General features: G+C 41.4%; 57 protein-coding genes and 3 pseudogenes (1 of these 60 running past the window's edge). 42 read left to right on the forward strand and 18 right to left on the reverse strand.

What is annotated here, in order from left to right:
• Positions 1–153 precede the first annotated feature (153 nt).
• Entirely contained in the window at positions 154–564 is a 411-nt protein-coding gene (gene tnpA, locus ACTNA4_RS00005; RefSeq protein WP_415940200.1) for an IS66 family insertion sequence element accessory protein TnpA, read from the reverse strand.
• A gap of 1,261 nt (positions 565–1,825) precedes the next feature.
• Between tnpA and ACTNA4_RS00010 the strand changes: the two genes are divergently transcribed.
• The 8 genes from ACTNA4_RS00010 (at position 1,826) to ACTNA4_RS00045 (ending at position 10,372) form a co-directional block, all read left to right on the forward strand.
• A complete protein-coding gene (locus ACTNA4_RS00010) occupies positions 1,826–2,494 on the forward strand; it encodes a response regulator transcription factor (RefSeq protein WP_441026971.1) in 669 nt (222 codons plus the stop codon).
• Positions 2,482–3,411: a sensor histidine kinase gene (locus ACTNA4_RS00015; protein WP_235250923.1), complete on the forward strand. Its 930-nt coding sequence runs from the start codon at positions 2,482–2,484 to the stop codon at positions 3,409–3,411. The genes ACTNA4_RS00010 and ACTNA4_RS00015 overlap by 13 nt, the downstream gene beginning before the upstream one ends.
• A gap of 106 nt (positions 3,412–3,517) precedes the next feature.
• Positions 3,518–4,219, forward strand: coding sequence for an ABC transporter ATP-binding protein (locus ACTNA4_RS00020; RefSeq protein WP_441026973.1), 702 nt, complete (start codon positions 3,518–3,520; stop codon positions 4,217–4,219).
• A complete protein-coding gene (locus ACTNA4_RS00025; protein ID WP_441026975.1) occupies positions 4,212–6,710 on the forward strand; it encodes an ABC transporter permease in 2,499 nt (832 codons plus the stop codon). Before ACTNA4_RS00020 ends, ACTNA4_RS00025 begins: the two co-directional genes overlap by 8 nt.
• 196 nt (positions 6,711–6,906) lie before the next feature.
• Complete coding sequence (locus ACTNA4_RS00030; RefSeq protein ID WP_441026977.1) at positions 6,907–7,446, forward strand: RNA polymerase sigma factor; 540 nt, start codon at positions 6,907–6,909, stop codon at positions 7,444–7,446.
• On the forward strand, positions 7,443–8,216 hold the full coding sequence (locus ACTNA4_RS00035) for a hypothetical protein (RefSeq protein WP_441026979.1): 774 nt from the start codon (positions 7,443–7,445) through the stop codon (positions 8,214–8,216). The genes ACTNA4_RS00030 and ACTNA4_RS00035 overlap by 4 nt, the downstream gene beginning before the upstream one ends.
• A 21-nt stretch (positions 8,217–8,237) precedes the next feature.
• The gene (locus tag ACTNA4_RS00040; RefSeq protein WP_441026981.1) at positions 8,238–9,119 is read left to right on the forward strand and encodes an ABC transporter ATP-binding protein; all 882 of its coding nucleotides are present in this window, start codon (positions 8,238–8,240) and stop codon (positions 9,117–9,119) included.
• 5 nt (positions 9,120–9,124) lie between these two features.
• A complete protein-coding gene (locus ACTNA4_RS00045; RefSeq protein WP_441026983.1) occupies positions 9,125–10,372 on the forward strand; it encodes an ABC transporter permease in 1,248 nt (415 codons plus the stop codon).
• A 100-nt stretch (positions 10,373–10,472) separates the two neighbouring features.
• Here the strand turns inward: ACTNA4_RS00045 and ACTNA4_RS00050 are convergent, their stop codons facing one another.
• Together ACTNA4_RS00050 and ACTNA4_RS00055 are read right to left on the reverse strand one after the other, a co-directional pair.
• Positions 10,473–11,834, reverse strand: a complete 1,362-nt coding sequence (locus ACTNA4_RS00050; protein ID WP_441026985.1) for a relaxase/mobilization nuclease domain-containing protein — start codon at positions 11,832–11,834, stop codon at positions 10,473–10,475.
• A complete protein-coding gene (locus ACTNA4_RS00055; RefSeq protein WP_002584953.1) occupies positions 11,801–12,124 on the reverse strand; it encodes a MobC family plasmid mobilization relaxosome protein in 324 nt (107 codons plus the stop codon). The genes ACTNA4_RS00050 and ACTNA4_RS00055 overlap by 34 nt, the downstream gene beginning before the upstream one ends.
• A 258-nt stretch (positions 12,125–12,382) precedes the next feature.
• On the opposite strand from ACTNA4_RS00055, the gene ACTNA4_RS00060 reads away from it, so the two are divergent.
• The 8 genes from ACTNA4_RS00060 to ACTNA4_RS00095 all read left to right on the forward strand — a co-directional run bounded on the left by ACTNA4_RS00060 (position 12,383) and on the right by ACTNA4_RS00095 (position 16,802).
• Positions 12,383–12,745 (forward strand): MmcQ/YjbR family DNA-binding protein, encoded by a 363-nt coding sequence (locus ACTNA4_RS00060; RefSeq protein ID WP_441026988.1) that lies wholly within the window; start codon positions 12,383–12,385, stop codon positions 12,743–12,745.
• Positions 12,742–13,164 carry a GNAT family N-acetyltransferase gene (locus tag ACTNA4_RS00065; protein WP_441026990.1) on the forward strand — a complete coding sequence of 141 codons (423 nt, stop codon included), beginning with the start codon at positions 12,742–12,744 and terminating at the stop codon, positions 13,162–13,164. Before ACTNA4_RS00060 ends, ACTNA4_RS00065 begins: the two co-directional genes overlap by 4 nt.
• 13 nt (positions 13,165–13,177) lie before the next feature.
• On the forward strand, positions 13,178–13,615 hold the full coding sequence (locus ACTNA4_RS00070; RefSeq protein WP_441026992.1) for a flavodoxin family protein: 438 nt from the start codon (positions 13,178–13,180) through the stop codon (positions 13,613–13,615).
• Positions 13,616–13,664: 49 nt separating this feature from the next.
• The gene (locus ACTNA4_RS00075) at positions 13,665–14,192 is read left to right on the forward strand and encodes a GNAT family N-acetyltransferase (protein WP_441026994.1); all 528 of its coding nucleotides are present in this window, start codon (positions 13,665–13,667) and stop codon (positions 14,190–14,192) included.
• A 23-nt stretch (positions 14,193–14,215) separates the two neighbouring features.
• On the forward strand, positions 14,216–14,665 hold the full coding sequence (locus tag ACTNA4_RS00080) for a GNAT family N-acetyltransferase (RefSeq protein WP_441026996.1): 450 nt from the start codon (positions 14,216–14,218) through the stop codon (positions 14,663–14,665).
• Between the two features lie 98 nt (positions 14,666–14,763).
• The gene (locus tag ACTNA4_RS00085; protein ID WP_441026998.1) at positions 14,764–15,621 is read left to right on the forward strand and encodes a hypothetical protein; all 858 of its coding nucleotides are present in this window, start codon (positions 14,764–14,766) and stop codon (positions 15,619–15,621) included.
• Positions 15,593–16,456 carry a hypothetical protein gene (locus tag ACTNA4_RS00090; RefSeq protein WP_441027000.1) on the forward strand — a complete coding sequence of 288 codons (864 nt, stop codon included), beginning with the start codon at positions 15,593–15,595 and terminating at the stop codon, positions 16,454–16,456. Before ACTNA4_RS00085 ends, ACTNA4_RS00090 begins: the two co-directional genes overlap by 29 nt.
• Positions 16,457–16,664: 208 nt before the next feature.
• Positions 16,665–16,802 (forward strand): hypothetical protein, encoded by a 138-nt coding sequence (locus tag ACTNA4_RS00095; RefSeq protein WP_441027002.1) that lies wholly within the window; start codon positions 16,665–16,667, stop codon positions 16,800–16,802.
• 418 nt (positions 16,803–17,220) lie between these two features.
• On the opposite strand, the gene ACTNA4_RS00100 is transcribed toward ACTNA4_RS00095, so the two are convergent.
• From ACTNA4_RS00100 to ACTNA4_RS00110, 3 genes are all read right to left on the reverse strand, one after another.
• Positions 17,221–18,567: an ATP-binding protein gene (locus tag ACTNA4_RS00100; RefSeq protein WP_441028048.1), complete on the reverse strand. Its 1,347-nt coding sequence runs from the start codon at positions 18,565–18,567 to the stop codon at positions 17,221–17,223.
• A gap of 394 nt (positions 18,568–18,961) precedes the next feature.
• On the reverse strand, positions 18,962–19,267 hold the full coding sequence (locus ACTNA4_RS00105) for a hypothetical protein (protein ID WP_441028050.1): 306 nt from the start codon (positions 19,265–19,267) through the stop codon (positions 18,962–18,964).
• A 255-nt stretch (positions 19,268–19,522) separates the two neighbouring features.
• On the reverse strand, positions 19,523–20,119 hold the full coding sequence (locus tag ACTNA4_RS00110) for a hypothetical protein (RefSeq protein ID WP_441028052.1): 597 nt from the start codon (positions 20,117–20,119) through the stop codon (positions 19,523–19,525).
• A gap of 158 nt (positions 20,120–20,277) precedes the next feature.
• Between ACTNA4_RS00110 and ACTNA4_RS00115 the strand changes: the two genes are divergently transcribed.
• The 4 genes and pseudogenes from ACTNA4_RS00115 to ACTNA4_RS00130 all read left to right on the forward strand — a co-directional run bounded on the left by ACTNA4_RS00115 (position 20,278) and on the right by ACTNA4_RS00130 (position 21,556).
• Positions 20,278–20,646 carry a hypothetical protein gene (locus ACTNA4_RS00115; protein ID WP_441028054.1) on the forward strand — a complete coding sequence of 123 codons (369 nt, stop codon included), beginning with the start codon at positions 20,278–20,280 and terminating at the stop codon, positions 20,644–20,646.
• A 225-nt stretch (positions 20,647–20,871) separates the two neighbouring features.
• Positions 20,872–21,213 (forward strand): nucleotidyltransferase domain-containing protein, encoded by a 342-nt coding sequence (locus tag ACTNA4_RS00120; protein ID WP_441028056.1) that lies wholly within the window; start codon positions 20,872–20,874, stop codon positions 21,211–21,213.
• 22 nt (positions 21,214–21,235) lie between these two features.
• Positions 21,236–21,316 (forward strand): annotated as a pseudogene (locus ACTNA4_RS00125) (hypothetical protein); the annotation flags it as partial.
• A 12-nt stretch (positions 21,317–21,328) separates the two neighbouring features.
• On the forward strand, positions 21,329–21,556 hold the full coding sequence (locus ACTNA4_RS00130; RefSeq protein WP_441024533.1) for a type II toxin-antitoxin system MqsA family antitoxin: 228 nt from the start codon (positions 21,329–21,331) through the stop codon (positions 21,554–21,556).
• A gap of 262 nt (positions 21,557–21,818) precedes the next feature.
• Here the strand turns inward: ACTNA4_RS00130 and ACTNA4_RS00135 are convergent.
• Positions 21,819–22,307: pseudogene (locus tag ACTNA4_RS00135) on the reverse strand (ABC transporter substrate-binding protein); the annotation flags it as partial.
• A 197-nt stretch (positions 22,308–22,504) separates the two neighbouring features.
• Here ACTNA4_RS00135 and rbr point away from each other — a divergent pair.
• Positions 22,505–24,556, forward strand: coding sequence for a rubrerythrin (gene rbr, locus ACTNA4_RS00140; RefSeq protein ID WP_441028058.1), 2,052 nt, complete (start codon positions 22,505–22,507; stop codon positions 24,554–24,556).
• A 157-nt stretch (positions 24,557–24,713) separates the two neighbouring features.
• On the opposite strand, the gene ACTNA4_RS00145 is transcribed toward rbr, so the two are convergent.
• Entirely contained in the window at positions 24,714–24,992 is a 279-nt protein-coding gene (locus tag ACTNA4_RS00145; RefSeq protein ID WP_427805663.1) for a hypothetical protein, read from the reverse strand.
• A gap of 168 nt (positions 24,993–25,160) precedes the next feature.
• Here ACTNA4_RS00145 and ACTNA4_RS00150 point away from each other — a divergent pair, with 168 nt between their 5' ends.
• Positions 25,161–26,684, forward strand: coding sequence for a Y-family DNA polymerase (locus ACTNA4_RS00150; RefSeq protein ID WP_441016032.1), 1,524 nt, complete (start codon positions 25,161–25,163; stop codon positions 26,682–26,684).
• Complete coding sequence (locus tag ACTNA4_RS00155) at positions 26,681–27,103, forward strand: hypothetical protein (RefSeq protein ID WP_427819688.1); 423 nt, start codon at positions 26,681–26,683, stop codon at positions 27,101–27,103. Before ACTNA4_RS00150 ends, ACTNA4_RS00155 begins: the two co-directional genes overlap by 4 nt.
• A 97-nt stretch (positions 27,104–27,200) precedes the next feature.
• Here ACTNA4_RS00155 and ACTNA4_RS00160 read toward each other — a convergent pair whose 3' ends face one another.
• On the reverse strand, positions 27,201–28,835 hold the full coding sequence (locus ACTNA4_RS00160) for a class I adenylate-forming enzyme family protein (RefSeq protein ID WP_427805666.1): 1,635 nt from the start codon (positions 28,833–28,835) through the stop codon (positions 27,201–27,203).
• 222 nt (positions 28,836–29,057) lie between these two features.
• Here ACTNA4_RS00160 and ACTNA4_RS00165 point away from each other — a divergent pair, with 222 nt between their 5' ends.
• The 5 genes from ACTNA4_RS00165 to ACTNA4_RS00185 are packed head-to-tail and all read left to right on the forward strand — an operon-like array spanning position 29,058 to position 33,479.
• Positions 29,058–29,372, forward strand: a complete 315-nt coding sequence (locus tag ACTNA4_RS00165) for a YerC/YecD family TrpR-related protein (RefSeq protein WP_427805667.1) — start codon at positions 29,058–29,060, stop codon at positions 29,370–29,372.
• Positions 29,353–31,128 (forward strand): indolepyruvate ferredoxin oxidoreductase subunit alpha, encoded by a 1,776-nt coding sequence (gene iorA, locus ACTNA4_RS00170; RefSeq protein WP_427805668.1) that lies wholly within the window; start codon positions 29,353–29,355, stop codon positions 31,126–31,128. The genes ACTNA4_RS00165 and iorA overlap by 20 nt, the downstream gene beginning before the upstream one ends.
• Positions 31,129–31,132: 4 nt before the next feature.
• Positions 31,133–31,699, forward strand: coding sequence for an indolepyruvate oxidoreductase subunit beta (locus ACTNA4_RS00175; RefSeq protein ID WP_427805669.1), 567 nt, complete (start codon positions 31,133–31,135; stop codon positions 31,697–31,699).
• Positions 31,700–31,726: 27 nt separating this feature from the next.
• Complete coding sequence (locus tag ACTNA4_RS00180) at positions 31,727–33,034, forward strand: phenylacetate--CoA ligase family protein (RefSeq protein ID WP_427805670.1); 1,308 nt, start codon at positions 31,727–31,729, stop codon at positions 33,032–33,034.
• 19 nt (positions 33,035–33,053) lie between these two features.
• Entirely contained in the window at positions 33,054–33,479 is a 426-nt protein-coding gene (locus tag ACTNA4_RS00185) for an ACT domain-containing protein (RefSeq protein WP_427805671.1), read from the forward strand.
• A gap of 54 nt (positions 33,480–33,533) precedes the next feature.
• On the opposite strand, the gene ACTNA4_RS00190 is transcribed toward ACTNA4_RS00185, so the two are convergent.
• On the reverse strand, positions 33,534–34,346 hold the full coding sequence (locus tag ACTNA4_RS00190) for an amidohydrolase family protein (protein ID WP_441028060.1): 813 nt from the start codon (positions 34,344–34,346) through the stop codon (positions 33,534–33,536).
• A 43-nt stretch (positions 34,347–34,389) separates the two neighbouring features.
• Positions 34,390–35,580 (reverse strand): pyridoxal phosphate-dependent aminotransferase, encoded by a 1,191-nt coding sequence (locus ACTNA4_RS00195; RefSeq protein WP_427808513.1) that lies wholly within the window; start codon positions 35,578–35,580, stop codon positions 34,390–34,392.
• A gap of 297 nt (positions 35,581–35,877) precedes the next feature.
• Between ACTNA4_RS00195 and ACTNA4_RS00200 the strand changes: the two genes are divergently transcribed.
• From ACTNA4_RS00200 to glgB, 6 genes are all read left to right on the forward strand, one after another.
• Positions 35,878–37,413, forward strand: coding sequence for a sodium:solute symporter family protein (locus ACTNA4_RS00200; protein WP_441028062.1), 1,536 nt, complete (start codon positions 35,878–35,880; stop codon positions 37,411–37,413).
• A gap of 354 nt (positions 37,414–37,767) precedes the next feature.
• On the forward strand, positions 37,768–39,075 hold the full coding sequence (locus tag ACTNA4_RS00205; protein ID WP_441028064.1) for a sensor histidine kinase: 1,308 nt from the start codon (positions 37,768–37,770) through the stop codon (positions 39,073–39,075).
• A 564-nt stretch (positions 39,076–39,639) separates the two neighbouring features.
• A complete protein-coding gene (locus ACTNA4_RS00210) occupies positions 39,640–39,861 on the forward strand; it encodes a helix-turn-helix transcriptional regulator (RefSeq protein WP_441024431.1) in 222 nt (73 codons plus the stop codon).
• Entirely contained in the window at positions 39,842–40,315 is a 474-nt protein-coding gene (locus ACTNA4_RS00215; RefSeq protein WP_441028066.1) for a DUF6773 family protein, read from the forward strand. The genes ACTNA4_RS00210 and ACTNA4_RS00215 overlap by 20 nt, the downstream gene beginning before the upstream one ends.
• A gap of 212 nt (positions 40,316–40,527) precedes the next feature.
• Entirely contained in the window at positions 40,528–41,157 is a 630-nt protein-coding gene (locus tag ACTNA4_RS00220) for a DUF4317 family protein (RefSeq protein ID WP_427808519.1), read from the forward strand.
• A 120-nt stretch (positions 41,158–41,277) separates the two neighbouring features.
• The gene (glgB, locus tag ACTNA4_RS00225; RefSeq protein ID WP_441028068.1) at positions 41,278–43,065 is read left to right on the forward strand and encodes a 1,4-alpha-glucan branching protein GlgB; all 1,788 of its coding nucleotides are present in this window, start codon (positions 41,278–41,280) and stop codon (positions 43,063–43,065) included.
• Between the two features lie 62 nt (positions 43,066–43,127).
• Here the strand turns inward: glgB and ACTNA4_RS00230 are convergent, their stop codons facing one another.
• Together ACTNA4_RS00230 and ACTNA4_RS00235 are read right to left on the reverse strand one after the other, a co-directional pair.
• Positions 43,128–44,930: a glycoside hydrolase family 2 protein gene (locus ACTNA4_RS00230; RefSeq protein WP_441028070.1), complete on the reverse strand. Its 1,803-nt coding sequence runs from the start codon at positions 44,928–44,930 to the stop codon at positions 43,128–43,130.
• Between the two features lie 106 nt (positions 44,931–45,036).
• A complete protein-coding gene (locus ACTNA4_RS00235; protein ID WP_427808525.1) occupies positions 45,037–45,234 on the reverse strand; it encodes a hypothetical protein in 198 nt (65 codons plus the stop codon).
• Between the two features lie 134 nt (positions 45,235–45,368).
• Between ACTNA4_RS00235 and ACTNA4_RS00240 the strand changes: the two genes are divergently transcribed.
• Both ACTNA4_RS00240 and ACTNA4_RS00245 read left to right on the forward strand, forming a co-directional pair.
• Complete coding sequence (locus tag ACTNA4_RS00240) at positions 45,369–46,082, forward strand: phosphatase (RefSeq protein WP_441028072.1); 714 nt, start codon at positions 45,369–45,371, stop codon at positions 46,080–46,082.
• A 39-nt stretch (positions 46,083–46,121) separates the two neighbouring features.
• Positions 46,122–46,739 (forward strand): DUF1836 domain-containing protein, encoded by a 618-nt coding sequence (locus ACTNA4_RS00245; RefSeq protein ID WP_427808529.1) that lies wholly within the window; start codon positions 46,122–46,124, stop codon positions 46,737–46,739.
• 41 nt (positions 46,740–46,780) lie between these two features.
• Here the strand turns inward: ACTNA4_RS00245 and ACTNA4_RS00250 are convergent, their stop codons facing one another.
• A complete protein-coding gene (locus ACTNA4_RS00250; protein WP_427808531.1) occupies positions 46,781–47,089 on the reverse strand; it encodes a YerC/YecD family TrpR-related protein in 309 nt (102 codons plus the stop codon).
• A gap of 219 nt (positions 47,090–47,308) precedes the next feature.
• Here ACTNA4_RS00250 and pcrA point away from each other — a divergent pair, with 219 nt between their 5' ends.
• The 4 genes and pseudogenes from pcrA to ACTNA4_RS00270 form a co-directional block, all read left to right on the forward strand.
• On the forward strand, positions 47,309–49,540 hold the full coding sequence (gene pcrA / locus ACTNA4_RS00255) for a DNA helicase PcrA (RefSeq protein ID WP_441028074.1): 2,232 nt from the start codon (positions 47,309–47,311) through the stop codon (positions 49,538–49,540).
• A 135-nt stretch (positions 49,541–49,675) separates the two neighbouring features.
• The gene (locus tag ACTNA4_RS00260; RefSeq protein WP_427808535.1) at positions 49,676–49,924 is read left to right on the forward strand and encodes a DUF4366 domain-containing protein; all 249 of its coding nucleotides are present in this window, start codon (positions 49,676–49,678) and stop codon (positions 49,922–49,924) included.
• Positions 49,925–50,070: 146 nt separating this feature from the next.
• Complete coding sequence (gene rlmD / locus ACTNA4_RS00265) at positions 50,071–51,744, forward strand: 23S rRNA (uracil(1939)-C(5))-methyltransferase RlmD (RefSeq protein WP_441028076.1); 1,674 nt, start codon at positions 50,071–50,073, stop codon at positions 51,742–51,744.
• A 31-nt stretch (positions 51,745–51,775) separates the two neighbouring features.
• Positions 51,776–51,940: pseudogene (locus ACTNA4_RS00270) on the forward strand (TnpV protein); the annotation flags it as partial.
• A 131-nt stretch (positions 51,941–52,071) separates the two neighbouring features.
• Here the strand turns inward: ACTNA4_RS00270 and ACTNA4_RS00275 are convergent.
• The 3 genes from ACTNA4_RS00275 to ACTNA4_RS00285 all read right to left on the reverse strand — a co-directional run bounded on the left by ACTNA4_RS00275 (position 52,072) and on the right by ACTNA4_RS00285 (position 55,850).
• On the reverse strand, positions 52,072–53,055 hold the full coding sequence (locus ACTNA4_RS00275; protein ID WP_441028078.1) for a zf-HC2 domain-containing protein: 984 nt from the start codon (positions 53,053–53,055) through the stop codon (positions 52,072–52,074).
• Positions 53,048–53,512 carry an RNA polymerase sigma factor gene (locus ACTNA4_RS00280; protein WP_330684617.1) on the reverse strand — a complete coding sequence of 155 codons (465 nt, stop codon included), beginning with the start codon at positions 53,510–53,512 and terminating at the stop codon, positions 53,048–53,050. Before ACTNA4_RS00280 ends, ACTNA4_RS00275 begins: the two co-directional genes overlap by 8 nt.
• Positions 53,513–53,603: 91 nt before the next feature.
• On the reverse strand, positions 53,604–55,850 hold the full coding sequence (locus ACTNA4_RS00285) for a tetratricopeptide repeat protein (protein ID WP_441028223.1): 2,247 nt from the start codon (positions 55,848–55,850) through the stop codon (positions 53,604–53,606).
• Between the two features lie 280 nt (positions 55,851–56,130).
• Between ACTNA4_RS00285 and ACTNA4_RS00290 the strand changes: the two genes are divergently transcribed.
• Positions 56,131–56,292 (forward strand): hypothetical protein, encoded by a 162-nt coding sequence (locus ACTNA4_RS00290; RefSeq protein WP_021739274.1) that lies wholly within the window; start codon positions 56,131–56,133, stop codon positions 56,290–56,292.
• 36 nt (positions 56,293–56,328) lie between these two features.
• Here ACTNA4_RS00290 and ACTNA4_RS00295 read toward each other — a convergent pair whose 3' ends face one another.
• Positions 56,329–57,267 carry an Abi family protein gene (locus ACTNA4_RS00295; protein WP_441028081.1) on the reverse strand — a complete coding sequence of 313 codons (939 nt, stop codon included), beginning with the start codon at positions 57,265–57,267 and terminating at the stop codon, positions 56,329–56,331.
• Positions 57,268–57,539: 272 nt separating this feature from the next.
• On the opposite strand from ACTNA4_RS00295, the gene ACTNA4_RS00300 reads away from it, so the two are divergent.
• Positions 57,540–57,671 carry the start of a TOTE conflict system archaeo-eukaryotic primase domain-containing protein gene (locus ACTNA4_RS00300; RefSeq protein ID WP_441028083.1) on the forward strand. The gene runs 2,829 nt beyond the window's last position, so the window shows 132 of its 2,961 coding nt (coding positions 1–132); its start codon is at positions 57,540–57,542; its stop codon lies beyond the right edge, outside the window.

Genomic DNA, 57,671 nt, shown 5'->3' on the forward strand with positions numbered 1-57,671 from the left:
ATAATAAGGATAAGCTATATATCGTTATTCGAGAAGATTTGGGTAATCACCCCACAAGAGTGAGTCAATGTGAAACTTCTCGAATAATAATAATTCTCGGATAATCGGTATAGCCGCAGACAATGTAGATCTTCTCAAGTCCGGAGATGTCACCTAACATGAGAGCTCCTGAAGCAGGCGGAATGTCCTGGTGAGCAGGACCGGATCTGCATCATTGCTGATGCGGACTGTGATATCCTTCATAGCAACTTCAATCGTATGTGAATTGTCAAGGTACGAGTTTTGCATCTGTGATGCTGTATGCTGTTCCGAAATGTGATCCGGAACAATGCCAATGGGAACCACGTCCTGTTTCGGGCGGGGAACCTCAAGATGACCATAATTCGGTGGTGGGATCTGATCCGCTGCTGCTTTCCGACAGCGGCTGACCCAGTTGTAAAAAGTGCTTACTGCAATGTCGTTCTCACGACACCAGTCAGCATCTGTCATGCCGCTCTGGCGGCATTCATTGATAAGCCTGATCTGTTCCGCCATCGGGACACGGGCTCTGCTAGTACCTGCCATAACCTATCCTCCATAATTGTAGTGAAATAGTCTAAATATCTATCGACTACAATTATAGGCAAAACTTGAGGATCAGGAAATCCGCAGGAATATTTGGCGCTTACGATTTTTTCGCAAAAGTAAAATTTAGCCGTTGGGTAGCCGGCAGTCTACCAGCTATGATATCAGACGCCAGATCATCCTCTGACCTGAAAAGATGATCCATATTCATATAGCGCCGGGATTCCCAATTGGTTGCTGTTACATGATGTAATCTGGCACATACACTGTATGCCGTTAAAGTCAGGTGTTTCAAGGGATTTCAGAGGGACCCCATTTTATTGACGAACCGACAAATGGACTTAATCCTGTTGGAATTCACGAAATCAGAATGAATATTCTTGCCATCAAGGCCGGAATATTCATATACAATTGTAAATGACAATTCAGAAGTATCAGCGTGATCCTAATCGGAATACTGCTAATACTCACAGGTATATTACTTTTTCTTATTTATGAAATGGGGTATATCACCATCAAGATAATTATTTGAGGAGAGAAGAAAAAGATGATCTATAAAATGTAGCAGTTTCACGATATTGCTCCGAGCATCAGCAGCTTACGCATAAAATACAATATTCCATATTAGGTGGAGAACTTCATGCTGGAGAAATACTTCCGTCTGCACATGAAATGGTGAAGATGTTGGACATTAACCCGAATACTGTTTTAAAGTCTAAAAATATAATATAAAAAGAAGAATTCATGATTTCTTCAAGGGGCATAAATACAGTGTTACCAAAGATCGTGATTACATCCAACACAAAAAGCAAGAGACTATTAAAGTACTTTGCTGCTCATATTTGAGTAAAATGTTTGAGTTGGGATTTGATAAAGCAGAGGCTATTCAATATTTGCAAGAGTATTGCTAAGAACTCAAGTGGCATGATTAAAATAAGTGGAAACTTTCAAAAATGCACAATTATTTGATAGTAATTGTGAGGAAATGTAAAATGAGCTAGGGGCGAATTTTGAGAAAAAATATGACCTTAGCTCATTTTAGTGAAATACAAATTGTGTTCCCTCCTTGCTGTTCCCATTTTAACATTTGAAAAGTAAAACAGCTTGTAAAATATCTTCATTTTTTGTGCACTGGATAATCACAAAATTGAGATTCTTTCTTTTTTTTCCATACCCAGGAAAAGTCTGTGGTACAATATTGAAGAGTATCATTACTATACAGGGATATCTTTGTGAGAATCTGTATCGGAGGAATTAGGATATGCAGAATATATTAGTTGTGGAAGATGATTATGATTTGAATCAGGCGATCTGTTATTCTTTGAAAAAGTCAGGATATGGAGTTTATGGTGTGACTTTTATGGAGAAAGGAAAGCAGATTTTTATTGAGAATCAGATAGATATGGTTCTTCTGGATGTGAATCTTCCAGATGGCGAGGGCTTCTCTTTTTGCCAGTGGGTAAAAAAGCAAAGAGAAGTTCCGGTCATTTACCTGACAGCCAGGGATATGGAGGAGGATGCTCTGGCAGGATATGAATCCGGGGCAGAAGATTACGTTACAAAACCATTTTCAATGAAGATTTTACTTAGAAAAATAGAAGTCATTTTAAAAAGAACTGCTTCGGTCAATCGTCTGATTTTTGCAGATGAGTATTTATATATAGATTTGGATCATGCACGAGTAACGGTAAAAGGTCAGGAATGCCCCGTCACACCGACAGAGTGCCGTCTGCTTCGTCAATTTCTTATGAACCGGGGACAGCTTCTGACTTATGATCTGTTATTGGAGCGGCTGTGGGACAGTGGAGGACAGTTTGTGGACAAGCACGCACTGGCAGTAAATGTGAATCGTCTGAGAGGAAAGATTGAAGATAAGAATCACAGGTATATTTCAAATGTATATGGGATGGGATATCAATGGATTGGCTGATGTGTATCATGATGATAATTTTATTTGCAGCAGTACTGGTATTGTTATGGAAAAACTACCGGATAAAAAAAGAAGCGAAGTTGTTTGCTGAAAAGGTGGAAGATGCTCTGGATGCTATCGTAACAGGAAAAGAATGGAATATGGAAGAAGAATTGGAGGATAGCCTCTGGGGAAGAACAGGAACACAATTAGCGAAAGCCGGGCACGTATTTCGGAAAAAAGAAGAAGACGGTTTTCGTGAGAAAGAAAGAGTAAAGGGATTGATTTCTGATATATCCCATCAGACAAGGACGCCCATTGCCAATATAAAACTATACCTGGAACTCCTTGAGGACGAGGAGTTTTCGCAAAACGGTCAGGAGTTTTTGGGAAAAATCAAAGGACAGATGGAAAAAATTGATTTTTTAATGCAGAGCATGGTAAAAATGTCAAGGCTTGAAACGGGAATTCTGCAAATACATAAGGAAGACCAAAATCTATACGAAACAATTCGCCACGCAGTTGCCGATGTGGTTCCGGAGGCGGCGTTGAAGGGGATTGATCTATATGTGAACTGCGAAGAAAACATGATGATTCGTCATGACAGCAAATGGACGGAGGAAGCAATTTATAATATTCTGGATAATGCACTCAAGTATACCGAACCCGGTGGAAAGATCCATATTCAGACAGAAAGACAGGAATTATTTTTTAAGATCAGTATTTCCGATACTGGAAAAGGGATTGCCCCGGAGAGGCAGGCAGAGATCTTTACAAGATTTTACCGTGAGCCGGAGGTTCATGATAAACCAGGGGTTGGGATCGGATTATATCTTGCAAGAACAATCATGGAGCTTCAGAAGGGCTACATAGAAGTACAGTCTGAAATGGGAAAAGGAGCGTGTTTTCGCCTGTATTTTCCAGTGAATGAATCGTAACATAACCGATCGGGGATTGTCACAATCTTGTGATAATTGAAAATTGAGACAGGTTTGTGATTTTTAGGAGATATTCTATAGAGTATCAAAAGAAGGAGGCAAACCAATGAAAGAATACATTGTAGAGACAAGAAGCTTAAAAAAATACTATCAAATGGGTGAAAATACGGTAAAGGCATTGGATGGCGTAGATTTTCGTGTGAAAGATCAGGAATTCGTTGCGATTATCGGAAAAAGCGGATCCGGGAAAAGTACACTTTTGCATATGCTGGGTGGACTGGATGTGCCAACAGAAGGGGAGGTGTTGGTAGAGGGTAAGTGCCTTCTGGGTCTGAAAAAAGAACAGCTTGCCATATTCCGCAGAAGAAAGATCGGGTTTATTTTTCAAAATTATAATCTTGTCCCGGATCTTAATGTATATGAGAATGTTATTCTTCCGGTGGAACTGGATGGGAGAAAGGTTGATGTGGAGTATGTGGATGGGATACTCGAACTGTTAGGGTTGTCAGAGAAGAGGGAAGCTCTTCCTGGAACATTATCTGGTGGACAGCAGCAGAGGGCTGCGATTGCCAGGGCGCTTGCGGCGAAGCCCGCCATTATTCTGGCTGATGAACCGACGGGAAATCTGGATTCGGTTACCAGCCATGATGTACTTGGACTTTTGAAAATGGCAGCAAGACAGTTCAGCCAGACATTGATCCTGATCACGCATGACAGAGACATTGCACAGCTTGCAGATCGTATCGTACATATTGAGGACGGAAAGATTGTAGGAGATACCAGGAAGGGAAGTGATTCCTATGCTTAAGAATCCGAATCAGAAAGTGATCAAGAGGATGGCACGGAATGCTTTAAAAGTAAACAGGAGAAAGACCATTACTTTGTTCCTTGCGGTTCTTCTTTCTTCCTTTTTGGTATTCACAATATTCACAGTTGGAGATTCTTATTTTAGACTTCAGAAAATTCAGAACATCCGTATGTCAGGAGCTGAATTTGATGCAATCATGTATGGGGTGACGGATGAACAGAAGCAAATGTGTGAGAACAACCCGGATATCGTTCTGACAGGTGCGGTGGGAGTCTGTGGATGGGTAGAAAAAACAGATCAGGATTCCACACCTAATGTGGGACTGATCTGGGCAGATGATGGATATTGGACACAGATGATGGAGCCGGTCAGAGAAAAGCTGGAAGGAAGCTATCCGACAGCTTTGGATGAGATAATGGTAACAAAATCTGCTTTAAAAGAATGTGGTTACGAAAATCTTGATGTCGGCGATACCCTTGCTATGTCTTATGGAACACATGAGGGAATCTTTACAGGGACTTTTCGAATCTGTGGAATCTGGGACGGATATGGACCCAAGAAACAGTTTTATGTCTCGAAAGAATTCTATGATCAATCGGGATGGAAGCTTTCTCAGGCAGCTTCCGGTCGTTACTTTATGGATTTTAAGCAAAAAATAATGACAAAAACAGAGCAGAATGCTTTTATCGAAAGTATGAACCTTGGAAAGCAGCAGAATCTTTTCTTCATGGAAGATCTTGGCGCATCGGTTCAGATCTTGGCAGGCCTTATTGGCTTGATTGCGGTTACCTGTTTGTGTGCGTATCTGCTTATTTATAATATTATGTATCTTTCCGTAGCTGGAAAAGTTCGTTATTATGGTCTGCTTCAGACGGTCGGAATGACGGAAAAGCAGATAAAAAGGATGATGAAGGAACAGATGCTTCTGATAGGATCTGCAGGGACAGTACTTGGATGCCTGGCAGGTGGGCTGGTATCCTTTTTCCTGATTCCTGTTGTAGTTAAATCACTTGGAATCAAAAGTGGTTATGTTGGAGCAGATATGATTCGTTTTCATCCGGCAGTTCTGCTGGCAACCATCTTACTGGTTGGAGTTACCATCTTTCTGGCCAGCCAAAAACCGGCAAAAATGGCAGCAGATATCTCTCCAATAGAAGCGCTTGGTTATCGTCCGACCCATAAAACCGTAAAAGAAAGAAAAGCAGGAAAGGGGAAAGTAATAGCAAGACTTTCTATGGAGCAGTTTACAAAGGATAAGAAAAGAACTGCGGTGGTACTGTTGTCTTTGGCAGCCAGTCTGTCTGTGTACCTTTGTATTGTGACCATGCTGGACAGTCAGGCAGCAAGAACCATAGTGTCAAATTATATGGATACGGATATGGTCATTCAAAATGATACGGCATGCAAAGAAAAATCAGAAGACAGAAGAGACGTTCTGGATGAATCTCTCGTGAAGTCGATCAAAGAAAATGCTGGAGTCTCTGAAGTACATTCTATGATATTTGCCGAGATTACAGTTCCATGGGAACCGGATTTTGCTGAGATGTGGATGAAAGAATTTTATGCAAAGTGGATGAGCATTCCATATGGTAAGGAAAAGGACGAGTATCAGAATCATCCTGAGAATTTTGGATCCTCTCTGATTGGAATTGATGAACAGGAATTTGATTATTTAAATAACAGTCTTGAGCATCCGATCAATAAAGGGGACTTCCTTTCGGGAAAAGCATGTATTGTTTATCGAAATGGTTTGGATCTCGCAGATGATGATATCATAGGAAAAAATGTGACATGTGCTTTGTATGAAGATCAACAAACGACAAAAACCTTTACCATAGAAGGAGTTACGGACGAGAATTATTATACGGCACTCCTTGGATACCCACCGACGATTATAGCCAGTGATCAGGTGGTGAAAACATTTGCCAATCATCCAATTACACTTAAGACCAGCATAAAATATCACAAAGAATATGATAGAGATACAGAGCAACAAATCCTGGCGTTATTAGAAAAAAATGACAATGCAAAAGACTTTTCCTGGGAATCCAAAATCGAAGATGCAGATGAGATTGAAAAAGCACAGGGCAATATGCCGCAACTGGGAATCGGGATTGTGTTGATTCTGGCTTTTATCGGAATCATGAACTACATGAACACCTTTGTAGTAAATGTGCAGAGCCGGATGACGGAGCTTTCGGTTATGGAGAGTATCGGGATGACCCCGAAGCAGCTTCTTGGAATGCTGGTCAGGGAAGGAGTTTTCTATGCAGGCGGCGCATGGCTTGTTACGCTAACAGTAGGAATGGGAGTAACGTATCTTCTTTATGAATCAATGAATTATCGGGGGATTGCGTTTTCAGTGCCATTACTTCCACTTTTATTTGCAGTGGGAATCAGTTTGCTGGTTTGTACTATGGTTCCAGTCCTTTCCTGGATTATTTTGGAAAAGAATGGAACTGTTGTCGAAAGAATTAAGGGAGTTGAGTGATTTCAGAAAATCAAATCATCTGCTGATACATGATACCAATGACTTCATGTATCAGCAGTTTTTTTATTGTCGTAACAGTGGCATATTTTCATGGTACACTGGATAGGTAAAAAGAAACTAAACAAAAAGAAAAATACTAAATCATTTTGGAATGTGTATTTCGTTATATATTTATAAGGGGACGCCCTTAGGAGGAATGATTTTGACGCGCGAAGATGAATTAATAAAAAGAATGGAGCAGGGAGATCGTAGTGCAGCAGACGAATTGATCGGGATATATTATCCTGAAATTTTGCGTTATTGTCTCTGGCACGCTCCAAACCGTTCTCTTGCCGAGGATGCAACACAGGAAACATTTTTAAAGGTAATACGCTATTTTGACCGGTATACTCATCAAGGCAGATTCAAGCCATTTTTATATCAAATAGCTGCAAATACCTGCATTGATATGCAGCGAAAGAATCGTTGCCAGGATATATCATTAGAAGAGGTAACCATCGAATCGGCGTATTTGGAACCGGGTTTTGAGAACATTCAATCGGATATGGTATTAAAACAGCTTGTAAAGAATTTACCAACAGACTTGCAGGAAATTGTCATTTTACGATTTGGACAGGATCTGACACTGCGTGAAATTGCACAAGTGGTAGATATGCCATTGCGGACAGTACAATCCAGATTACGTTCTGCCTTGAAAAAAATAAAAAAGGAAATCGAGGAAGGAGGATTATTGTGAAAGAACAGGATTTTGAAAAGAAATTAAAACGGGCATTACATCAACCTTATACTATAGCAAATGAGAAACATTTCGAAAATACAATTTTGCTTGTAAAGGAGGAAGCCTGTCAGAAGAAAAAAAGAGAGCGTATTTCATTTTCACGCTTTCTGATTATGCAGACAAAGTATATTGGCTGGAAGATCTGGAGCATACAAGGGATATTCTTATTGTTTATCAGTTACCTGCTTACCTGCTTTTATGATTACAGGGAAAGTCCCCAGTTTGTGGCAAAGCTGCTGTTTTGTTTCTCTATTCTGCTTTTTATGATTGCCTTACCATTTATCTATCGTTCTGTCCATTATCAAATGCAGGAAATTGAAGCGGCAACCCGGTTTTCCTCCGTAAAATTGCTTATGGCAAAACTGATTATAATTGGCATTGGGGATGTTTTTATGATGAGCGGGATTTTCTTTACTACAATCGTAAAAACCTCGTTACAGGCAGACTGTATAATCCTCTATTTATGTTTCCCATTTCTTTTGGTAAGCAGTGGTTGTCTGTTTATGCTTGGACATTTTACGCCAAAGCATTTCTTGACAGGCAGTATAGGATTGTGCTTATTTTTTATGATAATTATTCCAGGCATCCTCGGTCAGTATGAAGTTTTATTTCAGCAGTCTTTTTCTGTAAGATGGCTGGTAATATGTGTGCTGCTCGTTTCTTTTTGTATACAGCAGTTTCACTATATCATCTATCATTCGTCCTACACGGAAATGCAGATTGCCTGATAGGGCAGAAAGGAAAGGTATATGGAGTTATATATAGAACATATTTCAAAACAATTTAAGGACATCACAGCGGTGGACGATGTTTCCCTGCATATTACACCAGGTGTATGGGGATTGTTAGGGGCCAATGGTGCAGGAAAAACAACCCTGATGCGTATGATTGCAGGTATTATGAAACCATCGGCTGGGAAAATCCTGTATGATGGCATTCCAATCAGTCATTTAAAAGAAAAATATCGTGACGTGTTTGGCTATCTTCCGCAGGAATTTGGGTTTTATCCGGAATTTACGGTAAAAGATTATCTGGAATATGTATCGGTTCTAAAGGGACTTAACACAAAGGAAAGCAAACGTAAGATCAATGAACTTATGGAACAACTGACATTGTCTCATGTCAGAAATAAAAAAATAGCAAAACTGTCTGGTGGAATGAAACGCCGGGTAGGAATTGCACAGGCTCTATTAAATGATCCAGAGGTTTTAATATTGGATGAGCCGACAAGTGGGCTTGACCCTGGAGAACGGGTGCGTTTTCGGAACTTACTTTCTGAATTTGCACATGACCGAATTGTCCTGATCTCAACTCATATTGTTCCAGATGTGGAATATATTGCTACCCAAAATGCGGTTATGAAAGATGGAAGACTTCTTGCGAAAGGAACTACGGAAGAACTGGTAAAAATGATTGACGGAAAGGTGTGGACTGCTCTTATTCCGATGGATTGTTTGCCAGAATATGAGCATAAACTCCAAATTGTAAATCTACGTAATGAAGAGAACAATCAGATATCTATCCGTTATCTTGCAGAAGAACCATATACTGATAATTCCCAGCCAGCAACGCCGCACCTGGAGGATTTGTATTTATGGATGTTTCCCCAGGAAACATCTGATAGGAGGTGACATCTATGCGTTTATTGAGACTTGAAATGAAACGAGTATTAAAAACAAGATCAACAATGATACTGTTATTTCTGGCTTTATTACTTTCTTTTCTTATGGCCTGGCTTCCCGTTACATTTTGCCAAAACAGTTATACGGATGAAAATGGAAATACTGTAAAACTGAGTGGGTTGAAGTCTATTCAATACGAGAAAGAACTGCAGGAAGATGTGGCTGGTATGGTTACCTCGGAAAAAGTAAGGCAGGCGGTTGAAAACTATCAGTCCTGTTTGAAAAAATATGGTGTGGAAGAGTCTTACAATCTGCCGGAAGGAGTATATCAATCGGAAATCCTACCGTATGCCCCGCTTTTACATGGTGTAAAAGAAGCTTTTGCAGATCCCGATACGGGGATTGCTTCATCTATTATGGAAATTGATCCAGAGGAAATCAACAATTATTATGATGTATGTGAAGAACGCATTATCTCGTTAATGAAGATGGAACAACAGAAGTATCCTGCGGCACAAAAAACTGCGGTAACTATGTATGATAAGGTAAAAAAGCCATATCAGATTTATCCGGGGTATAATACGGATGCCATGGATTACCAAATGCTCCTTGCCTTTGTGATTGTTCTTCTTTGTACAGTCATTGCAGCGCCGGTATTTACTTCTGATTATCAGACTGGAGCAGATGATATCTTGCGATGTACGAAATATGGAAACGTGAAATTTGCCATTACAAAAATAATATCTGCGTTTTTGATTTGTGGAATTACTTATTCCCTTTGCGCTGTGATCTATATTCTTGTATCAAATAACTTTTTCGGTTGGGAATGTACGAAATCATCCATACAGATGCTGTTCTCTATCGTAAACCTGCCTGACATGAATATCGGGCAGATGCAATATTATATCGCCATTACCGGACTGCTTTGTATACTGGCAACGATTAGTTTTACTTTGTACCTTTCTTCAAAATTCAAAAATATAGTGGCGTCCCTGTCGACTGCGCTGTTATTCTGTGTGCTGCCGATAATTATCTATATGGCACTCCCGGCAGAAATTGGAAACTGGATTTATCCGGTTTTGCCAGCAAGCGGTGTTGGATTACAGACAAGTATTTTATATGCGGTGATAGATTTTAATTTTTGGAATATTGGCAATATGGCTGTTTGGCTTCCTTGTGTGATGGTCGCTGCAAATTTAATTGAAATTCCATTATTTGCATTTTTAACAGTACATTCTTATTCAAAGCATAAAGTAAATTAGAAACAGTAAAGATGGTGGGGACGGTCTATGGTTAGCGCATTGTTAATCATTGACAGTCCCGTCTGTCTTCCCTTATAGAAAGCGCCTACTTTTCTATTTGCTATAACTGAACTGTATCATGAGCAGTTTCTTGTTTCGTTTGCCTTGAACTGTCTAATAGAGATTGAAAAGTTGCTTGGATGATATTTAGTGTTTTTTGTCTTTTAAGAAGATTTTGCTTTTCCTTTACGACTACTGAATGTTCTTTTTCCAGGTTTTCTATTTTTACATGTTGTCGTTCTGGAGATGGGATTTTGGTAATGCCTAGATCCAGTAGCTGTTTTTTTAAAGTATCGTGAAGCTGATATTCTGCCAGATGGTTTATCTTATATGATTTTGGGTCAGGTGCAGATTTCCCGTTTTCGATAATTTTTCGACAGATACGATAAGAATCACAATGCTTTTGAATGATTTTTTCTTTAGATATTTCGTCAGTCAAATCTGCAAGGTGCTGTTCTGTTGTATGGATAGCATCTTCAATATCGGTGATATGCTGTTGAAAGTCTTCGTAGTTTAAAAGATTATTTTCTGATAAATAGTTGAAGGTTCGGGCTGCTTCTTTCAGATTATTGAGTTGTGCCCACCGTTCAAATCCGGCACGATTGCCGGTGCTCACGTAAGCAGAGATATTGATAAAAAGCCGTACTTCTCTGGAGACGTTACGTGGAGATTTTGTTTTATGCCGGTTTTTCTCAAGGCGGAGTAATACATTTTCTTCTGTGTAATAGCTACCCAGAGATTTCATATTTGTAAAGTTTTTTTGCTCCGGTGCCCGGAAAGCCAGGTTCTTTCCCTGACGGATCTCATATCCGGCAAGCTTCATTTTTTGAAGAAACTCATCATAGTTGATGGATGACCAGATCGCTTTATCTACAGCGACTTTTAGTTTTGCTTTCCAGCTGTTTCCACGATGGTATTCCATATTTTCTTTATAAGATTTCCCTTTTTCGCCGGTTGGCATACTGGTGGCCAGACCGTTTTCCTGGCAAATACGGTTGCTGATCCGGCAGATTTTATGATAACTGCGTTTATTGGAGACATATTTATGGTGGTCAACAAAGCTGGTAGCATTAAAAATGATATGGTTATGAATATGGTTCTGGTCAACATGGGTACTGATGACATATTCATATTTCCCTTTTAGTACTTCGTCAGCAAATTCTTTGCCGAGCTTATGTGCGGTTTCAGCGTCAACCTCTCCAGGCTTAAAAGATTGAATTAAATGAAATGCCAGATTGTTACCTTTGTCCATCACGTTCTTTTTACCTTCTTCTCTGGTGAAAGCAAATTCCTGATCAGCAGATTCAGGGGAACAGGCGAAACTGGAAATCAATAATTTCTCTTCGGTTTTGTCCGGATTCATAATATAGTCCAGTGCTTTTTTGTCAGTTACTTTAATGGGGAAGATTTTAATATATGCCATATCTCGTTTACCATCCTTTTCAATTCTTCCATTTCTTCCGGGTACAACTCACCAGTGGTGTTTACCTTTTTTGCAATTTGATTGATATTTACACCGATTTTGTGCATCTCTTCATACACCTGCTTGATCGGGGTTGTGTCAGTGTTGATGATATAGCCGTCGATAGCCATTTTTCTAAGGTAGGCGCCCATGTTTCTGGTCTTTGACAGAATCATCTTTTGGCGGATCAGCTTCTTTTCCTCTGGAGTAACACAAAATAATATTTGGATGTTTCTTTTTCTGTTTGACATGTTCATTCTCTCCTTCCGTACGTAATTCGGTTTCGGGGTGCTTTGGGGTTTTCAATTTAGGGCAGGGTTCCCTAAATTGCCATTTTTGCGGAAGTGTATATACACTTCCTGTCCTTGCTGTTATACCCTCTAATAGATAAATTCAGAGAGAAAAGAAAAATGCAAAAGAATTTGAGAAACTGAACAGGTAGTGCAGATCATGAAAATGTGGTATGATTATTGTCAAGATACGAGAACATCCAGGGGTGTGAATAGATTGTGGATAGAGAAGAAATCTTTGAATATGTAAAGAAGCAGTATGGAACAATACCGGAATATTTGTGGAGCAGTTCTCCAGATAGTGCAGTACTTCGCCACCAAAATGGAAAATGGTATGCGGTGATCATGAATGTCGAAAAATCCAAACTTGGTTTGAATGGAGACGGTACCGTGGAAATTATAGATGTGAAATGTGATCCGGAAATGACAGGAATGATTATCCAGACCTATGGTTTTCTGCCGGGCTATCACATGAATAAGAAGCATTGGATTACGATTTTGTTGGATGGAACAGTAGGAGAATCGAAAATATTGGATTTTCTGGATATGAGTTATGATCTGATTGATGGATTGCGGAAATGATAAGAAGATTTGAAAATAAGGATTTGGATCAGGTAATGTCCATATGGCTTCAGGTCAATATGGAGTCACATTCTTTTATAGGGGCAGATTATTGGAAAGATAATTATGAAATGGTGAAAGACATGATACCGAAAGCTGAAGTATTAGTGTCAGAAGAAAATGGACAGATCAGAGGATTTATCGGTTTGATTGATACCTATATTGCAGGGATTTTTGTAAGAGCAGCGGAACAATCGAAAGGTGTCGGGACGGGGATGCTTCATACCGTTATGAAGTCACGAGATAATTTGCGGTTGAATGTTTATAAGAAGAATATGAGAGCAGTGTCATTTTACCAGCATTATGGATTCCAAATTATTAATCAGGGAATAGATGAGAGTACATCAGAAGAAGAATATACGATGGAATGGCATCGTTAGGTTGGAGGGAAAAATGAAAACGGTAATTGTTTATGCATCCGTGCATCATGGAAATACAAAGAAGGTAGTGAAGAAAATTGCAGAAGAGTGTGGCGTTGACCTGATAAACGCTGCGCATCAATCAAAAGCAGATTTATCGGAATATGATAGGATTGGTTTGGCATCCGGCATATACTTTTCAAAGTTTCATCAGACGATATTGAAATTTGCTTCGGAAAATCTGCCGGAGGATAAAAAGGTATTTTTGATCTGTACTTATGGTGGGAGTGCAAATTATAAGTCGCTTGAAGATATTTTGAAAGAAAAACGTGCCAGTGTAATTGGAAAATTCGGCTGTAAAGGATATGATACATTCGGACCGTTTAAATTGGTTGGTGGCATAGCGAAAGGACATCCGGATATAAAAGATGTGGAAGATGCGGTATGCTTTGTAAAAGGGTTGCAGGAATAATGAATACTTGTACAAGACAGTAATAAATCAGATTTGTGGAGAAAAGTGTATGAGATTGAAATTAGTAAGGCCAACAATTGAATATGCAGATCAAGTTATGCAATATAAAGCGGCTATGATTAAAAATGGCGATAGTCTTGATGGGTGCGCAGGTCTTGAAGATGTAAATAGTTTTTCTGAGTGGATTGAATTTGAAAGTAGATTGAAAAAGAAATATAGGAAAGGATACGTTCCTTCTGAGGTGTTTTTAGCAGTTCGGGTTGATGATGAAAAAGTTGTCGGAATCATTGATTACCGTCATCCATTGTCACAGTTTCTCTTTCAATATGGCGGGAACATTGGTTATAGCATTTTGCCGTCCGAACGACGGAAAGGATATGCTATTGAAATGCTAAACTTGCTGTTACCAGTTTGTAGAGAATTTGGAGAAAAAAGAGTTTTGCTCACATGTGATAAAACGAATGAGGCTTCAAGAAAAACAATAATAACAAATGGCGGAGTTTTGGAAAATGAAGTGCCTGATGATGTTGGACTTAGCGAGAGCGGAATCATTCAACGATATTGGATAGCACTTTAAATCAGTATTTGGAGAACTTAAATATGCTTATTAGAGAATATCAGTCATCTGACTGTGACAAAATGGCAGAGCTTTTTTATAACACAGTTCACACAATAAATGCGAAAGATTATTCAAAAGAGCAATTAGATGTATGGGCGACAGGACAAATAGATTTGAAAAATTGGGACCAGTCATTTCAAGAGCATTATAGCGTGGTTGCGGTTAATGACGGAATTATCGTAGGATTTGGAGATATTGATCGCAAAGGTTATCTTGATCGACTGTTTGTCCATACAGATTATCAGAGAAAAGGGATTGCTTCTGATATTTGTAATTGTCTGGAACAAGCAGTTCAGGGAAATATTGTTACCCATGCTTCTATTACAGCGAGACCATTTTTTGAAAGAAGAGGATATAAAGTTGTAAAAGAGCAACAGGTAGAACGACAAGGAATTTTTCTTACAAACTATGTTATGATAAAGGAGAGATAACTTCCAGTTGTGTATCCAGCTAAGCAGGTTTGGAGTTTTAGTAATATTGGTATGTGTCGTAAACAAAAAATGGGCATTAGTCAGAAAGAAGGAATGTTATGTACTATGATATTACAAATCCGAATACATCATATTATTGGTTACATAGAGTATTACAGATAAAAATGCATGAATTTATAGAAAAATATATCATAGAATGTCATAACGATTTTGATACATTCTATGAGAAATACCGTTCCATAATAGATAAGATAGATATAGAAAACATGGAGATTGTGGCATTTCAAGTGACTAGCTGTAGTGATGAGTGTGCTGAAATAAAGAAATATGGATTACATAACTTGCAGTGGGTATTGAGTAATGACACCAATCTAAACAGATTTCTAAAAAATAACAGTATAAGTTTCGATATTAAGAGTAAGATGATGTATATAGGTGATATTGCCTATGATGTAAATTATGAAAAATATAATGGTTTAGATGTGATTTCAAAAAGAAATGAGCAGTTGCATAAGATTGGACATAAAATATATTATGATTTTCAGATCAATGCATTTCTGTTTTGTAAAGATATTTATGATTACTCAACCATTCATGAAGCACCGGAATTTCTCTACACGCTATCACTCTTGAACGAGGCAACAAAGGGAATTGATATGAAATGGAAAAACATGTGTAAACCGTATGTTGTTAAATTTAGAAGTAAGTTAAAAGATTTTGCTTATTTTACATTTTATGGCAATGAAAGCGAATATAAAAGAGACAGTCAGGATAATTGGTCTGGGTTGAGGAGACTGCTAATATCAAGAGCAGTTGAAAGTGCATTTAGTGATTCGGCATCACAAATCTTTGCATATATGAAACCACATACAGTAATTGCACCTGAAAACATTATTGAATATGTACCTGCCGAGAAATGGAGGAAAGATGTACTTAAATACTTTGGGGAAGAATGAGATGTATATATCAGCTGCTGAAATATTGGAAACTGATATGGAAGTTGTAAAAAAGTTTGTAATAGAAAATGCAGATGAAATTGTAGATTATCATTATGATGAACATAACATCGAGCAGATGAATTTGGACAGCCTTATAAATGGCAATGAAACTAAAAGAATTGATTCTTTAATTGTAAATCATATTACACCTAGAGAGAGCAAAGAAAGTATTTGGCAGGAAGGTTTGCTGACTTTGTCTCATGCATTAACAAGAAAAACTGCTTTATCTGATTACTTAAAAGAACTGGGGTTTACGTTTTCGTTTGATGAAAAACAGATTGTTATGAGCATGAATGATAAAATTGTTGAAGTGGAAAATAAGTTGGGAACAAACTTAAAAATGCGGCTTGGTGGTGAGAAAACACTAAACGATTATAATGTTAATGGATATCTCTTTGTGGATGAATTTGAAGAAGAAGCAGTAAGGGGATGGCTGGGGTCACCAGAATTCTTGAAGAGTTTAGCAATCTATTACAACAAGAATAGTATTGCAGATAATTATGCTGATAAATGTAATAATTACTATGTTTCTTTTGAAGTGCCATTGGATAAGGTGGATATAGAAGGATTTTCTGACAAAATAGATGCAGAAAGAAAGACAGGTATATTGTTGAAATATACAATCAATGCACTGGCATATACTGAAATGAGAAGAAAACCATTTCTTTCAATGTATAATCCGATTATCTTTTTAAAAAGAGATTACAACGTACCAAAAGAAGATATCCGAAAAATATGGAGACTTCAGCGTATGCAAAGAAAGTGGATACCTGTAGAAATTGATGAAGTGTAAATCAGCAATGAGTCACATTATAAATGGCATACAGAAGATATATCTAGAAAACCGACCAATATATAGTGGTTCGAGGGGTATCGGTACTTTTGGCCGGAAAATGTGGCCCAGATGACCGCAAAAACTGGCCATATGCAAGTTCAGTAAAGAAGGATGCCTGATTCCAATTTTATTTGTTTGGGAGGACGGCAGAAAGTACAAGATTGACATGATACTCAAGATTGAGCGATGTACCAGCAGGAAAGCAGGTGGTGTTGGTACGATGTACACCTGTATGGTACAGGGTAAAGAAAGCCATTTGTTTTTTGAAGTAGATAAATGGTTCATGGAAAGGAAGATTTCATAATAAAAAAGAAGAATATTAACCGGCGGAGATAGTCACTTTCCCTTTATATTTCGTTAGCTTTACATAAGGATCTGTATTCTGGTATTCTGATCAGCCGATGCTCTTCATAAAATTCATTTGGAATATAAATCCTACAAAGAGTAATTTAGATTGCGTTCCACCAGAATTATAAGGAAGGCGAACTGATCTGCAAGACCTTCCAGTTATTGCGATTGTTGAAAACGAGAAAAAAAGAGTTATGACAATATGGTTTTGATTAATAATTATTCTCATATTTTTGGAACCATGGTTCCATTATATGAGAATAATTTGCAAAAAATATCATTTCAAAAGCTTTGAGTTTTTATTCAAGAACAATCTTTTCGTTGATATATACAGGCACCATCAATTGGTCTGCTTTCATGTTTGCTCTCTCCTTCTATTGCTGTACTTTTCTTTGTTCCAATGCCAGTCTGATCAACCGGTCTGTCTGGTCTGCCATAAACAGAGGGATGTTCAGTACATCATTATCCAGCTTCAGATTATCCAGGGAGAAGCGCACACGGAGTTTTACCTTATCTGGGAACAGTTCTTTAAATTTCTTGAGGCTTTTGCTGGATGTATTGGCTTCGGATTTGACTTCAACAGGGAAAATATCATTCTCTCGCTGAATCAGAAAATCCACTTCATACGGAGGATTGGTTTGTGCCCAGTAGCGGGGAACTACTTCAAACTGTGTAAGCAAAGTCTGTAGCACAAAGTTTTCGGTCAATGCACCCTTGAACTCGGTGAACAGGCGGTTACCCTCACCGAAAGCAGTAGGTGCCAAATGTGCCAGACGGCGGAGCAGACCGACATCTACCAGATAAATCTTAAAGGCTGACAGATCATCATAAGCAGCAACAGGAAGGCCGGGAGCGGAGCTACGGTAGATTTTATGCACCAGTCGGGCATCTACCAGCCACTGTAGAGCATCCTCGTATTCACGGGCTCTGGCGCCTTCTTTGACAACCTTGTAAATGAACTTCTTATTTTCTCTTGCCAGCTGAGAGGGAATAGATTTCCAAATCATAGAGATCTTCGGGAACTCGCTGATATTGGGGTGCTTTGCGAAGTCACGCTCATAAGCACCGATAATGCCAGACAACGCCTCCTGCATTGCAGAAACGTCACGGGCTTCCGTCCACATCAGAACGGATTCAGGCATACCACCGGTGACGTAGTACATCTTCAATTTCTCGTACAAAGGATTAAAGAACGCATCGGGGATCGGCTCAATGGTATCCACGCTTTCCAAATATGCAGCAAGGTTTTCGTCACCATTGGCAATCAGAAATTCCGAGAAAGTCATGGGATCAATCTGCATAAAGTTGACCTTGCCCACAGGGAAAGAAGATGGCTTTGCCAGAGCGATACCTAATAGAGAACCGGCGCAGGCAATATGATACTGTGGAGCGTTCTCACAGAAGTACTTCATGGAGTTGATGACTTTAGGGCAGTCCTGTACCTCATCGAAGATGATGAGGGTCTTTTCTGGCACAATCTTCTGACCGCTTGCCAGCATCAGGTTCTGCAGAATACGATCAACATCCTTGGTGGTTTCAAAGAATTGTTTGTATTCTTCGTTTTCATCAAAGTTAAAATAAGCCGTATTTTCATAGTAACGCTTGCCGAACTCTTTCAGAATCCAGGTCTTACCCACCTGACGTACACCCTTCAGGATCAACGGCTTACGGTAGGGAGAATTCTTCCAGTCCAGCAGCTTTTTCAAAATAAATCGTTCCATAGACTCACACCTCACACTTTTATTGGAGTTTTAGTGTTTCTTGATCACACTTTTATTATATGCGTAAGTTTCCCAAAATACAATCATAATCACAAAATTATACGAGTTTTATGGAGGTAAAATCACACTTTTATATTGATACAAGAAATAGGTCTGAATCTCGAAACTGATTTTATACGATTTCTCGTTGCTCCGCCAATCATTCCGAAAGCTGTTAAAATAATCTTTTTTACGTTTGCCATATGCCATCCTCTTGAGAAGGATGCCCACATTATCAGATATGTAAACGCACTGCATGTATCGTGGAGAAACGCCATGTTATTGATGCGGTTGTTACAGTCAATGTAACGGAGCATTGCCAGCTTTCAATCATGTGGATTTATTATATTATATATTAGTCATTCATATTGTAATAAGATAGGAATTCCGTTACAAATTGTTTTACATTTTTTACTTTTTCATCAAAGAAAATTTGCATTTTTATTTCGTCGTCAATAGTATCATTATTTTGGAAGAATTCAGTTGCAGATTCCATACAACCTTGCATGTAGCCTTGCACATAGCCTCGGACATAACCTTCTACAAAAGCATCAGCTCCATAACTATCAGGTTGATAATTTCTTTGCGCTTTCAGGGCAATATAAGCATGTTCATTTGCTTCTTCATGCAATTTCTCTAAGTACTGCTCAAATTCGGTCATGTATGTGTTCCTCCCTTATCTATATGCGCTCTTCTTTTTTTATTATATTGTCATTTGCAGAAATCGGCAATATTGATTTTTGAGCGATAGTCTCTTTCCTAGTTGGTGAAAAGCAGTAGTATTATTTTTACTTTCTACTCTGGAAAATGGTTCTGTAACCGGCGTACGATGAAGAGTATTTTTGTGGCCTGGGAACTTTTTCACTTTATTATATAAAAATACCCCGCTCCTGGATATGGGGCAGGGGATTTTAGCTTAATATGTAACTGTTCCAGGCTGATAAATAATCGATTTCTTTGTGCCGATTCCGAGTATCTTGTTCAATTCAGAATAGAATATTTCTTTTTCGCTCATTTGATCTAAAAGCTTAAAGTCATAATCCCAAAAGCAAGACTCTACGCATCTTTCCAAATCTTCAATATCAGACATCATATTTTCAGTAAGTTCACAAGGATCTTCATTTTCTCCGCACTCTTCATCAGCGATCATTTTTTCACATTCTTGTTTCAAAATACTGAATACATATTCTCGATCTTCCTGCTGCATCTTTATAGTCGTACTTGTATTGCACGCTTCACACTGCTCAATTCCGTATCTGATCAGTTCATACATAACATATTCCAAGATAAGTGCTGGTATATATGTTTTTTCTGATTTCAATAAAGCAATCAAGTCTGAAAAAGCTGCTTTTCTTTTGTGTCTTGGATACGACTTTGGAAAAAAGCGGGCTAACATCCATTCATCATCCTTTAACGGTTCTGCAATTTCCAAGATTCTTTTTGAAATGAATTTTGCAATTAATTCATTTGCTTTGGCATCTCCAGTTCCTAATAAATCCGTCAATTGTAACATTTTTGATATCTCCTTTTTTGGTTTTCTTGCTTATAAGTATACATCTGTAAGCATTCTTTTTGGTTACACGACATGTAACTTTCATATTTTTCTGTGAAAAAAACGAAAAAAATTCCCAAATGCTATCCTGAAATAAAAAAGACAAGGAGGAATTATTTATGATGTCATTTAAAGAAGTTTATGAAAAATTCAAATGTAACAAAACAGATGCCGCAGTAGCACGCAAAGCAAATCTGAACAAAACTACATTGTCACGTATCATTCGAGAATTGATTCCTGCGAATCGCAATTATCTCTGGAGCTTATGTTTTGCTTTAGAATTAAATTTAGATCAATCAGAAGAATTATTTGCTGCCGCGGGAATATATATGAATTCATCATATCATATGTCCGAACAAGAAAAAGATCGTGAGAAATTTTTGAAAGAATGCATCAACAAAAAACAATATAATGTGATTGAATTAAATGTTGAGTTATACGGGATGGGATATCAGTTATTGGGGAATCAGACATACACGAAACATTAGTGCATTGACACTTTTGGGGAATGTTGTTAACAATCAAATTTTGCGGAGTGTTGCAGAATGTGATCAGTGCGGTGAAAAATATTTATATCTCCATACGCTTTCTATCGGCAAATTATAACCATCTGCCAGAATGTCAGCATTGCAGTGTGGACATTCGTACACTGGTTGCGCATTTTTCTGATTTGGATTATACTTAAACTATCAGGAGAAAGGAGGAACGATTGTATGCCACAAACAATTCGTACACTGCTTACTCAGTATTTATCAGAAGTACAAAAGATTTATGGCGCACATCTCAAGAGCGTCATTTTATATGGTTCCTATGCAAGAGGTGATTATACATCCGATTCCGATGTTGATATCATGTTGTTGGTGGATTTAACACAGGAAGAAATGGATGCTTACTCGGATGCATTGTCAGAACTGGGATATGAGTATAATGTAAACTATGATATCTGGATGATGCCGGTTGTGAAAAATATTCAGCATTTTAAGCAATGGGCAGCAGCATATCCATTTTATACCAATGTACAGAAAGAAGGGGTGGTTTTATATGAAGCAGCCTGATTCGTTGGATGTTGGAACAAAAATGGATGTGGTCTGTCATCGTTTAGAACGAATGCAGGAAAGAGATATCAGCAGAGCAGATGTAAAAAACGGGATTGCCACCGGGGAAATAAATATGTGTATGTTTTGTAAAAATACGACTACTATCCAGAGTACCACAACCCACGTTGTGAACTATAAAGACTGCATCATCGTAATCAAGAATGTTCCATGCCTTGAATGTGACCAGTGCGGCGAGAAATACTACACCGATGAAGTCGCTGAGAAACTGGAAATGATTGTAAATATGGCAAAGAAACTGATGCAGGAAATTGCGGTAATTGATTATAAGCAGGCAGCGTAGAATGAAGAACAAATTTAATATATGAAATTATTAGACAAACCCGATTTGTAGTATGATTTTACTGTTGGGATTGTTTTGAGTATAATATGGTTTTTATCGTGTCAAATTTTGTGTTACAATAAAGACACCTCTTTTCAGAAGCGTCTTTCTCATGTAAAATATTAAAAAGTTGCTGTTTGTGCGGCTTTCGCACTATTCAGTCCATCAATCCAGTTGCATAATATAATAATCGTTTCAAGATTTACATTGTATATTGTACGACACCTTTTCGGCCACCCAACACATCTTTCCCTTTCAAATCATCCCAGGAGAAATCCGCCATTTCTTCCCTTGCGACAAGAAAGTTCCCGGCTCTTTGTGTAAGCTGCGCGAAGTTGACGATCACATCATTTGCACCTTCCTGATACGTGTAGATGGAAGATTCGCTTCCCATGAATCCGATATCGGCCTCCCCGGAAAGAACGGCGGTCATGACTTTATCTGCTCCAAAACCAGTGATGAGTTGGAGAGAAATTCCTTCTTCCTCAAAATACCCTTCTTCGATTGCCACGTATTGCGGTGCATAGAAGATAGAATGTGCAACTTCATTTAGAGTAACTTCCGTCATTTTTTTGTGAGCAGTGTTTTCGGAATTGCTTTCAGTGGCAGCAGGAACGGCAGCGGGATCACTGCTTTCATTTGCCGAGCATGCAGGGAGCAGGCTTACGAGAAGTATGCCTGCCAGTAAGAATGAGATGGTTTTCTTTTTCATAGTATCCTCCTGAACAAAAAAGTATCTGATTTAAGGTATGCACGGGATGGGGGAATGTGAGAATGTGTACGAGGAAAAGCGTATTGTAAAATTAGGATAGGATATATTTGGGTAAAAAATGTTGCGAAATCAAGATAAATGTACTAACATTAAAAGTGGTAGGAATTACTGCTATTAGAAAAGAGAAGGAGAAAAGAATGGGAAAGCATTTATCTATGGATATCCGTGTTCCGATTGAACCGGACAATCCGGCTATTGTGCGAAATGAAGCACTCTGTATCCGCTGTGGGCAGTGTAAGGAAGTATGTGAGAAAAGTATTGGAGTTCACGGTACTTATCGTCTGGAGAATACGCAGGATACTGCGGTCTGTATTCACTGCGGTCAGTGTGCTAATGTCTGTCCGGTTTCCAGTATTACAGAAAAGATGGAATATCAGGAGGTGAAAAAAGCCATCCAGGATCCGGATAAGGTTGTGATTTTCAGTACGTCACCTTCTGTTCGGATTGCTCTGGGGGAGGAATTCGGACTTCCCGGAGGAAGTTTTGTGGAAGGGAAAATGGTGGCTATGCTGCGAAGCCTGGGAGCTGATTATGTGCTGGATACTAGTTTTGCAGCGGATCTGACGATTGTAGAGGAAGCAAGTGAGCTGATTGAACGGGTGACGAAAGGAACGAAGCCGCTTCCCCAGTTTACCAGTTGCTGCCCGGCATGGGTGAAATATGCGGAAATGTATCATCCGGAGATTTTGTCACATATTTCTTCCGCAAAAAGTCCGATAGGAATGCAGGGGCCAACGATAAAGACTTATTTTGCGAAAAAAATGGGAATTGATCCTCGGAAGATTGTGAATGTTGCAGTTACACCATGTACCGCCAAGAAATATGAAATTAGGCGGGAAGAAATGCAGGCAGCGGCTGAGTATCTGGGAATTCCGGAAATGCGAGATATGGACTACGTCATTACGACCCGGGAACTGGCACAGTGGGGCAGGGAACAGCAGATTGAGTTTTCTATGCTGGAGGATTCGGAATTTGATCGTTTAATGGGTGAGGCATCCGGTGCAGGTGTGATTTTTGGAAATACGGGTGGTGTTATGGAAGCAGCACTTCGTACCGCTTATGAGTACATTTCAGGAGAAAAAGCACCGGAGGTTCTGTACGAACTGGAAGCTGTCCGGGGAATGGAAGGAATGAAAGAAGCTTCCCTGCAGATAGGAGAACTGACGGTGAATGTTGCTGTTATCTATGGTACCGCGAATGCAGAGAAAATGCTCCAGTCACTTCGAAATGGAGAAAAGCAGTATCACTTCATTGAGGTGATGACTTGTCCGGGCGGTTGTATCGGTGGCGGTGGACAGCCAAAGGGAACACTGGAAAGAGGCGATGAGCTGCGTAAAGAGCGCATTGCAGGCTTGTATCAACGGGATCAGAACATGAAACTGAGAAGCAGTCATGAAAACGAAGAGCTGAAAGCCTTATATCGGGAATTTTATAAGGAACCGTTGTCGGATTTGGCGGAAAAAATGTTACATACCCGGTATAGGGATCAGAGTGAATTATTAGGAGGTAAGAAGATAATGAGTGAAAGTGTAAAGTATCGTTGCAAAGTATGTGGTTATATTCATGAAGGAGAATTGCCGGAAGGTTTTGTTTGTCCAGTGTGTAAGCAGCCCGCATCTTCCTTTGAAAAAATTGAAGAACCAAAAGCAGGTGGAAATATCTACGCCGGAACCAAGACAGAAAAGAATTTGATGGAGGCTTTTTCAGGAGAGAGTCAGGCAAGAAATAAATATACCTATTTTGCAAATATTGCCATTCAGGAAGGTTACGAGCAGATCGCCGAGTTATTCTTAAAGACTGCAAGAAACGAGCAGGAACATGCAAGAGTATGGTATCAGGAATTAGGACATCTGGGAAATACGGCAGGTAATCTTCTGGCTGCAGCAGAAGGAGAGAATTATGAATGGACTGATATGTATGATCGGTTCGCAAAAGATGCAGATGCAGAAGGATTCCATGAATTGGCAGAGAAGTTCCGCAAAGTAGGAGCAATCGAGAAGGCGCATGAAGAGAGATATCGTACACTGCTGAAAAATGTGGAAATGCAGAGAGTGTTTGAAAAGGGTGAGGAAGCTATCTGGGAATGCCGTGCCTGTGGCCATCTGGTAATCGGCAGAAAAGCACCGGATGTTTGCCCGGTTTGTGGCATGAGCCAGACTTTCTTTGAAGTGAGAAAAGAGAATTATTAACATTATAATTATATTTTTAGAGGCGCTTAGATGAATGTCTTTTTGTTTTTGTATGGCATTGAACTGTATAGCAATCTTTATGAACATGGCGCAGAAGAAAAAAGAGAGCCGAAAATAATTGCAGATCATCAGAGCCGATGGGCAAGGTCCATCGGCTCTAATTACGCTCCGGGATATTCGGGATCGTCCAGATACACTCATTCAGGTAATAGGTCATAATAACCGGTTTTCGCATATTTTCGATGATGAGTTTACAATGGAATTCTATCTGATTCGAGAAACTGCGCCTTACCCAATAGGAATCCACCTTGTACCGCTCGCCGTTGATGCCGACATAAAGAGGCTTGATCTGCCCGTCATCGTTAAAGGAAGCGATGACCGGGACAATCTGCATGGGCAGATAATCATGGGAGTTGGAGGATAGGATTTGACTCATAAAGCATCACTCCTCGCTCGAAACATTTTGTTCATGTCTATCATCTCCTGGTTGAAAATATTGAAAGGATCTGATATAATTATACACGAACATACATTCGATTTCAACAACAAGATATAGGGGAATGATTGGTAATGAGACCATAGAAACCTGAGAGGAGGCTTAGATGTGACAGACAGAACATATATTGCAATTGATTTGAAATCTTTTTATGCCTCTGTAGAATGTATCGAAAGAGGTCTTGATCCGCTTACTACGAATCTGGTCGTTGCGGATGCATCCAGGACAGAGAAGACCATATGCCTTGCGGTATCCCCTTCCATGAAGAGCTACGGTATTCCGGGAAGGCCAAGATTATTTGAGGTGGTTCAAAAGATCAAGGAAGTAAATAGAGAGAGAAGATCAAAGATACCGGGCGGAGAATTTACAGGAGCGTCTTTTCATGCAGTAGAGCTTGCAAAGTCTCCAGATCTGGAGGTGGCTTATATAGCAGCAGCTCCGAGAATGGCATATTACATGGAATACAGTACGAGGATTTTTGATATTTATTTAAGATATATTGCACCTGAGGATATGCATGTATATTCTATTGATGAGGTATTCATTGATGCTACGACTTATCTGAATACTTATGGGATGAGTGCCCGTGAGCTTGCGCTTAAAATGATTCGGGATGTGCTGCGGGAAACGGGAGTGACAGCAACAGCGGGAATCGGTACCAATATGTACCTTTGTAAGGTTGCTATGGATATTGTAGCCAAGAAGATCCCTGCGGACGCGGACGGAGTCCGGATCGCAGAACTTGATGAGATGTCCTATAGAAAGCTTTTGTGGAATCATGTCCCGCTTACGGATTTCTGGCGAGTCGGCCCGGGATACGCAAAGAAGCTTATGGCAAATGGCTTATATACTATGGGAGATATTGCGCGTTGTTCGATCGGAAAGCCGAATGAGTATTATAATGAGGCATTTTTATATAAGCTGTTTGGAGTGAATGCGGAGCTTTTAATCGACCATGCGTGGGGATGGGAGCCTACGACCATTGCGGAGATCAAGGCTTATAGACCGCAGAAGAACAGCCTGGGCTCCGGTCAGGTGCTTCATTGCGCGTACACGGCAGAAAAAGCAAGGCTGATCGTAAAGGAAATGACGGATTTACTGGTGCTCGATCTGGTGGATAAGAAGCTTGTCACAGATCAGATGGTACTTACGATCGGATATGACATAGAGAATCTGACGGATCCTGCAATCAGGAATAAATATCATGGAGAGGTTACTACAGACCATTATGGAAGACGAGTTCCGAAGCATGCGCATGGAACCATGAATCTGCCTTGTCAGACTTCTTCTACCAGGATTATTATGAAAGCAGTGGAAGAACTGTTTGACAGGATCGTCAATCCGGATTTACTTGTGCGAAGGGTGAATGTTGTGGCGTCAAGGGTGATCCCTGAGAGTGAAGTTCCTAAGAAGCAGACTTTTGAACAGCTTGATTTATTTACGGATTATGCAGCGCTCGAACGAGAAAGAGAGCAGGAGAACAAAGAGCGCGAGAAGGAGAAAAAGCTTCAGCGGGCGGTTCTGGATATTCAGAAAAAATACGGTAAGAACGCGGTCCTTAAGGGAATGAATTTGGAAGAGGGCGCTATGACCAGAGAAAGAAATGGACAGATAGGAGGCCATAAAGCGTGAGTGGATATTATAAAGACGAGCACAGATATGATGATATTATGGACCTGCCACACCACCAGTCTAAAGAGCGGACACACATGTCACTCCACGACAGGGCAGCGCAGTTTGCGCCTTTTGCGGCCCTTGCCGGACATGAGGAAGCCATCGAAGAAACCGCAAGACTTACAGATGAGAAGATCATGCTTGATGAGACTGCGATCGAGAAGATCAATGAGAAGCTTTACGATATCTCTCAGCATTTGTCTGAAAAAAGAAATGTGTCTATCACATATTTCAGGCCGGATACTCAAAAATGCGGCGGGGCATATCTTACGGATGTGGGAACGGTCAAAAAGATGGATGAGGTGGAAAAAGTCATTCTCATGGATAGTGGAATGAAGATAGCAATGGAGCAGATTATAGAGATAGAAGAAGTGTAGAGATAAATGTTGGAATCAACGGGAATGAAATGAGGAGAGTACATTGAGTACTCTCCTTAAAACATATCATTGTAAACTTATTTTTATGTCCCCGAAATTAACCCCGGTTCTGCTGTGCAACCAGCTGATCTGCGCCGTACTTCTTGCGGAGGGCAGGTTTTTCAATTTTGCCGGTGGCATTTCTCGGAACGTCTGCGAAGATAATTTTCTTCGGTCTCTTATATCTTGGAAGTCCTTTGCAGAATTCTTCGATTTCTTCCTCTGTGCAGGTCATGCCCGGTTTGATCGAGATAATCGCACCTGTGATCTCGCCGAGACGTGGATCCGGAAGACCGATAACGGCAACGTCATTGACCTTATCGAAGGTGCTCAGGAAGTTTTCAATCTGTACCGGATAAATGTTTTCTCCACCGCTGACGATGACATCTTTCTTACGGTCTACGAGGAAGTAGAAGCCGTCTTCATCCTGCATGGCCATATCACCGGTACGGAGCCAGCCGTCTACGATCGTCTCTGCGGTAGCCTTCGGATCATTGTAATAACAGGTCATAACACCGGGACCCTTGACACAGAGCTCTCCAACTTCTCCAAACGGAACTTCTTTCAGATTCTCGTCTACGATCTTGCATTCCCAGCGATATCCGGGAACACCGATAGCACCGACTTTATGAATATTCTCTACACCAAGGTGAACACATCCGGGACCAGTGGACTCGGAAAGTCCGTAGTTGGTATCGTAGAGATGGTTCGGGAAGTATTCTTTCCAGTGTTTGATCAGAGATGGCGGAACAGGCTGCGCACCAATGTGCATCAGTCTCCACTGACTCAGCTCATAATCTTCGAGCTTCACATCACCTCGGTCCAGAGCATTCAGGATATCCTGAGCCCACGGAACCAGAAGCCATACGATAGTACATTTTTCTCTTGAAATAGCATCCAGAATGATTTCCGGAGTCGTGCCCTTCAGAAGAACTGCTTTGCTTCCTGCGCAGAGACTTCCCATCCAGTGGAATTTTGCTCCGGTATGATAAAGCGGCGGGATACAAAGGAAGGTATCGTTCCGGTCTGTCAGGTGATGTTTCTGTTCCATCTCTGCAGCCTGGGTCAGACTTTCATGATTATGTAAAATTGCTTTCGGGAATCCGGTGGTTCCGGAAGAAAAGTAGATAGCGGCATCATCGCTTTCTTCCAGATGGATCATCGGAGGCTGGCTGGAACAGTCGGCTACCATTTCACGATAGCTTTCGGCAAAGGTGGGACAGGTGTCTCCTACATAAATAAGAAGCCGTCCCTTGGTCAGCTCATCAACAATCGCTTCAATTCGGCCGATAAATTCCGGCCCAAAGAATAAGACATGTACTTCGGCCAGATCTGCACAATATTTGATTTCAGAAGAATCAAAACGGAAGTTAAAAGGAACGGCGATCGCACCGGTTTTCAAAATTCCGAAATAAATCGGCAGCCATTCCAGACAGTTAAACATCAGAATTGCAACGCGGTCCCCTTTCTTAATTCCACGTTCCAGAAGCATATTTGCAACGCGGTTTGCTTTTTCATCAAAGACACTCCATGTGATTTCTCTTCTGTACGGTTCAAAAGAAGTAGGCTGTACCAGACTGTATTCTCTCCAGCTGGTTCTTTTGGTGTCTTTCACAGATGGGTTCAGTTCCACAAGAGCCACTTCGTCCCCATATAATTTGTGATTTCTCTCAAGTAAATCAGTAACAGGCATGATGGATTTCCTCTCAATTCAAACTTTAATACTTTAAATCAAGATAGCATATTTGAAAGATAAAGTCAATAATCTGGCAGGATACTTTGAAAGGTACGATTTGTTTAACGTCGGAGGAGCTTCTGCCGATATAAAAATACTGTTTACCAATTCCGATAAAAATGATACAATAATACAATACAGTAATAAAGTGTACTCATTGTGCAGAAAAGAGAGGTTTATATGAAAAAGAATTTTCAGAGAACCAGAAACGAAGATATGTATAAGGCAATTCTTCAGCTGGAATCAATAGAAGAATGTATGGATTTTTTTGAGGATATCTGTGCAGAGACAGAGCTTCGCGCTATAGAACAGCGTTTTGATGTGGCGAGAATGCTCTCAAAGGGAAAAATCTATTCAGATATTATGAGTACAACAAGTGCCAGCACAGCAACTATCAGCCGTGTGAGCCGTGTGTTGAATGGCGGTACGGGTATGCTGGAGAAGACGTTGATTCGTTTGGAAGAGAGCGAAGTAAATGCAGAAAGTGAAAGTTGAAAGGAGAGTTACGATACCGATGAAACAGTTGATGCTAGGTAATAAGGCATTTGCCAGAGGTTTATACGAGGCAGGATGCAGCGTGGTGTCCAGTTATCCGGGGACGCCAAGTACAGAAGTTACAGAAGAAATTGCAAAATATGATGAGGTCTATTGTGAATGGGCTCCGAATGAAAAGGTGGCCATGGAAGTTGCTTTTGGAGCCTGTCTTGCCGGAAAAAGAAGCTTTTGCGGCATGAAGCATGTCGGACTTAATGTAGCGGCCGATCCGCTCTATACCTGCTCCTATACAGGTGTAAATGCAGGGATGGTGATTTGCGTGGCGGATGATCCGGGCATGCATTCTTCCCAGAATGAGCAGGATTCCCGCCATCATGCAATCGCAGCGAAGGTACCTATGCTGGAGCCGTCTGACTCTGCAGAAGCACTGGAATTTGTAAAGACCGCATATGAGATTTCGGAGACATTTGATACTCCGGTCATTATAAAAATGTGTACCAGAGTAGCACATTCCCAGAGCGTTGTCGTTCCGGGCGAGCGTGTGGTTCCTAAGCAGAAGCCATATGAAAAGAAGATTCAGAAATATGTAATGATGCCGGGTAATGCGATCCGCCGTCATCCATTTGTAGAAGAACGGACCAGAAAACTGATCGAATACGCGGAGACCAGCCCGCTGAATCGTGTGGAGATGGGAGGAACCGCACTGGGTATCATCACTTCGTCCACCTGCTATCAGTATGCGAAGGAAGTTTACGGAGAAAATGCAAGTATCTTGAAGCTTGGTATGGTAAATCCGCTGCCGGTAAAACTGATTCGGGATTTTGCGGCAAAGGTTGAAAAGCTGATCGTGATCGAAGAGCTGGATCCGATCATTGAAAATCATTGTAAGCAACTTGGCCTGACTTTATCAGGAAAAGATCTGCTTCCGATCTGCGGCGAGTTTTCTCAGAATCTCATTGCGGAAAAAATAGAAGGAAAATGTGCAGACTGTTATTCTCTTGGCGAACAGCTTCCGGGAAGACCGCCTGTTATGTGTGCAGGATGCCCGCACAGAGGACTGTTCTATACTCTTTCCAAGAATAAATGCACGGTTCTTGGAGACATCGGCTGCTATACCCTTGGCGCGGTAGCTCCCCTTGCCGCTATGGATATGACTCTTTGCATGGGTGCATCCATCAGTGCCGTTCACGGATTTAACAAAGCCAGCGGCGAAGAAAGTGAAGGAAAGACAGTAGCCGTAATCGGTGATTCCACCTTTATGCATTCCGGTATGACCGGTTTGGCAAATGTTGCCTATAACCAGAGTAATTCCACCATTATCATTCTGGATAATTCCATTACCGGTATGACCGGTCATCAGCAGAATCCGACGACCGGATACAACATCAAAGGTGATCCGGCAGGAAAGATTGATCTGGAGGCATTGTGCAGAGCGATGGGCTTCAACCGCGTAGCTGTCGTGGATCCATACAATCTGGAAGAGTGCGATAAAGTATTGAAAGAAGAACTTGCAGCAGATGAGCCGTCTGTCATCATCAGCCGCCGCCCATGTGCACTTCTTAAATATGTAAAACATAAAGCTCCTTTGAAAGTTGCTGTGGATAACTGTGTAGGATGTAAATCCTGTATGCGTCTTGGATGTCCTGCAATCAGTGTAAAAGACAAAAAAGCTGTGATCGATACAACATTGTGCGTTGGCTGCGGAGTTTGCCAGCAGATGTGTAAGTTTGATGCATTACAGAGCGGGGAGGAATAAAGAAATGACAAAGAATGTAATGATTGTCGGTGTAGGAGGACAGGGATCTCTCCTTGCCAGCAAACTTTTAGGATATCTCCTTCTGAATGAAGGATATGATGTAAAAGTATCTGAGGTACATGGTATGAGTCAACGCGGTGGAAGCGTGGTTACATATGTAAGATTTGGAGAGAAGGTGTATTCACCGGTCATTGACAAGGGTGAGGCAGACTTTATCGTATCCTTTGAAAAGCTGGAAGCGGCACGTTATGTGGAATATTTGAAAAAAGGCGGACGCATCGTGGTCAATACCCAGGAGATCGATCCAATGCCGGTCATCACCGGTGCAGCTTCTTATCCGGAGAACCTGATCGATAAGATGGAAGCAGAAGGAATCGCAGTTGATGCAATGGACTGCCTTTCCCTTGCAGAGCAGGCTGGCTCTGCCAAAGCGGTAAATCTGGTCCTGATGGGAAGACTTTCCAGATATTTTGATATTCCGGAAGAAAAATGGATCAGTGCTATTGAGAAGTGTGTTCCGGAAAAATTTGTCGAAATGAACAAAAGAGCGTTTGCCCTCGGGAGAGGTTAAACAATACAGTAAGAAGGAGAAAAAGAGATGAAAAGATATTTTCAGCCAGAGATCGAATGCGCATCCAGGGATGAGATTCATAAGATCCAGAGTGAGAGACTTGTAAAACAGGTCCGGAATGTTTGGGACAATGTGCCAATGTACAGAAAGAAAATGGAGGAAAAAGGACTGACTCCGGAAGATATCAAGTCTGTGGATGATCTGCCGAAATTGCCTTTCATTGAAAAAGATGATTTAAGAGACGAGTACCCATATGGATTGCTTGCACGTCCGCTTTCAGAATGTGTTCGCATTCAGTCAACCAGTGGTACTACCGGAAGACGTGTGGTTGCCTTCTATACTCAGCATGACATTGATCTCTGGGAGGATTGCTGCGCCAGAGCAATCGTAGCCGCAGGCGGAACCAAAGAAGATGTCTGCCATGTAAGTTATGGTTATGGTTTGTTTACCGGCGGCCCGGGATTAAATGGTGGTTCCCACAAAGTAGGATGTCTGACGCTCCCGATGTCTTCCGGAAATACGGAGAGACAGATTCAGTTTATGACAGACCTGGGATCTACGATTCTTTGCTGTACTCCATCTTATGCTGCCTACCTAGCGGAGAGCATTCATGAAAAAGGGGTACGCGATCAGATCAAATTAAAAGCAGGTATTTTCGGAGCAGAAGCATGGACAGAAGAAATGCGCCATGATATCGAAGAACAGCTTGGCATTAAAGCGTATGATATTTATGGACTTACAGAAATTTCCGGTCCGGGTGTAGCCTTCGAATGCGAAGAGCAGACCGGTATGCATGTAAATGAAGACCATTTTATTCCGGAAATCATCAACCCGATCACGGGAGAGGTGCTTCCGGACGGCGAGAAGGGCGAGCTTGTATTTACCAGCATTTCGAAAGAAGCATTCCCGCTCATGAGATATCGTACCCGTGATATCTGTATCTTAAGCAGGAAAAAATGTTCTTGCGGAAGAACGCATGTGAAGATGAGTAAACCGCTTGGAAGAAGTGATGATATGCTGATCGTTAAGGGTGTAAATGTATTCCCGTCCCAGATCGAGACCGTACTTATGAACCAGGGATATCCGGCGAACTATCAGATCATCGTTGATCGTGTAAACAACAGTGACACCATCGAAGTTCAGGTAGAAATGACACCTGAGATGTTCTCCGACAACTTGAGTGTTGTATCCGAAAAAGAGAAAGAGCTTGTAAACGGACTGAAAGCGATGCTTGGAATTTACGCTAAGGTTAAGCTGGTTGCACCTAAGAGCATTGTAAGAAGTGAAGGCAAAGCAGTTCGAGTGATTGATAAACGAAACCTGTATCAGGGTTAATGAATAGGAGGGAAAATTCATGACAGTTAAACAGATTTCCGTATTTCTTGAAAACCAGCCGGGGAAACTTGCTGAGGTTGCAGCGGTTCTTTCCGCTCAGAAAATCAACCTTCGTGCAATTTCAGTAGCAGAAGCTTCTGATTTCGGTATTGCCCGTATCATCGTGGATGATGTTTTCAACGCAGTTACCATTCTGAAAAATGAAAATTATATTTGCTCTATTACCGATGTCATCGCTGTGGAAGTTCAGGATGAGCCCGGTATGCTTGCAAATATGATTGCTGTACTTGGGACAGAAGGAATCAATATTGAGTATATGTACACGATTTTGGGAAAGAAGAACGATGTTGCATATATGATCATTCGTACGAATGATGATGCACAAGCTGCAAAGATTCTGGATGCGAAAGGATTCCGTATTGTAGGTATGGACGCAATGAAGTAATTGGATAGAGAGAAAAGCAAAACCCACCGGAGAATTCTTCAGTGGGTTTTACTTTTATTGAATGCCTAATAATTTTATAGCATTTTCTGATAGAATCAATTCTTTTTCCCGATCAGTGAGTGCGCTTTCCTTCAGAATTTCAGCACAGGTTCTTTGGTCTGCCCATGGACAGTCGGTAGCAAAAAGAATCTTATCCGCGCCATGTTTGCGCACCATGCGGATAAACTGGGCTTCACTCACACGAGTGATAGAGTAAGCAGTGTCGAGAAAGATGTTCTGACCGCAGAGTTTTTCTTCGGCCTCATCGTAATTTTCGTTGCTTCCTAAATGTGCAAGAATCAGATTTTCCGGAGCAACATCTTTCAAAACGTCGAGAACCATATCGGGAGTGCAGAACTCATGATCCGGCGTATAGGGATCATATCCGGCATGAGTGATAACCGGAAGACCGATCTCGGATGCGGCATAGATCAGATTTTTCATGCGGATATCATTGAATTCTACATTCTGATAATGTGGGTGGACTTTGACTCCGGCGAATCCTTCTCGTTTAATCAGCGCCAGATGAGCTTTGCAGTCAGGATCGTCCGGATGGATACCCGCAAGGGAAATCAGCCGTTGCTCATGAACGGAAGCATACGTCTCGTTGATATAAACCGCAAAACGAAGGATGGAATCAAATTGCTTCACATCGGTTACGACAGGAAGCACAACACTGATGTCGATACCGGCATGTTTCATGGAAGAACGCAAGCCGTCTGCACAACCGTTGGTGGTGGGCTTTTGTCTTATGACTGCTGCCAGATTGGAAATCGCTCGTTCTGCGATTTTCTCTGGAAATATATGAGTATGAAAATCAATAATCATGGGTGTTTTCTCTTCTAGTATTTATTTGACAGATTTTTATGTGTTATTTATAAGAATCTGCCAGTTTTTTGAACGCATCAAGCGCGCGTTCGATTCTTTCTGTAGGTACGCAGTAGGAAATACGTGCATGTCCCGGACAGCCGAAACCGGATCCCGGAACGATGAGGATATTAAACTGTTTTGCTCTTTCACAGAAAGCAACGTCATCTTCTTCCAGTGTCTTCGGGAAGATGTAGAAGGTTCCGTCCGGTTTTACTACATCAAAACCAATCTCGCGGAGCCCATTGTAAAGGAGATTGCGGTTGGTCTCATAGATGGTGATGTCGGCAGTCATATCTGCACACATGGCACATACGCGCTGGAAAAGTCCGGGTGCATTGACATATCCAAGGGAACGGCCTGCACCTGCAACAGCTGCGTACACCAGTCCGTGTTCCTCGACTTCATCCGGAACAAGAACGTATCCCAGACGTTCTCCCGGAAGGGAGAGGGACTTGGACCAGGAATAGCACACCAGAGTATTGTTGTAGTATTTAGGAAGGTACGGAACCTCAATACCATCGAACACGATCTCGCGATAAGGCTCATCCGCGATCAAGTAGATCGGATGGCCCAATTCAGCAGATTTTGCGTTGAGGATCTCCGCAAGTTTTGTGCAGGTCTCATGTGAATATACAACACCGCAGGGGTTATTCGGAGAGTTTACAATGACTGCTTTTGTGTTCTCGTTGATTGCTGCTTCAAACTTTTCAAAGTCGATCTGGAAAGCTTCGGTATCGGCAGGGATCAGATTCATTTTTGCGCCGGCACCTTCGATAAATACTTTGTATTCCGGGAAGTATGGTGCAAATACAATGACCTCGTCATCCTTGTTGCAAAGACCATTCAGACAGCAGCAAAGTGCAGCGGCGGCACCGACGGATACATAAAAGTTATCCGGTCCGAAAGATGTATCGAACCGTCTGTTTACGGAATCGGCAAGGAGCTTTCTGACTTCGATGTCTCCCTGAGCGCTGGTATAACCATGAATAACTACAGGATCTGTATCCTGAAGCAGTTTGATTGCAGTTTCATTGACTGCATCCGGAGCCGGAACACTTGGATTTCCGATGGAGAAATCAAATACATTCTCAGCGCCGATTTCTGCAGCTCTTTGTTTACCAAATTCGAAAAGTTCACGGATCACGGAACGGGAAGTTCCCAATGCCACCATTCTTTCATTTAAATTCGCCATGATGATTACCTCGTTGTTTTTGTTTATTTATGATTGGATTGTAGTTGTATATTAACGCGTTGCTGTAATAATGATAGAGCATAATATTTTATTTGTCAATGAAAGAATCCCGATGAAAAAGCATCTTATTGTATGAAAAAAGGCAAAAAAACAAGCGGACGTATCCGTAATCTGATTGACAGATCAAATGGCGTATGCTACAATTTTATTACTTTAACGATTTAAAGATTAAAACTTTAAGGTACTAAAGAAAAAGCACAAACTCAATGAGTTAGTTGAGAGGGAAGAGGAAAGAAAATGTTAAAAGTAATTGTACTCCTGGCATACTTTGCACTGATGATCGCAATCGGTCTGTATTGCCGCAAAACAGCAACAGATGTAAATGGTTTTGTATTGGGCGGCCGCTCGGTTGGACCGTGGCTTACCGCTTTCGCATACGGTACTTCTTATTTTTCCGCGGTCGTATTTGTAGGATACGCGGGACAGTTTGGATGGAAATATGGTATCGCAGCGACCTGGGCCGGTATTGGAAATGCCATTATTGGCTCACTTCTTGCATGGGTAGTTCTGGGAAGAAGAACCAGAATCATGACACAGCATCTTGATTCAGCGACGATGCCGCAGTTTTTCGGACAGAGATACAACAGTAAAGCACTGAAATTGTGTGCTTCCCTGATTATCTTCGTGTTCCTGATCCCATATACAGCATCGCTTTATAATGGTCTTTCCAGATTATTCGGAATGGCATTTAACATTGATTATTCCGTATGTATTGTATTGATGGCAGTTCTCACCGGTATCTATGTAATTGCCGGAGGGTATATGGCTACTGCGATCAATGATTTCATTCAGGGTATGGTTATGCTGGTAGGTATTGTTGCAGTGATCGCGGCAGTCCTTGCAAGCAAAGGCGGATTTATGGAAGCATACCAGGGACTTGCACAGATTTCGGATGAAACGGTTTCTACCGCGCCCGGTGTATTCGCATCTTTCTTTGGACCTGATCCACTGAACCTGATGTTTGTGGTTATCCTTACTTCTCTTGGTACATGGGGACTTCCACAGATGGTTCAGAAATTTTATGCGATCAAAGATGAGAACGCGATTCAGAAAGGAACTATTATTTCCACGCTGTTTGCTCTGGTTGTAGCCGGCGGATGTTATTTCCTTGGCGGTTTCGGACGTCTGTTCTCCGATAAAATTGATATTGCCGCAAATGGATATGATTCTGTTATCCCGACCATGTTGGAGAGTTTAAGCCCGATGCTGATCGCATTGGTAGTAATCCTGGTACTTTCCGCATCTATGTCTACACTGTCCTCACTGGTAATCGCGTCCAGTTCCACACTGACGATCGATTTTATTAAAGATAACGTGGTAAAAGATATGGATGACAAAAAGCAGGTAACTGTAATCCGTGGATTTATCGTCGTATTTATCGCGATTTCTGCAGTACTTGCACTGATTCAGTATAAGAGCTCCGTAACCTTCATCGCACAGCTGATGGGTGTGTCATGGGGAGTACTTGCAGGTTCCTTCCTGGCTCCGTTCCTGTATTCGCTGTACTGGAAGAAGACAACGGTAGCATCCTGCTGGGTATCCTTCATCTGGGGCTGCGGTCTTACGTTTATCAATATGTTTGCAAGATCAAGCCTTCCGGTGATCATGCAGTCTCCGATCAATACGGGTGCAATCGCAATGCTCGGCGGTCTGATTATCGTTCCGCTTGTCAGCCTTGTTACACCGAAGCCGGATAAGAAACTGGTAGACGAGGCATTTGCCTGCTATGAAAAATCAACTGTAGTTTCACAGAAAACGGCACTTGGAAAATAAAGAATGTAGATGTTAAAAAATAGCTAAGATCGGGATGGGACTGGTCTTAGCTGTTTTTTGATTTTAAATAAGTAATTGGGATTTTTGATTGTATTGTAAATCGATTTGAATTATGTTAACATTTATGGACATAAGGATGGATTTGGATGAGCGGAGTGGGTGTGGATTGATTCATTTATGTACACACCGTAAAAAATATATGAGCATAGACATTAAATTCATTTGGTGGTATTGCAAGAATGACAATAAAAGTGATGGAGGAATTACCTGGTAAAGGCTTCCTCTTGATCTGTACTTCTGCATCATATCCAAGAGATGTGTTCAGAAAGTGTTGAAAATGTGGAGGGAGAAAAGATGAAAGTATTAACAATTATAATTGATGCTTTATGTAGTGCTGTTGGCATCATTATTGCCTTGTGCGGTCTGCTGACAAAAAACATGGAAAAGAAGTATTACGAAATTCTTTTTATAACTACTTTCATTGTTGGAATCATTAGTTTGATAATGCCTTGGGGACAAAGAACTACAATACCTGTTATTAGCTTCATTCTGATTATTATAGCACTGGGTGAAAAAGAACATAAAATAATAAATTTATGTTTTGCATGTCTTGGATATATGATAGATGTTATTTTTAATCAAATTGTATTATATATTTTGAACAAATTTTTTGGAATAATAGTAGCTGGTAGTTCTTATGAAGCTATATTTGCTATTATATATACTGGAATATTTGCTTTACTCATCATTTTGATCAGAATAATAATGTATAATAAGATGAATATTCTAAAATATATTAATAGCAGTGACAAATTTAATTCGGGGATATTAATAAATTTGATATGTTTTGTTGCTATTTTCGTAGCTAATGTAGTAATGGGACAAACAGTCAATTATAATCAATCCGTACTCTTAATGAATAGCGTTCTTTTTGGTCTCTGTTTTCTAAGTACAAGCATTGTACTGATTTATTTTACAAAGACCATCCGTTCCGAAGAAGAAAAGAAAGCAGACCAGGAACGTTTGAAAATGACGGAAAATTACGTATCCGGTTTGGAACAATTGATTGATGAATCCAGAGAGCTTCGCCATGATTACAAAAACCTGATCGCAACGATCTCCAGTTTCATCGAAGAGGATGACATGCCGCATTTGAAAGAGTATTTTGATACGAATATCCGGGATACCTGGGTGGCTTTAGATAAAAAGGGAAAAGCGTGGCAGTCCTTAAAAGATGTCGAGCCGCCTGAACTGAAAGGAATTCTCTACGAAAAAGTGCTGAAAGCAATTGCAATGAGTATAGAGATCAGAGTGATTCCGGATTATGAACTGAATGTCGAATACAAAAACATGAAAGCTTTATGCCGCCTGCTGGGGCTCCTGATTGACAACGCCATCGAGGCGGCCGAAGAATCTGAAAAGAAATATGTAGATATTCGTATGGCAAATGCAGAAAACGGATATCGGATCATCATAGAGAATACATATGGCACAAAGCCTGAGTTAGCGCATCTCTATGATAAGGGTTATTCGACAAAAGGAGAAAATAGAGGCTATGGAATGTATTATGCACGCGAAATCATTTTGGATAATGAAGATATGGATTATTGTTTTGAGATTCAGGAAAATGTAATCGTGCAAAACATCAATATTGAAATCTAATGGCAGTGTTGCGTATGATTCTATCTGCAATGAGTGCCGGATTTGCCTGTATTATTCAAACTATGGATATTATTGGAACCGTGGTTCCGAAATAATGATGGATTAGACATAAAAGCAGCAGAAGGAAAGAAGCCTTTTGCTGCTTTTATGTCTTGTTGAATTTGAACAGTTTATATTTTTTCAATGTTTTCTATTTCAAGATACTGTCGGTACGCTTTTTACAAGCCACACACCATTTGGCGATAAGATAACTTATGACCGGCGTCAGGCATATCCTGTGTTCTGACCTTAAAAATAATCGGAGCACCATGGAGTTTCCCGACTTTTTCCGCAGTGAATTTATCTGAATAAAACACACCTGCCTTTTTGATTAATTATAACATGTTTTGCAAATAATGGTTCTGATTAATTCGAAGAATTCTGAAAACGGTATAGAAGAAAAGGACGTCTGAATGAGAAATAAATTAAATAGTTGTTTATATGCGATTAAAAGTAAAATATACATGACATATTGTCGCATAAGTGATAATCTATGGTTGGAAGGAACAAGGAGGTGAAAAGCAAGTGGCAAAAAACATTGCTATAAAGGTAGCGAGAGCTGAGAAAGATATGACACAAAAAGCCCTGGCTGAAGCGGTCGGAGTTTCGCGGCAGACCATGAATGCCATTGAAAAGGGTGAATACAATCCAACAATAAAACTATGCCGAAAGATTTGCCGTGTATTAAACAAGAGCTTAGATGATTTATTCTGGGAGGATGAGGAAGATGAAGAAAGAGAAGAATAATCTTGACGAGAGACAGGAACTGAAACTTTTGAAAATTGAACACAATGGCTGCTGGTTTGCTTTTTGGGGACTGCTGGCAGCAATGTTGATTCAGATGTTTTTGGGCAATGGCAGTCCGAAAAATCTTGCAGGAGAATGGATCGTATTTATGTGCCTTGCAATTTATCTATCGGCTGCCTGTATGAAAAATGGAATTTGGGACAGAAAACTAAAACCAAATTTTAAAACAAACGTAATTGCCAGTGTAATTGCAGGTACTGCATTAGGTGTCATTTGGTTTGTGATTTCCTATCAAAATTATCATAATTTTATCGGATCTATTATGACCGGTGTTTTTATGTTCGTTTGTACGGGAGGTTTATGTTTGGCTGCATTAGTAGTATCCTCACTGATATACAAAAAAAGAGTTGAAAAACTGGAAAAGGTGGATGAGGATTCTATGTGTGACGAATAGAATATATGATATGAATGGGATGAGCGGTGCTTCGGGAATTAGAATTCGAAGCACCGTTTATTATGTATCCGTTCCCAAAGTCATCTTAATTGACTTAATGCGATGTTGTGTTTATAATAATACTAATTTGAATGTGACTAGGTACCTGTCCCCTGGTCACTCGCAAACCGGAATTGATTTTATAATGACAGGAAAAGGCGGGAGTAGTGAGTATGATTAACAGGGAAGATATGCTGGAACTGACCAGACGTATGACCCCGGCCAGGTCTTCGGTGTCGAGGATTGCAGGGGCGTATTTTGATGAGGAAGGTTATGTTGACGGGACTTTTAATACGCATTTTCTGAAATTGTCGGTACCGGACCGGACAAAGAATCTGAATCTGGCGAAGACGATTCTGATTTCCAGGACCAATGACCAAATGAAGGACTACCTAATCCCGGATTCTGCGAGAAAGCCGGGGAGCATCTGGCAGTTATTGGATGGGATTAAAGAGTCCGAACTTAAGAATGATGCATTTCTGGATATTTTGTATGAATTGATTCAAGAGAGAGTTCATCCGGGATATCCGTATGCTTGTTATCTTTATTTCGGACAATATGATGTTCCCGTAAAAGGCAGTGATAAGGAGTGGATGGAAGGATCGGAAGAGGTTTATACATACCTTTTATGCACAATCAGTCCGCTTATCGGCGAGTACGAACCGGGGAAACCGGAATTTGGATTCTTATATCCGGCTTTTCGTGACAGGACAACAGATAACAGATACATCAATATATTTGAAGAACAGAAAGGAAAATATTATGAACTGTATATGACACAGTATGCAGGGTTTGAAACGTAAATGATGGGAAGACTACAATTTCAAGAAATTGTAGTCTTCCGCTTTATTGACGGTTATTTTCTGCATTTTGTATAATAGGCGTAGCTGATATACGATGAGGAGAAAGGGGAACCAGGAGAAATGCAGAAAGAATTCTATACAGGTCATTTGTTTGATGTTTACCGGTATTTTGGAGCACATAAAGAAGGGGATCATTTTATTTTCCGTGTATTTGCACCGGGAGCGAGAGGCGTTACGGTCATGGGAGAATTTAGTAGCTGGCGGGAGATTCCGATGTATCAGGAGAACCAGAGTGGTGTATATATATCGGAGCCGATTGCGGCAAAGTTGGGACAAATGTATAAATATTGCATTTACACGGGAAAGGGCTGGCGGGTAGAGCATGCGGATCCTTATGGATTTCAGATGGAGCTGCGTCCGGCAAACTGTTCGATCCTGACGGAGTTGGATTCCTATCAGTTTCAGGACGAGGAATGGATGCAGTCGCGCACGGTAAGGCACGATGAGGCGTTGAATATTTACGAGCTGCACGCAGGATCCTGGAAAAAGAAAGGGGAAGAAGAGACGGACTGGTATGATTACGAGGAACTGGCGGAGCTTCTTATCCCATATATCAAGGAAAATCATTATACACATCTGGAATTCATGCCTCTTTCTGAGCACCCGTTTGACGGTTCCTGGGGGTATCAGAATACCGGATTTTTTGCGCCGACTTCACGGTATGGGACACCGGATCAGCTGAAAAAGCTGGTTGATAAATGCCATCAGGCAGGAATCGGAGTGATTATGGATTTTGTTCCGGTGCATTTTGCGGTGGATTATTATGGCTTGAAGGAATTTGACGGAACATGTCTGTATGAGTACCCAAATGCTGCAGTAGGAGAAAGTGAGTGGGGAAGCTGTAATTTCATGCATTCCCGGGGAGAGGTGCGCTGTTTCCTGCAGTCGGCGGCGAATTACTGGCTGGAGGAATTTCATTTTGACGGGCTTCGGATGGACGCGGTCAGCCGGTTGATCTACTGGCAGGGAGATGAACGACGCGGTGTGAACGGAACGACGCTGGATTTCCTGAAGACCATGAATCAGGGGCTGAAACAGCGCCATCCAACGGCGATGCTCATCGCAGAGGACTCGACTTCCTACCCGGGGGTGACAAAGCCGGTAGAGAAGGGCGGCCTCGGATTTGACTATAAATGGGATCTGGGATTCATGCATGACACGCTGGAGTATTTCCAGACGGCTCCGGAGTATCGGGCGCGGGATTATCATAAACTGACATTTTCTATGATGTATTTCTATCATGAAAATTATATGCTGGAATTCTGTCATGACGAAGTGGTACACGGGAAAGCGACGATCCTTCAGAAAATGAACGGGGATTACGATGGAAAATTTCCGCAGGCCAGAGCGATGTACATGTATATGATGGTGCATCCGGGTAAGAAACTGAATTTTATGGGAAATGAATTCGGCCAGCTCCGTGAGTGGGATGAGAAGCGGGAGCAGGACTGGGATATGCTGAAGTATCCGAATCATGATGCGCTTCACCGGTATATGATAGAACTGAACCGTATTTACCGGGAAAATGATGCGTTCCATAGGGACTATGATCCTGAGAATTTCCGGTGGGTGGACTGCCATCAGGAGGAGCGGTGCATTTATGCGATGGAACGCGTTGGAACCAAAAGAAAATATATAGCTGTCTTTAATTTTTCGAATGTATTGCAGGAAGCGTATGAATTTAAGGTTGAGGAAGATGCAAAAATCAGAGTGGCATTGCACTCAGACTGGGAAGAATTCGGTGGCAGTACCGCAAAAAAGACATCTCTTGCCCGAAATGAGTACAAAAATGGAAAGGTCATTCTAAATCTTCCGCCGTTTTCCGGAATATTGTTGGAATCAGAATAAAGAAAAAGGGGCACTTCATTTATAAGAGGTGCCCCTGCGTTTTAAAATTTTGATATTTCGGTCTAATTCCTGTCCAATTTGCAGACTTTCCGGTCATAGGTGAGAAGACCGTTTACTTCTTCTTCGATGTCAGAAACCTGGGTGTAGATGGCTCCGCAAAGCCCCTTCTCGATCAGCGGATCGATCTCTTCACTCATCAGGCGGTAGAAAGCGCCTCTGAAATCGCTGACGGCCGGAAAAACCTTATACCCGTAAACACCGCGCGTGCTGACATGATCTTTGATCTGACAGGCGTACCCACCATATTCGGAAATGACGAAAGCGCGTCGTTCCGGATTTACAAACTGTTTATCAAAGTAATTATGCTCACTCTTGAAATCCCCCTGTCCGCGGTCGAACCATCCGCTGGCGGAGTCGATCAGTCGGTCAGGATCCAGTTCCCGCAATAGCCGTGTGAGCTTCTTGGAGTCAAATTGTCCCCAGCCTTCATTGAAGATGACCCAGGTGCTGATACACGGGAAACAGCCAAGTGCCTGGACTGTATCGCGGCATTCCTGAATGAATTCTTCTCTGCCCCGGATACTCCTGCGGCCAAGAGGAAGGTGCAGCTTGTCACTCATACGTACCTTGAATTTCGGGAACAGAGCCGGGATCCAGGTCATAATGGGGGCATGATAGGCGCCGCCATTTACCATGTCCTGCCATACGATCATACCGAGGCGGTCACAGTGATAGTACCACCTGGCGGTCTCAATCTTCACATGCTTGCGCAGCATATTGAATCCAAGTTCTTTCATCTTGGTAATGTCATAGATCAGAGCATCGTCGGAAGGGGCGGTATAGAGTCCGTCCGGCCAGTAGCCCTGATCCAGGATTCCATTCAGAAAGAAGGGCTTGTGATTCAGGCAGAAACGGGAGATCCCTTTTGAATCCTTTTCAATAGTATAGGTGCGCATGGCGAAATATCCGGTCACCTCATCCTTGCCGGCACGGACACGCAGGCGGTACAGATAAGGATGATCCGGAGTCCACGGCTCCATCTGGTCCACATCGCAGTAGCAGGAATATTCACAAAGAGAATCGGAATAATTGGTGCAGATTCCTTTGGAAATGATGTTGCCGTCGGCATCAAGAACATGGCAGACGACCGCATCCTGATCACGGCATGCCGGTACCGGACGGTTCAATTTTAAAGAGACATGCACCGTTTCCTTGTCATACTGAGGAGTCAGATGCAGTTCCGTGATATAGATATCCGGAACCCATTCCGCCCAGACTGTCTGCCAGATGCCGCTTTGGGCTGTATAGAACATTCCGCCGCGTTTCAGCTTCTGTTTGCCGGTGCTGTGGAAGGAGCGGTCCGACTGGTCTCTGACAGATACTGACAGAATGTTGGAACGTTCGGTCAGTGCGTCGGTGATATCTACGGAAAACGGAAGATAACCTCCGGTGTGTTCGATGACGGTCCGGCCGTTGATCCGGACACTGGCCTGCTGGTCCACGGCACCAAAATGAAGAATACATCTCTTGCCGTATGGCGGAAGAATCTCATCGGGGAGTGTCCGTTCGCAGATCAGAGTATCATCCGGGAAAATCTGCTGCTGCACGCCCGACAGAGGAGCTTCCGGTGAAAAAGGAACCAGAATCTTCCCTGAAATAGGAGCATGGCGTTTCTTTTTGGAAAAGATGGTATAATCCCAGTAACCGTTCAGAATCATAAAATGTTCGCGTACCATCTGGGGGCGCGGATACTCTTCCAGAACGTGCTCGGGATCCAGCGACTCGCTCCACGTTGTTGTAAGGGGAAGAAGACGCCTTTTGTGATTGAAAAAATGTGCACTTTTGAGAGCAGATAAAAGATCCATATCAATTCCTCTCTTTTGTAAATTCTTGTGCAGGAGTAGTCTGCACAATTCGCTTTTTATTAGTATACCATAGACCGGCAGACGCTTCTGCAATTTTATAGAATTTTTACAATTCCCGCTCATCTTTTTTGACCGGAACTTTGGGAGGCTGGTAGTGATAAACATCCTCATAGGAATCCAGCTCCGCACGGGATATGGGGAGAGAGGGAATCAGTCCTGTACAATCCTGGGAGGAGGCTGCATTGGCAAGATAATCATAGGAATCAATGATACGATTGTTTTGCTGTTTTTCTTTTTTGTTCATGAAAATAACCTTCCTTTTTTTATGATATTTTCTGCATCAGGGGAAAAACTATGTAAAATTCATTGTAAAAACTTTATAAAGAGTTTATGATAATGTAAGGAAACAAGTTATAAAAGAGGAGTAAATAGCGAAAAATGAAGATTGTTTTAGATACACATGCACATACATTGGCAAGTGGACATGCATATAATACGATAAGAGAAATGGCAAAGGCGGCTGCGGATAAAGGACTGGAGGCGATCGCACTGACGGATCATGCGCCGGACATGCCCGGAAGCTGCCATTTGTTCTATTTTCAGAATCTGCGTGTCGTTCCAAGAAATCAATGCGGCGTAAAGCTCTTCCTTGGAACGGAAGCCAATATACTGGATGAGAACGGAAGTGTGGATCTCCCGGATTCGGTTCTTGCGGAAATGGATCTGGTCATTGCCAGTATTCATCCGCCGTGCTATAAAGGGGCAAAGACGAAAAAGGATATTACAAACGCATATCTTGCAGCAATGGAGAACCCGCATATTGATATTATCGGGCATCCGGATGATGGTAGATTTATGGTAGATTATGAAGCAATCGTAAAGAAGGCGAAAGAGACGCACACGCTTCTGGAACTGAATAACAGTTCCCTCCGTCCGGGAGGATTCCGTGTGAATACCAGGGAAAATGATATGGAAATGCTGCGTCTCTGTAAAAAATATGAGGTGCCGATCTCCATTGGAAGCGACGCCCACGTGGATGTGGATCTGGCAGGATTTGATCTGGCGATGGAAGTTTTGAAAGAATGCGAATTCCCGGAAGAACTGGTGGTAAATACATCCCTTGAGAGGCTGGAAAAAATACTTGCCATCTAGTTTTCATTACTATATAATGAATATATTGAGGTGAGAAATATGACAATTGACACGGAAGATTTACTGAACAGTATTATGGAGAGTATCGGAAGGATCGATTATATCAAACCTGCTGATATCCCGAATATTGATCTCTATATGGATCAGGTAACGACCTTCATGGAGGAACAGCTTAAGACGACGAAGCGGTATCCGGATGACAAGATCCTGACGAAGACAATGATCAATAATTATGCGAAAAATGACCTCCTTCCGCCGCCGGTGAAGAAGAAATACACCAAGGAACATCTGCTGGTATTGATCTTTATTTATTATTTTAAGAGTATTTTATCCATCAAGGATATCGGAACTCTGCTCGAACCCATGATCAGCCGATATTTCGGCTCGGAATCCGAGTTGGATATGGAGCGCGTTTATGAAGAAATCTGTCAGATGGAGAAGGGCAGGGTCGGACAGACGCAGGAAAGTGTCGGCGAGCTGTACAAGATCGCTGAAGATTCTTTCAAAGATGCACCGGAAGAAGAAAGGGAGTATCTCCAGATGTTCGCCTTTATCTGTAATCTGAGTTTTGACGTATATATTAAAAAGCAGCTGATTGAAAAGCTCATTGACGGATTTCCGGAACATGAAGAAAATAAGAAAAAGCATAAAAAATAAGAACAGGACGCTTTCCCCAGGCGTCCTGTTCCTTCTCTCTTTTATTCTTCAGTTGCCTCCGGGTCCTTGCTAAGGCGGGCGAAAACCATGTCATATCCGTCATTTCCATAATTCAGTGAACGGTTTACACGGCTGATCGTCGCTGTAGAAGCTCCTGTCTTTTCTGCGATTTCCAGATAAGTCTTCTGTTCTCTCAGCATCTTCGCTACTTCGAAGCGCTGTGAGAGTGATAACAGTTCATTTACCGTGCAGACATCTTCAAAAAAAGTATAACATTCTTCGCGGTTTTTCAGACTTAAAACAGCATCAAATAAAAAATCAACAGCTTCAGTTCTAATTTTCCGGCTCATGATGATCCCTCCGTATCTTTATTGACCATACCATTTTAACACAGTAAATTTTTAAAGTCTATAAATATTTTCTTAAGTTCCATTTGTATGTAGGGATTCTTGAAAAAACAAGAGACAATTGAAGGATTTTATATTATAATAAAAAGTACGTCTGCGAAGGCAGAGATTAGACAGGAAAAGACAGGCTGTGACAAGCGGCTGCAGAAAAGGATGTAGAATATGAGTATTTATGATTCATTAAACGAACAGCAGAAAGAGGCTGTTTGCCATACAGAAGGACCGCTTCTGATCCTTGCGGGAGCAGGTTCGGGAAAAACGAGAGTGCTGACACATCGAATCGCATATCTCATTGAAGAAAATGGAGTGAATCCCTGGAATATACTGGCGATTACATTTACCAACAAAGCGGCAGGAGAAATGCGGGAGCGAGTGGATTCCATCGTAGGATTCGGGGCAGAGAGCATCTGGGTGAGCACCTTTCATTCCATGTGCGTCCGGATTCTGAGAAGATACATTGACCGTCTGGGATATGATACCAACTTTACGATCTATGACGCAGATGATCAGAAGACTCTGATGAAAGATGTGTGTAAATATTTGAAGATCGACACCAAGATGCTGAAAGAAAGAACCATTCTCGGGGCAATCTCATCGGCAAAGGATGAGATGGTCACACCGGAGGAATTTGCACTGAGGGCAGAGGGCGATTATATGCAGAAGAAGATCGCGCAGGCTTACACCGAGTATGAGAAACAGCTGCGGGCAAACAATGCGCTGGATTTTGATGATCTGCTGCTAAAGACGGTTCAGCTTTTCCAGACACAGCCGGATGTTCTTGAGAGCTATCAGGAACGATTCCGCTATATTATGGTGGATGAGTATCAGGATACCAATACAGTACAGTTCATGCTTGTGAGTATCCTTGCGGGGAAATACAAGAATCTCTGTGTAGTCGGAGACGATGATCAGTCCATTTACAAATTCCGTGGGGCAAATATTAAGAATATTCTGAATTTCGAACAGGTATTTCCGAATACGAAGGTCATCAAGCTGGAACAGAACTATCGATCCACGACGACGATCCTGGATGCGGCAAATGCAGTGATCCGCAACAACAAAGGACGTAAGGCGAAGGCGCTCTGGACCCAGAACGGTCTGGGAACGCCGATTCAGTTCCGCCAGTTTGATACGGCATTTGATGAGGCGGAATACATAGTAAACAATATAAAAAATGAAGTAAATTCAGGAAAACGAAGCTATCATGACTTTGCGGTTCTCTATCGTACCAATGCCCAGTCCCGTATGTTTGAAGAAAAGCTGGTTGTATCCAATGTGCCCTATCGGATTGTGGGCGGCATCAATTTCTATGCCAGACGGGAGATCAAGGATCTTCTTGCATATCTGAAAACCATTGATAACGGAAGAGATGACCTGGCTGTGCGGAGGATCATTAATGTGCCGAAGAGGGGAATCGGCCTGACCACGATCAACCGCGTGCAGGAGTATGCCGCAGAGCGTGAGATCGGCTTTTATGATGCGCTGGTTGGCGCACACAGTATTCCGGCGATTGGGCGAAGCGCAGGGAAGCTGGAATCCTTTGTGGCGCTGATCGAACAGCTGAAAGCCGAAAGCGCAAACATGAGCATTTCCAAGCTTATGGATGAGATCATCGAGCTGACCGGGTACGTGGAAGAACTGCAGGCTGATACTGATGAAGAGGCACAAAGTCGTATTGAAAATATCGAAGAATTCAAGAATAAAATCATAGCATACGAGGAATTATGTGAAGCAGAGGGAACGAAAGTTACTTTGTCCGGATTTCTCGAAGAAGTCGCACTGGTAGCCGATATTGACAGTCTTGACGAGGATACCGATTACGTGGTTCTTATGACCCTGCATAGTGCGAAAGGATTGGAATTTCCGCATGTCTATCTGGCAGGCATGGAGGATGGACTTTTCCCAAGTTATATGTCTGTTACCTCGGATGATCCGTCCGATATCGAAGAAGAAAGAAGACTCTGTTATGTGGGAATCACCCGGGCGAAGGAAGAACTGACCCTCACCTGCGCAAGACGGCGGATGGTCCGGGGCGAGACACAATATAACAGGATGTCCCGTTTTATGCAGGAAATCCCACCGGAACTTTTATCTACCGGAGAAGTCTTCCACAAAGAAGAGAAAAAGGCAGAAGAGGCAAAGCGGACAGCATATCAGCAGGCTGTGATGAATTTCCACAAGAATGCCTATGCCGCACCGAAACAGTTCCAGGTCAAGAAGAGTGAGGGACTTTCTTACGGTGTAGGAGACAGGGTGCGTCATATGAAATTCGGTGAAGGAACGGTGACACAGATCACCGAAGGCGGACGTGATTACGAGGTGACGGTTCAGTTCGATACGGCCGGTGTAAAGAAGATGTTTGCTATGTTTGCAAAACTGGAAAAAGTCGAATAGAACGATAAAGAATTTCTAAAAATGATATAATTTGGTAGAAATTTAGTAACGGGAATGATATAATAATTTCATATTGATGAGCGTATGATACTCAGTGTAAGAACTCTGAGTGAATGGCAGAAAGGATGTGAAGGCATGAGCAGAATAGAAGAAATGCTTGCTACAACAAAATTGAATGACTTAATCCACAAGAAAGAGGAAGAGGATAAGGCTCAGAAGACGATTCTCTGGGTTCTGGCTATTGTAGGAGCAGTCGCAGCAGTTGCAGCAATCGCATATGCAGTATATTGTTTCTTTACCCCGGATTATCTTGAAGATTTCGATGAAGATTTCGACGATGACTTCGATGAAGATTTCTTCAGTGACGAGGATGAAGTACAGTAAGTTGAAAAGAGTAAAGCGAGGCAGGAATTGAGAGAAAGGTTCCTGTCTTGTTTTTTGCCATGCCTGAGCTTTGCTTATGCCAAGAAATTTGCATTGTTGATTAGAACAAGTATATTAGAATAGAATAGTATTTTTAGAGGTGTACGATGAAAAAAGGACAGATTCTGGAAGGAATGATTGAAAAAGTAGAATTTCCAAATAAAGGGATTGCAAGAATAGATGGGGAAGAGAAAAACGTGATTGTTAAAAACACATTGCCAGGGCAGAAGGTGAGCTTTGCAGTGAATAAAATCCGCAAAGGGCAGGCAGAAGGAAGACTCCTTCAGGTACTGGAACCGTCCCCGATTGAGATAGAACCGATGTGCCCACATTTCTGCCAGATGCCATCTGCAGAAGGAGACGATTTTCAAAAAGGCTGCGGAGGCTGCACGTATCAGAATCTCCCCTACGAAGAACAGATCCGCTTAAAAGCGACACAGATTAAAAACATGATGGATTCAGCGGTAAATGGAGACTATATCTGGGAAGGCGTCGCAGAAAGCCCGGTGCGGGAAGCATACCGGAACAAGATGGAATTCTCCTTCGGAGATGAGTACAAAGACGGTCCGCTTGCACTTGGAATGCATAAACGGGGAAGCTTTCATGACATTGTCCCTGTGACCGGATGCCGGATCGTAGATGAAGATTACCGGAAAATCCTTGCCGCCGTGCTGGAATTTGCCGCAGGGACAGGCCTTCCATACTACCACCGCATGCGTCATGTAGGATTCTATCGCCACCTACTGGTCAGAAAAGCGGTAAAGACAGGGGAAATCCTGATCGATCTTGTGACAACGACAGAGTATGAACTGGATAAAAGGGGACTGGTGAATTGCCTGACAGCCCTTGAACTGGACGGGACGATAGCCGGAATTCTTCATACGAAAAATGACAGCCTGGCGGATGTCGTGAAAGATGAAGGAACGGAAATACTGTATGGGCAGGATTATTTTTACGAAGAACTCCTGGGACTTAAGTTCAAGATCACACCATTTTCCTTCTTCCAGACCAACTCCCTGGGAGCGGAAGTGCTGTATGAAAAGGTAAGAGATTATATCGGTGAGACGAAAGATAAGGTGATTTTCGACCTCTACAGCGGAACCGGCACCATTGCCCAGATCCTTGCGCCGGTTGCAAAAAAAGTTGTTGGTGTGGAGATCGTGGAAGAAGCAGTGGAAGCGGCAAAGGAAAATGCGAAAATGAACGGGCTCGATAACTGTACCTTCTGGGCAGGCGATGTGCTGAAGGTGATCGATGACCTCGGGGAAGTGCCGGATCTGATCGTGCTGGATCCGCCCAGAGACGGCGTGCACCCGAAGGCGCTGGAGAAGATCATTGATTTTGGCGTGGAGAAGATGGTTTATATCGCATGTAAGCCGACCAGTGTGGCGAGAGATCTGGAAATGCTGCAGGGGAGAGGGTATCAGGTGGAACGGATTGGGTGCGTGGATTTATTCCCGGGGACTTATCATGTGGAGACGGTTGTTCTTTTGTCCCAACAAAAGCCGGATGACACGATAGAGATCGACTTAGACCTGGACGAGCTGGATGCCACCAGTGCCGAGTTGAAAGCAACCTATCAGGAAATCAAGGATTATGTGCTGAAAGAATCTGGCTTGAAGGTTTCAAGTTTATATATTTCTCAGGTAAAACGCAAATGTGGAATTGAAGTGGGAGAAAACTATAATCTTCCAAAATCAGAAAATGCAAGAGTTCCACAATGCCCGAAAGAGAAAGAAGATGCTATCAAGGCTGCCCTGAAATATTATGCGATGATCTAAGGACATCGCTGATTTCAAGGAGGAATAACACATGAAAAGCACATTTGAAAAAATGGGTGGAACCTACACACTTGGCGCAGATGGAATTTACTATCCGAATCTTATCAGTACAGATGAAGAACCGCATTATGGGAAATATGGAATGATGCGAAAAACATATCTGAAAGAGCATCGTCTGGCAATGTATAGAGTATTCAAACAAATATATATTTGCTGAAATTAAAAGAACTTTCTCCCAAAAGTGGGAAAAAGTCATATAGACATAACAAAAGACACTTCGTATGACAATGTGTGATAATGCCATCCGAAGTGTCTTTGTTTCCAGGATTACCTTTTTTTCATTATGATTATACCGATTCCAATAAGACAAGCACTGATTAATCCACCAGCAATTAAAATTATTACATAGACATTTGCATTGAAACTGATGTCTGTACTCCAATTTGAAAAGTTGACGTGACTGATAGTAAGTTGTTTTTTATGTTCAATAAGAAAAGTACAGATATCGTTGGAAAAAATCATCCATATACTACACAAGAAAGTACTGATTCCGGCTTTGATGAAAGAATTTACAGGTAAATATCTTATTGTGAGGAAAATGAGCCATACACCTAGCATAAGGACGAATGCAACAATGCTTCCTGTTTTCATTCCAGCCATTCCTGAGCGGTAACATACAATGAATATTGTAAGATATAGCCATAACGTGTCCCATATCATAGTAATAAGAGCTTTTTTATCAGATAAAACAGGTGACAAAGTGATATTTCGTATTATAAAAGGGAAGAATACTACAGATAATCCGAATAAAGTAGGGATTGACCAATATAGGAATTCTCCGCCTCCATTCATGGCATCCACGAAAAAGAAAATCAGCAATAAAGCGGCAATACTGCATAGGATGCATTTTAAAATTCTTTTTTGTGAAGATATCAAAGGAATTACAGTAAGTGCAGCAACAAGCATCATGGATGCAGTGACCACAAGAAATACACCAAGTCCTCCTCCGTTTGCCATAGATACAATAAAGGTAATAATGATTGGCAGAAGAAGGATACCTGCTATAACAACGCCGGCTTTAAACGCGGCATTCCGTTCTTTTTGAGCGTGACGGGCAAGAACTCCTTTTGATTCCTGTTTGATAACTGTGTTAATGGTATTATTCGCTAACTGTTCATAAGTATTTCTGCATTTAGGACAGTCAGTTAGATGCTGTTCTACCAGTTGGCAACTTGCCAAGCTGCATGCATGGTCATAATAAAGTGGCAGAAGATCCTGCACAATATCACATTGATTTTGATTATTATTCATGTTCATCCATCCTTTCTTTGATTTTTAATCTTGCCCTATGATAAGTAACTCTTGCCCAGTTCTCTGTTTTACCAAAGATAGTTCCAATCTGTGAAAATGATAATTCTCCAAATACCCTAAGCTGGAATACTTCTTTATAAGGCTCCTGAAGTTCATGAAGTATGAGATGGATCTGAAGAGCTGTGTCCTGATCTTCATAATTATCTACCATATCAAAAGATACTTCAGAGCTAGCTTCATCAAAAGATGCATATTTAGTATTTTTTCTACATTCATCAATTGCAAGGTTTTTAGCAATACTACAAAGCCAGGTAAATTCGCTGGACTTGCCTTCGTATGTGTGTTTTGCAGTCATAGCTTTATAAAAAGTATTTTGGGTAATTTCCTCCGCAAGAGACTGATTTTTTACAATAGTCATCACATATGAGTAAACCTGCAGATAATATGAATTGTACAATTTCTCATAATCCAGAACTGTTCACCTCCTTTTTACATAGATTAGACGGAGAAAGGATAGTTTCGTTACAAATTTTTTCGGTTTTATTTTATTATTTGTTTTTTGAAGCCAGGATTCCCCTTGCCAGTGCGATGCCTACCTGTGGATACAGTTCCTGAATTTCCTGATATTTTTCTTCAATCAGTTCCGGTTCATCAGCCCAAACATTCTCATAAATCTTCATGGCTTTTTTGAAATGGGTTTTAGCCTGTGAGATATTTGCTGTGATCAGGCAGATATTTCCCATGGCTTCCTGTACCTGGGCATAGTCCAGACAGGTATCGGAGTTGTATTCTTTGATGATCTGCGCAAGTTTCTGGAGGGCAGCCATTGCCCGTTCCGGCTCCTGCAATTCTGTCAATAAGGCAGCATAATTGTTGATCTGGGGAATGCTGTCATTGGTATAAAGCAGTTGGTACTGCTCAAGCAGGAAGATTCCCTTTTCCATGTGTTCTTTTGCAAGCGCTGCCTGACCATTTAGGCGGTAAAGACCGCCCAGATTCGCATGAAGGTTGGAGACAAGGTGGGCATTGTCTTTTGTGATTTCTTTGATCTGTGCAAGGGCTTCCTTTTCAAGTTTGATGGCTTTTTCCGGCTTTGTTTCCATACATGCCTGATAGTCCAGTAATAATGCACGGTCAGTATCGGCACCGTTTCCATTCCCTTTCAAAAGCTGCTTCATCTCACAGATAATCTCTTTCATACCTTTCTTGTAACGGTATTTCTCCATATATGGGAAGATATCTTCCAGAAACAGAAGGTATTTGGTCGGATCATCTTTTTCTATCATCCGCATGATATTCCCGACTGTCTGGAACAGTTTTTTATAATAGCTGACTTCTGTTCCATGCATCAGACATATTTTTTGCAGGGAATTAAGCAAAGTATGGCAGCCTGTGACCGAAGGTTTTGTTTCTGAAAGGGCAATCTCCTGAATCATCGGATGCAGGGAAATTGTATGCCGGGTAGTTGCCTGTACAAAACCTGTTTCAACCAGGTCATTGATGGCATTTAAGTCAGTTAATCCAAGCCAGTCAGCAAAAATACGGGCGGAAATACCGGCAGGAGGCAGAAAGCAAAGGTTCCGCATGATTTCCTGTTGTTTTACGGATATGGAATAAAGGGAGAACAGAGTGTGGATATGGTTATAGTAAGTAGCCTTGCTGTTTTGACCGTCTTTGATGGCAATGATTTTATCTTCATTTTCAAGGGATGCCTTTTCTTCCCGTAGCTTTTCCAGCAAGCGTTCCAGAGGTAGAATTCCATTTTCCAGAAGATTTGCTGCCAGTTCTACTGCAAAAGTATGGCGGTGGACGGTTTCTATGATCTCTTCTACCAGTGTCCGGTGTTCTTCTGCTTCGGAATAAAATGCAGCTGCCAGTTGAAACAGGCTGGCCGGTTCCCGGATCTCTTTTAGCTGCAGGATACAGTGTCCGTCAAATCTACTTCTAGTCGTGAAAAGAATCCTGCACCGGTATTTCAGGACCACCGGCAGAAAACTGTCCTGCGTGGCAGTGACGTTGAAATTGTCTATGATGAGCAGTGTATCATCTTTTAGAGAGCGGAGAAACCGGTTGTGTTTCCGGAAACGTTCTTCTTCGCCATCTTCCGGCAGATCATCGGTAAAATCCATGTCTGTGACAGCCTGATGTAAATCACCGGCATATTCCACATACAGGATGTTCGTATAATATTTTTTGTATTGCTTTGCATATGCTTTCGCCAGTTCACTCTTTCCAATCCCCGCAATTCCATAGAGAAATACTTTGCTGTTTTCTTCCAGCATTGCATGTAATTCGTCCAGTTCTTCTTCTCTTCCAAGAAAATGGCGGCATGGTCTGGGAACTTCACTGTCCATGATGTAATCTAGAACAACCGGGGAAAGAGAACCGCCTGCAATCAGTTTCTGGTTTCTGGTATCCCGTTTGATAAACTGGCGTTCCATATCAAAGGAGATCAATTTTGCCAGAAAAAGAAGCCGTGAATCAAGGGGCTTGTAAAGGGATGCCAGCTTTTTCTTTTTTGCTTCGGAGATTGTGGCATCCTGCATGAACAGGAGATAAACATCCTGCAGTGCTTTGTTACAGTCGGTCATTAATGGTATAAGATTATGCTGCAGCGTTTCAGCCAGTTTTTCCTGTTTGCTTGGTCTTGCATAGTAAGAGCAGATTTTGGGACTGATCTTCGCCTGTCCGGTCATCCACCGGCAGACCAGCCCGTTGTCAAAAGAAAAATCTATGCTTTCCGGGCTGTCCATAAAATCCTCAAACACTTCATATAAAAATTCAGGCTGGTTCATCTGGTTACTTTCGCTGATATGATTTTTTAAACATGTCATTATAGAGCTAAAATCGCATCGATCCAATCGCAATCCCACCTTTTCGTATCAATTCTGTTTGTATCTGGTACTAAACTTCCTATATAATAACACAAACGTATGTTCTGGACAATGGAATTTCAATGATATGAACCAAAATAAATGAGAAACAGTCAATTTACTCTCAATTTCTGCTCAATGAGAAGCCAGAAACTTTCCTGTAGAATGACTACAGAATAAAAAAACAGGGAAGGAGAGGCTTGTGAAACAGAATATAGAATTTGAACGGTGCATTGATTTTCTTGTGCGGATGATAGATAAATATGGCGAAGAGCTGCTCCGGGAACTGGAGGAAGATAAGGAAAACAATGGACAGGAGAAAAAAGAAGAAAATGAAAAGAAAAAAGAAGCGGCAGCTTCCTGAGATGGAAATCGCAGGGCTGCCGTTTTATATATGATTTTAATATATTTTATATCTGCAAATCTTCTCCCAATTTTCAGGGAATCCCATTTGTTTTAATAGTTGTGCCTGTGTTAAATGTGGGCACTGCTTAAGTACTCGCTTGATTAACTGGATAAGAGAGCGTTTGAATGATTTAAAATCATCATTGTTGATGAGATATCTTAGTGAAAGAACTACAGCAAATAAATCGTGTTTACCAAGAGTATAACTCCCCTTTTTCAATGGAATAGAAAGCTTTTGGTGTAGGAGTGTATCAGGGATTGTATCTTGAGTTCGAAAATCATATAATCGTTCTCCATGAGCACATACATTCCGGCACTTTGCAATAATAGTGATAAATTGATGCAATTGTTTTTCTGTATAGCCTGGGAAATGTTTACTGACTTTTACCTGGACATCGTTTGGCATATATTGATAAAAGGCAGAAAGCTGTCCAAATGTAACAGCATTCATTGCAACCCAGAGTGGAACATTACCATATACCTTGGAATAATGGGAAATGTAATTATAATGGGAAGGCATCGAAATACAGTTTTGCATAGAATGAATCAGGCGATTGACAGCTTTTTGGTTTTTCTTTGCAGAATTAAAATTTACAGGGTTTAGATATTCTACCTGACTTTCACCAAATTTTTCACAGAAGTGATAGGAAATCAAAGATTTCAGATGCCGTTCTACATGAAGAATATACTTTAAAAATAAAGTCCGTAACTCTTCATCAAAATAATAAAATGCAACAATTTCTTCAAATGTAACACCATATAAGTATTTTCCAGAAGGCTTATGTTTGAACAGATTTTTGTATCCGCCAATCAAAGAATAGTAGCTGATATGCTCTAGCGTATGGATGGCAGTTGGAACATCTGAAATGGTTAATTGTTTTTCACTCTGTAATTTTTCAATTTGCTGATCGTATGTAAGAAATTTTTTCTCCATAATATATCACTCCTGTATAGTAAAAAAGGAGCCCACGCATGAGCTCCTCCGGCTACGGGCCCCTCAAGCATCCATAGCACAACCACTAAAAATACTATACAGGATTGATTTCAGAAAGTCAATCTGTTTTTAGTGGTAGTATTAGTTTATTCATATAAGCGTTAAATATTCGGAAACAAATATTGAAGATAGTTGGAACAAATGATAGAATAAAGTTGGGACAATGAATGCGAGATAATATTGTGAAGAAATAAGAATTGCAGGTGACAGAGGTGAACGTAGAAGCATACGATGTGGATTCGTTGAGAAAGATGGTTAGGATACTTGAATATGAGAACAGATTATTAAAAGATAAATTGAAGAAAGCAAGTATTCCGTATGATGAGGTAAATCCTTTCGAAGAA

Origin of the sequence: Bariatricus sp. HCP28S3_A7, from assembly GCF_052066375.1 — a bacterium.
Lineage (GTDB): Bacteria > Bacillota > Clostridia > Lachnospirales > Lachnospiraceae > Allocoprococcus.

Coding starts and splice junctions, on each gene's coding strand:
- tnpA (WP_415940200.1), bottom strand. CDS start 564: ATGGCAGGTACTAGCAGAGCCCGTGTCCCGATGGCGGAACAGATCAGG.
- ACTNA4_RS00010 (WP_441026971.1), top strand. CDS start 1,826: ATGCAGAATATATTAGTTGTGGAAGATGATTATGATTTGAATCAGGCG.
- ACTNA4_RS00015 (WP_235250923.1), top strand. CDS start 2,482: ATGGATTGGCTGATGTGTATCATGATGATAATTTTATTTGCAGCAGTA.
- ACTNA4_RS00020 (WP_441026973.1), top strand. CDS start 3,518: ATGAAAGAATACATTGTAGAGACAAGAAGCTTAAAAAAATACTATCAA.
- ACTNA4_RS00025 (WP_441026975.1), top strand. CDS start 4,212: ATGCTTAAGAATCCGAATCAGAAAGTGATCAAGAGGATGGCACGGAAT.
- ACTNA4_RS00030 (WP_441026977.1), top strand. CDS start 6,907: ATGATTTTGACGCGCGAAGATGAATTAATAAAAAGAATGGAGCAGGGA.
- ACTNA4_RS00040 (WP_441026981.1), top strand. CDS start 8,238: ATGGAGTTATATATAGAACATATTTCAAAACAATTTAAGGACATCACA.
- ACTNA4_RS00045 (WP_441026983.1), top strand. CDS start 9,125: ATGCGTTTATTGAGACTTGAAATGAAACGAGTATTAAAAACAAGATCA.
- ACTNA4_RS00050 (WP_441026985.1), bottom strand. CDS start 11,834: ATGGCATATATTAAAATCTTCCCCATTAAAGTAACTGACAAAAAAGCA.
- ACTNA4_RS00055 (WP_002584953.1), bottom strand. CDS start 12,124: ATGTCAAACAGAAAAAGAAACATCCAAATATTATTTTGTGTTACTCCA.
- ACTNA4_RS00065 (WP_441026990.1), top strand. CDS start 12,742: ATGATAAGAAGATTTGAAAATAAGGATTTGGATCAGGTAATGTCCATA.
- ACTNA4_RS00070 (WP_441026992.1), top strand. CDS start 13,178: ATGAAAACGGTAATTGTTTATGCATCCGTGCATCATGGAAATACAAAG.
- ACTNA4_RS00075 (WP_441026994.1), top strand. CDS start 13,665: ATGAGATTGAAATTAGTAAGGCCAACAATTGAATATGCAGATCAAGTT.
- ACTNA4_RS00080 (WP_441026996.1), top strand. CDS start 14,216: ATGCTTATTAGAGAATATCAGTCATCTGACTGTGACAAAATGGCAGAG.
- ACTNA4_RS00085 (WP_441026998.1), top strand. CDS start 14,764: ATGTACTATGATATTACAAATCCGAATACATCATATTATTGGTTACAT.
- ACTNA4_RS00090 (WP_441027000.1), top strand. CDS start 15,593: ATGTACTTAAATACTTTGGGGAAGAATGAGATGTATATATCAGCTGCT.
- ACTNA4_RS00095 (WP_441027002.1), top strand. CDS start 16,665: ATGATACTCAAGATTGAGCGATGTACCAGCAGGAAAGCAGGTGGTGTT.
- ACTNA4_RS00100 (WP_441028048.1), bottom strand. CDS start 18,567: ATGGAACGATTTATTTTGAAAAAGCTGCTGGACTGGAAGAATTCTCCC.
- ACTNA4_RS00105 (WP_441028050.1), bottom strand. CDS start 19,267: ATGACCGAATTTGAGCAGTACTTAGAGAAATTGCATGAAGAAGCAAAT.
- ACTNA4_RS00110 (WP_441028052.1), bottom strand. CDS start 20,119: ATGTTACAATTGACGGATTTATTAGGAACTGGAGATGCCAAAGCAAAT.
- ACTNA4_RS00115 (WP_441028054.1), top strand. CDS start 20,278: ATGATGTCATTTAAAGAAGTTTATGAAAAATTCAAATGTAACAAAACA.
- ACTNA4_RS00120 (WP_441028056.1), top strand. CDS start 20,872: ATGCCACAAACAATTCGTACACTGCTTACTCAGTATTTATCAGAAGTA.
- ACTNA4_RS00130 (WP_441024533.1), top strand. CDS start 21,329: ATGTGTATGTTTTGTAAAAATACGACTACTATCCAGAGTACCACAACC.
- rbr (WP_441028058.1), top strand. CDS start 22,505: ATGGGAAAGCATTTATCTATGGATATCCGTGTTCCGATTGAACCGGAC.
- ACTNA4_RS00145 (WP_427805663.1), bottom strand. CDS start 24,992: ATGAGTCAAATCCTATCCTCCAACTCCCATGATTATCTGCCCATGCAG.
- ACTNA4_RS00160 (WP_427805666.1), bottom strand. CDS start 28,835: ATGCCTGTTACTGATTTACTTGAGAGAAATCACAAATTATATGGGGAC.
- ACTNA4_RS00165 (WP_427805667.1), top strand. CDS start 29,058: ATGAAAAAGAATTTTCAGAGAACCAGAAACGAAGATATGTATAAGGCA.
- iorA (WP_427805668.1), top strand. CDS start 29,353: ATGCAGAAAGTGAAAGTTGAAAGGAGAGTTACGATACCGATGAAACAG.
- ACTNA4_RS00175 (WP_427805669.1), top strand. CDS start 31,133: ATGACAAAGAATGTAATGATTGTCGGTGTAGGAGGACAGGGATCTCTC.
- ACTNA4_RS00180 (WP_427805670.1), top strand. CDS start 31,727: ATGAAAAGATATTTTCAGCCAGAGATCGAATGCGCATCCAGGGATGAG.
- ACTNA4_RS00185 (WP_427805671.1), top strand. CDS start 33,054: ATGACAGTTAAACAGATTTCCGTATTTCTTGAAAACCAGCCGGGGAAA.
- ACTNA4_RS00190 (WP_441028060.1), bottom strand. CDS start 34,346: ATGATTATTGATTTTCATACTCATATATTTCCAGAGAAAATCGCAGAA.
- ACTNA4_RS00195 (WP_427808513.1), bottom strand. CDS start 35,580: ATGGCGAATTTAAATGAAAGAATGGTGGCATTGGGAACTTCCCGTTCC.
- ACTNA4_RS00200 (WP_441028062.1), top strand. CDS start 35,878: ATGTTAAAAGTAATTGTACTCCTGGCATACTTTGCACTGATGATCGCA.
- ACTNA4_RS00205 (WP_441028064.1), top strand. CDS start 37,768: ATGAAAGTATTAACAATTATAATTGATGCTTTATGTAGTGCTGTTGGC.
- ACTNA4_RS00215 (WP_441028066.1), top strand. CDS start 39,842: ATGAAGAAAGAGAAGAATAATCTTGACGAGAGACAGGAACTGAAACTT.
- ACTNA4_RS00220 (WP_427808519.1), top strand. CDS start 40,528: ATGATTAACAGGGAAGATATGCTGGAACTGACCAGACGTATGACCCCG.
- glgB (WP_441028068.1), top strand. CDS start 41,278: ATGCAGAAAGAATTCTATACAGGTCATTTGTTTGATGTTTACCGGTAT.
- ACTNA4_RS00230 (WP_441028070.1), bottom strand. CDS start 44,930: ATGGATCTTTTATCTGCTCTCAAAAGTGCACATTTTTTCAATCACAAA.
- ACTNA4_RS00235 (WP_427808525.1), bottom strand. CDS start 45,234: ATGAACAAAAAAGAAAAACAGCAAAACAATCGTATCATTGATTCCTAT.
- ACTNA4_RS00240 (WP_441028072.1), top strand. CDS start 45,369: ATGAAGATTGTTTTAGATACACATGCACATACATTGGCAAGTGGACAT.
- ACTNA4_RS00245 (WP_427808529.1), top strand. CDS start 46,122: ATGACAATTGACACGGAAGATTTACTGAACAGTATTATGGAGAGTATC.
- ACTNA4_RS00250 (WP_427808531.1), bottom strand. CDS start 47,089: ATGAGCCGGAAAATTAGAACTGAAGCTGTTGATTTTTTATTTGATGCT.
- pcrA (WP_441028074.1), top strand. CDS start 47,309: ATGAGTATTTATGATTCATTAAACGAACAGCAGAAAGAGGCTGTTTGC.
- ACTNA4_RS00260 (WP_427808535.1), top strand. CDS start 49,676: ATGAGCAGAATAGAAGAAATGCTTGCTACAACAAAATTGAATGACTTA.
- rlmD (WP_441028076.1), top strand. CDS start 50,071: ATGAAAAAAGGACAGATTCTGGAAGGAATGATTGAAAAAGTAGAATTT.
- ACTNA4_RS00275 (WP_441028078.1), bottom strand. CDS start 53,055: ATGAATAATAATCAAAATCAATGTGATATTGTGCAGGATCTTCTGCCA.
- ACTNA4_RS00285 (WP_441028223.1), bottom strand. CDS start 55,850: ATGAACCAGCCTGAATTTTTATATGAAGTGTTTGAGGATTTTATGGAC.
- ACTNA4_RS00295 (WP_441028081.1), bottom strand. CDS start 57,267: ATGGAGAAAAAATTTCTTACATACGATCAGCAAATTGAAAAATTACAG.